The organism is Saccharopolyspora antiqui, assembly GCF_052246905.1.
Classification (GTDB): Bacteria; Actinomycetota; Actinomycetes; order Mycobacteriales; family Pseudonocardiaceae; genus Saccharopolyspora.
In genome coordinates, this window is the sequence record NZ_JBQQBO010000041.1 from 1 (window position 1) to 50,682 (window position 50,682).

The window sequence follows — 50,682 nt, forward strand, 5'->3', positions numbered from 1 at the left end:
CCCCCCCCCCCCACCGAACTACCGGGCCAGCGCGGCGAGGACACCTGCGGCCAGGGCGGCGCGTTCGATCATGCCGCTGACCGTGGCGTGCTCGCTGCGGGCGTGCGCCCCGGCCCCGACCGCGCCGATGCCGTCGAGCACCGGGGTTCCCGCGGCGAGCACGAAGTTGCCGTCGCTGGCGCCGCCCACCGCGATCTCCCGCAGGTCCAGCCCCAGCGCCGCCGCGCATTCCCTGGCCAGTCCGAACAGTTCGGCCACGCCCTCGGTGCGCTCGAACACCGGCCGGTTCCACCCGCCGGTGACCTCGATCTTCGCCAACGGATCGACCGGGCTCAACGCGGCCAGCCCGGCGGAGATGCGGTCCTGCTCGGCGACGCTGGCCACCCGGATGTCCAGTTCGGCGACCGCCGACCCGGCCGTGACGTTGGGGCGCGTGCCACCGCGCACCACGCCGATGTTGACCGACGTGCCCGCGTCCAGGTCCTGCAACGCGCGGCAGGCGACGATCTGGTGCGCGAGCTCGTGCACCGCGCTCGACCCCGCGGTGGGATCGAGCCCGGCGTGCCCTTCCTCGCCGGTCACGGTCACGGTGAACAACCCGACCCCCTTGCGGGAGGTCTTGATCGCACCGTCGGCGCTCGCCTCGAAGCACAGCGCCGCCCGAGCGAGCTCGGCTTCCTCGCGGATGACGCCCGAAGACGCCTTGCTCCCGGTCTCCTCGTCGCCGTTGAGCAGCAGCGCGAAGGCGGGTTTGGGCAGCCCCAGCGCGTCCAGCGCGCGCAACGCCCAAACCGCTTGCACCAGGCCAGCTTTCATGTCGAAGACCCCGGGTCCGGTCAGCGTGTCACCGGCGCGGTGGAACGGGATCTCCTCGATCGTCCCGAGCGGCCACACCGTGTCGTAGTGCGCGAGCAGCAACAGCGGCTCCCCCGCCCCGGCATAGCGGCGGATGCTGATGTCACCGGCGCCCTGGCGTTCGTGCAGCTGCCGTCCCTCGGGCTGGCCCAGCCGCTCGTCGAGCCAGTTCTCCAACCAGTCCAGGCACTTCGCCAGGGCGTCGACGTCGTCGCTGGGGCTTTCGATGCGCACGTAGTCGCCGATGTCGGCCAGGATCTGATCCTCGCGCTCCGCCAACCAAGCGCGGACCGCCTCGGCCTGCTCGTCGGTCAACACGGTGTTCATGGGGCTCCTTCCGGTTGCTGCGCCAGTCTGTCAAGTTCGCGAAGCCGCGCTTCGGACATCCCGCTCGGATCCCGCTCCAGCTCGCGCAGTCCGTCGAGCACGGTCCGCAGCAACGGCACGTCGGCCTGGTCCAGCAGGCTCCGGTAGTGGGTGGTGACCTCGACCGGCCGACGCCGGACCGCGAGGTCCCGCCAGATGCCGCTGCGGTCCTTGGGCTGGGTGCGCAACCACGCCACCAGCCGCGCCGTCGCGGCCTGCCGGTCCGTCGCGGCCGCACCGCGGGCGAAGGCCGTCGGCTCGAACGCGTCGAAGGCCTCCAGCGTGATCCCGAGGTCTGTCGCGATGTCGAAGACCTCCTCGGCGAGCGCGTGCATCGCGGTGGCGTGCCGTTCGATCAGGTCGGCCATCGGCGCGTCGGCCAGTGCGGTCGCGGCCAGCATCGCGCCGAAACCCGCTTTGGCCCAGAGGAATCCGTCGACGTTGTCGCTGGCCCGCGCCGGTCCCCACGCCTGCAGGTCGTGCACCAGGTCCAGAATCCGCCGCGACACCGCGGCGCCGCGCGGCTCGCCGACCACCAGCGCACCCGCCCCGCCATCGCGCACCACACCGGGCTCGACCACGTCGGCGAAGAGGTTGACGAACGCCGCGACGGTGCGCGGCCAGCCCACGTGCTGGGCGATTTCCGCTTCGTTGAACCCGTTCTGCACCGACACGACGAAGCCGTCCGGGCCGAGCCGTTCGGCGATCCACTTCGCCGCCACCGGAGTGGCCTGCGCCTTGACCGCGAGCAGCACCCGGTCCAGCGTGCCGGTGAACTCCTCCGGCGTGCTCGCCGGAAGCGCCGCGGCGCTGCGATGTCCGGCCCGTTCCAGGCGCAGCCCGTGGTCCCGGATCGCCTGGACGTGCGCCGCATCGGCGTCCACGATCGACACGTCGTGCCCGGCTCGGGCCAGGTCGAATGCGAGCGTGCCACCGATCGCGCCACCGCCGACCACGGTGTAGCGCCCGGTCATCGGGCTGCTCCGGTAGCCGATGGCCAGAGCCTGGGCAGGTGTGCGGCACCGGCGTTCGAGCCCCCGTCGATGCGCACGACCTCCCCGGTCATCCACGACGCCTCGGGCCCGGCGACCCACCGCACGGCGCGCGCGATGTCAGCCGGGGTTCCCGGGCGTCCCAACGGGTTTCGCGACATCACGGTGGTGTACTCCGGGGTGACCGGGTTGCAGTCGCTGCGCACCGCCACGAATCCGGGACTGACCGCGTTGACCCGGATCGAGTGCTCGCCCAGTTCGAGCGCGGCGGCGCGGGTGGCCATTTCCAATGCCGCCTTCGAGCTCGCGTAGGGCCCGCCGCCGGGTCGGGAGCGCAGCGCCGCCCCGGAGGAGATGTTCACCACCGACGCGGGCCGTCCGGCCTCGATGGCCAGGTTCGCCAGCGCCTGGGTGGTCAGCACCGGTGCGCGGACGTTCAGCGCGAAGATCCGGTCCCACTGCTGGGCGCTGACGTCGAGCATGTCCACCGATGGGTAGATTCCGGCGCAGTTGACCAGCACGTCCACCGGCGCCCGCGACCACGCCTCCCGCACCACCCGGGCCGGTTCGTCCGGTTGCACCAGGTCCGCGATGAGCGCGTCCGGGCCGGTGATGTCGACCGAGGTGATGAGTTCGGCGCCGTGGTCGGCGAATTCCCGCGCGATGGCCCGTCCCAGTCCACCCGAGGCTCCGGTGATCAGCACATGACCGGTCACTTGAACTCCTTGTCCTTGGTCTCCGGCATGGTCAGGTACACCACCAGCGACACCAGTGCCGCGACGCTGACGTAGATCCACAGCTGGTCGCGGTATCCGGCCTCGCTGAGCCAGGTCGTGATGTACGGCGCCGTGCCGCCGAAGACGGCCACGGCCAGCGCGTACGGCAGCGCGATCCCGGTCGCCCGCACCTCCGGCGGGAACTGCTCCGCCATGATCACCGCGCAGTTGGCCGAGTAGCCCAGGATCAGCAGCATGCCGACCAGCTGCACGACCACCAACATGACGAAGCTGCCGTTCATCAGCGCGAGCAGCGGCCAGGCCAGCACCACGAACCCGGCGGCGAAGGCGCTCATCGTCGGCTTGCGCCCGATCCGGTCCGAGAGGATCCCCGCGAACGGCAGCAGCACGATGAACACGACCAGGCAGAGCGTCTGCGACAGCAGCGCCTGGTTGAGCGGAATTCCGGTGGTGATGTGCGCGTAGGTCGGCAGGTAGGTGATCCAGATGTAGTAGGTCAGGGTGCCCGCGATGGTGATGCCGACGACCCGCAGGGCCGCACGTGGGTGTTTCCGGAACATCGCCTTCAGCGGATTCGCCTTCGCCCGGCCATCGGCGGACATCGCGGTGAACGACTGGGTGTCCTCGACCGACACCCGCAGCCACAACCCGATCAGCCCGAGCAGTCCGCCGACGACGAAGGCCAGCCGCCAGCCCCACGAGTGCAGCGCGTCGTCGCTGAGCGTCGAGGTGAGCACCGTGCCGAGCAGCGAGGCGATCAGGGTGCCGCCACCGACCGAAACCTGCTGCCACGACCCGGCGAAGGCGCGGCGGCCGGGCACGGTGGACTCGACCAGGAACGCCGAGGACGAGCCGAACTCACCACCGGCCGAGAAACCCTGCACCAGCCGCGCGAACAGCAGGATGATCGAGGCGAAGATGCCGATCGTGTCGTAGTTCGGGGTCAGCGCGATCACGAACGACGAACCGGCCATCAGGCCGATGGTCAGCGTCAGGCCCTTCTTGCGGCCGTGCCGGTCGGCGTAGGCGCCGAGCACCGCCGCGCCCACCGGCCGCATCACGAACCCGACGGCGAACACCGCGAGCGTGGACAGCAGGCCGACCGCGCCGTCGGAGCGCGGGAAGAACTCGTCGGCGATGATCTTGACGAAAATCGAGTACAGCGCCCAGTCCACCCATTCGACGGCGTTGCCGATGGTGCCTGCGACGATCGCCTTGCGGTGCGTTTCGGTCAGCCGGGTGCTCGCGTTCGTGGTCATCTGCCGCTCCCCAACTCCGAGCTGGCCAGCTCTCCGAGCTCGGCGTGGGTGGCGAAGAAGACGTCGTGGTGTCCGCGGATGTGGTCGATCAGCTCGCGCAGGATCACCAGCCGCGACCGGTGCCCGATGACGTGCGGGTGCATGGTCAGCTGGAAGACCCCACCGGCCCGGTAGGCCGCGTCGAACTCGTCGATCCAGATCTCCAGCACGTCGCGCGGCCGGGTGTAGGGACGCACGCCGCCGTAGCGGTCCATGGTGAAGTACGGTGCGTCGTCGCGGATCCAGTCCACCGGGATCTCCACCAGCCCGGTCGGTTCGCCGCGCGCGATGATCTCGTAGGGCTCGTCGTCGGCCATCAGCGAGGAGTCGTACCGGAAACCGAGTTCGCGGATGGTGTCCAGGGTGCTGTCGGAGAAGTCCCAGGACGGCGTCCGGATGCCCACCGGCCGGGTGCCGGACAGATCGGTCAGCACGTCCAGGGCCCGCGCGATCAGATCCGTCTCGTCGTCCTTGCCCAGCAGTGTGTTCCGCTCGTGGATCCAGCCGTGCACCGCCAGCTCATGCCCGCCGTCCACATAGGACTTGATTTCCTCGGGGTGCAGCAGCGCGGAGACGGCCGGGACGAAGAAGGTCGCCGGGATCTCGTGGCGGGCCAGCAGGTCCAGGATCCGCGGCGCCGCGACGCGCGAACCGTACTCGCCCTGCGCAAGCCGCCCCGGACTGGTCTCGCCGTCGCGCAGCGGGATCGTCTCGTGGTCGGAGTCGAACGACAGCGCCACGGCGACCCGCGCGCCGCCGGGCCACGCGGCCGGGGCCAGCGGACGTCCCGCGCGCACGGCGTTGACGTGACCGCGCCACACTTCTTCCGGCCACTGCCAGGGAGCTGGTGATTCGGACATTTGCGCCTCCTTGGGGCGTCAGTGGAACCGGTCGACCCTGATCCACGCGCGTTTGAGCGTCGCCAGGTGCAGGGTCACGTCCGAGGCGGTCAGACCGGGCAACCGGCCGATCACGTCGTTCATGTAGCGCACGAGGTCTGTCCTGCGGGGCAGCACCATCTGACCGACGAGGTTGAACCGCCCGGTGGACGCGGCCAGGAACTTGGTGGCGGGATGTTCGGCCAGCCGCCGCCCGGCGGCCTCCCACTGGCCGGGCTCGACGGAGAGCCAGAGCATGAACTCGGCGTCGAAGCCGAGCAGTTGCGGTTCGGCCAGCGTGCGGAACTGCAGATTTCCCCGCGCGGTCAGGCGGTCCAGCGCACGGGCCACAGTGGATTCGCTGCGGCTGAGCTTGCGGGCGAGGGCGGCGATCGGCAGGCGCCCGTCGCGCGCCAGCTCGTCGACGATGGCTCGTTCGAGGTCCGGCAGCGCCTCCGGCGGCGCGTCCCAGTCGTCGCGGTCGTAGGGCAGCCTGGTCGATGGGCGCAGGTCCAGCGCCGCCGCCGGTGGCAGCAGGCCGGTGTCCCACAGCGGCGCCGAGGTGAAGGTGCGGATCACCGCCACGTTCTCGGTGCCCGCGATGAGGTCGGCGCCGGGCAGGTCGGTGAACAGCACGTGCAGCATCTCGTCGTTGTCGCGGGCGACGAAGTCGACGATGAGATCCGCGGCGCCGGTGACGATGGCCAGGAACCTCGCCTCCGGTCGCGCGGCCAGCGCCTCGGCCAGTTCGCGTCCCTTGCCCGGTAACGCCTGGACGCGCACCAGCATCGACGTTCCGGCGTCGGTGCGGTTGAGGTCGGCGACGCCGACGACGTGCAGCAGCCCGCGGTCGTGCAACGCGTTGAAACGGCGCTGCACGGTCGATTCGCTGGAACCCGCCCACCGCGCGATCGCGCTCCAGGGCGCGCGGCCGTTTAGCTGGAGCGCGGCGATGATGCGCCGGTCCAGTTCATCGGCCGCGGTGGTGCGGGGTTGCTGCACGGCGTCGAACGTTAATCCGCACCCCCACCTCGGTCAATGACGGATTCCCGCACCCAGGAGTCGCTGGGTGCGGAATCTTGCTACGGGCTCGTTAATCCGGCGTGGATACCTGCAAATCATCGGCTTTCTGCGGGCTTGCGGGAATGCCCCACAAAGATCTTGGAATCCTCCTGATCCACACTGGACCACGGAGTCGGGCCCGCCGCGAACCGCGCACACCTGGACCATCACCGCACGTGACATCGGTGGTGCGCGATTTCGCGTGCGCTTCGGCCCGGCGTTCGGATGGCTCTGGTCGTTTCGCGCAGGGTTCATGGCGGGGCGGCGGGCGATCCGTCCCTTTTGGACCTTTCAGCGGCGGCTGTGCCGGACCACTAGGCTGGTGGCGCACTCCGCCGCTTGAGGCGATCCACCAGAACAGAGGAGCCGTCCATGGCGATCGCCACCGCCGATCGAGTCGACCGCGATGCCCTGCTGGAGTTCCTGCGGCCCCGGCACCGGGGCATCCTGGTCACCACCCGGTCCGACGGCCGTCCGCAGCTGTCCCCGCTGACCTGCGGGGTGGACGGCGACGGGCGGATCGTCGTGTCGACCTACCCGGAGCGGGCCAAGACCCGCAACGCCCGCCGCGACCCGCGGGTGTCGATCTGCGTGCTCTCCGACGACTGGAACGGCCCGTACGTGCAGGTCGACGGCCGGGCCGAGGTGCTGGACATGCCGGACGCGGTCGAGGCGCTGGTCGAGTACTTCCGCTGCATCTCCGGCGAACACCCGGACTGGGACGAGTACCGCCAGGCGATGATCCGGCAGAACAAGTCGCTGATCCGCATCCACATCGAACGCTGGGGCCCGATCGCCACCGGCGGCTTCCCACCCAACCTCGCCCCATGAATTCGGATGAGGGGTGAGGGGCACCCGTGACCCAGTTACTTGGTCACGGGTGCCCCTCACTCCGCTGCGGTCACCGGTTGGCGGCGTGGCAAGAGGAGTGCGAGGGTTGCGAGCCAGGTGAAGCCGATGATGAGGGTCAGGCGTTGCAGTAGGCCGCCGATCGGCATCAGCGCCGGGTTCTGGGCGAAACCGACGCTGGTCAGCACGAAGCCGATCAGGAACAGCACCGCCGTGCCGATCGAATACACCGCCCACCTCCGGTGCCCGTTGCGGGCCAGCCGGTACCCCACGACGCAGCACGCCGCGGGCAGCGCCGTGAAGACCGGGGTCGAGAACAGGTCGTGCAGTTCGCCGTGCGCGGTTCGCACCGGGGCCATCGGCGGGGAGCCCGGCGGATAGCCGCTGATCGGATCCGTCGCGAAGAATCCGGCGCCGATCAGCCCGGCGCCCACCAGTCCGATCAGCACCGGGGCCCAGCGGCCACCGCCGATGCGCCGCAGCGCGGGCCGCAGCCCGACGGCGAAGCCGAGGACCAGCAGGCCGCTGACGATGAAGTTCGCGGCCTGCGTCCAGCCCGACTCCCCTATCGACAGGGAACTCACCGGATGCCGCAGCGGGCTGTAGTCCGCCCGGAACGCCCCTTCCACCAGGAACGCCACCACGAACAGCACCGGGCCGATGGCCCCGCAAGCCAACAGCACTCGCTCGAAGCGCCCAGCCTCGCCCATGCGAGGCAGCCTACGCCGGAGATCCGGAGCACCTCGGCGGGGCGAGCATCACGATCGCTGGACGGCGGGCACCGCCTGGTCCGCACCGGCCTTGCTGCGCGCGAGCACCCACAACGAGCAGAGCAGCGAGACGGCGACCAGGAACATGTGGTAGACGCTCACCGCGACGATCGAGCCCGTGCCGGTGAACAGGCCCTGGCTGATGATCGGCGCGGTACCCCCGATGAGTGCCGAACACAGCTGGTACGACAGGGAAATCCCGGTGTAGCGGACGTTGGCCGGGAAGGCCTGCGCGAGCAGCCCGGCCAGGATCGCGTAGTTCATCCCACCGGTGATGCCCACCGCCGTGATGCCCACCGCCGCCGGTACCGCGCCTCCAGTGCCCACCAGCAGGTACATCACCGGAACCGTGATCAGGTTGATCGTCAGCAGCACTCCGACGGTGCGCGCCACCCCGAAGCGCTCCGCCGCGAAAGCGCCGAACGGCTGCGTGACGAACTGCCCGATGCTGTACACCAGCAGCACGTCGAGCATCACCGATCGGTCCATGCCGATCTCGGTGGTCGACCAGGACAGGATGAACGTGGTGATGAAGTAGGTCGCGGCGATGCCGATGGAGCTGGCGAGCACGCCGAGCACCAGCGTCTTCGGATGCTTGGTGAGCACCTCGCGCAGTGGTGCCCGGACGATCGCCTCTTGCCGCCGCACCCGCAGGAACTCCGGCGACTCCTCGACCCGCAGCCGGATGACCAGGCCCACCACGACCAGCAGGGCCGACAGCAGGAACGGGATCCGCCAGCCCCAGGTCATGAACGCCTCGTCCGGCAGTCGCGTGATCAACACGAACGCCAGGGTCGCCAGGATCGAACCGGCCGGGGAGCCCTGCTGCGCGTAGGCGCCGAACAGGATGCCGCGCCCCTTGGGGGCGTGCTCCGCGCCGATCAGCACCGCGCCGCCCCATTCGCCGCCGACCGCGATCCCCTGCAGGCAGCGCAGCAGCACCAGCAGCAGCGGCGCCAGCACCCCGGCGGTGGCGAAGGTCGGCAGCACTCCGATCGCGGCCGTGGCCAGGCCCATCAGCACGAGGGTGACCACGAGCGTCTTCTGCCGCCCGATCCGGTCGCCGAGGTGGCCGAAGACCACACCGCCCAGCGGTCGGGCGAGGAAACCCACCCACAGCGTGGCGAAGGACGCCAGGATGCCCGCCGCCTGCGACGTTCCGGTGAAGAACAGCGGTCCGAACACCAGCGCCGACGCGGTGCTGTAGATGTAGAAGTCGTACCACTCGATGGTGGTGCCGATGAACGAGCCGAGTCCGGCTCGGCGGGCGGCCTTGAGCTTTGCGTCCACAGTGGTCACCGTCCGGAGATCAGGTCGGCGATCTTGGCGATCGGCGAGGTCGTGGTGCGGCCGCCGAATTCCGTCCGGTCGGCCGCGCGGTAGGCGGCGTACATGCCCTGCACTCCCAGCCAGCGCAGCGGTTCCGGCTCCCAGCGGCGAACCGGGTGATCCACCCACGGCAGCCGGGTGAGTTCGGTGTCGCGGCCCAGCAGCAGGTCTCGGACGGTCCGCGCGGCGAGGTTCGTCGCCGTCACGCCGTGTCCGGTGTAGCCGCCCATCCGGGCCAGCCCGGTGTGCCGGTCGAAGTGGATCGAGGCGCACCAGTCGCGGGGCACCGCGAGCACCCCGGACCAGGCGTGGTCGATCCGCAACGTGGCGGTGCTCGGGAAGATCCGCGTCAGGGTCTCGCGCAGCGCCTGCACGGTGCTCGCCCCGGTGCTGCCGCGCGGGTTCAGCCCGCCACCGAACCGGTAGGGATTTCCCCTGCCACCAATGGCGATCCGGCCGTCCGCGGTGCGCTGGCCGTACATGTAGGCGTGCGTCTGGTCGGACAGCAGCTCCGCACCCTGCCAGCCGATCGCCGCCCACGTCTCGGTCGGCAGCGGCTCGGTCACGATCATCGACGAGTTCATCGGCAGCACGCTGCGCCGCCCACCGGGCAACGACGAGGTGTACCCCTCGGTGGCGCGCACCACGTGTTGCGCGCGGACCGTGCCGAACGGGGTGTGCGCGGCACCCGGCTCGATGCTGGTCACCGGTGTCGACTCGTAGATCGGCACGCCGCCGCGCTCCACCAACCGCGCGAGTCCGATGGCGAACTTGGCCGGGTTGATGCGTGCGCAGTGCGGGTTGAACAGGCCGCCGAGCGCGCCGTCGACGCGGACCCGTTCGGTCAGTTCCGCCGCGGACAGCTCGATCTGGTCGACGTGGCCCCAGTGCCGGTCCGCCTCGTGCGAGGCGGTCAGCCGCGCGAGTTGGGCCGGTGAGTACGCGACGCGGAGGTAGCCGGACTTGCGGGCGTCCGCGTCGATGCCCTCGGTTTCGGCGACGGCGATCACCTCGTCCACGGCATCGGTCATGCGGCGCTGGAACGCCAGCACGGCGTCCCGGCCGCGCGCCCGCGCGTATCGCTTGGCGGAGCCGGGGATCTTCGCGCTCAGCCAGCCGCCGTTGCGCCCGGATGCGCCGAACCCGGCGAATTCCCTTTCCAGCACGGCGATCCGCAGGCTCGGATCGGCCCGCTTTAGGTAGTACGCGGTCCACAGTCCACTGTAGCCAGCGCCGACGATGCACACGTCGACCTCGCACGACCCCGTCAGCGGCGCACGTCGCGCGGGATGGCCGATCTGCTGGAACCAGAACGACACGTTGCCGTTGACGGCCATGCCACTCCTCCCCGAGAAACTCGAAATCCGGTGGGGCGAGTCCCCATCTGGCTAGTAGCTGGGCGGGCTGATGACCCAGAGGACCCGGGCGGCGGCCCCGGCGGTTTCGACCAGGCGGTGCGGTGTCGCGCTGCTGTAGTCGACGCTGTCCCCGGCGGCCAACCCGATCCGCTCGCCGTCCAGCTGCAGCTCCACCTGCCCGTCCAGGACCAGCAGGAATTCCTCCGATTCACCGTGCGTGTAAGGCTCGTCACCGGTTGAGCCGCCCGGGTCGAACTCGCCGATGAACACCTCGACGTTGCGGGCCGGTCGGGGGGTCAGCCGGTATTTGCGGCCGAGCACGCCGAATTCCAGGCCCGGCCGGTCGGCCAGCCGCAGCACCCGGGCCTTTCCGCCGCCTTCGTCGGCGAACAGGTCGCCCACCCGCAGGCCCAGCGCCCCGGCGATCTCGCGCAGGGTCGCGATGCTGGGGTTGGCCACGCCGCGTTCCACCTGGCTCAGGTAGCCCTCGCTGATCCCGGCGCGCTGCGCCACGGACAGCAGCGTCATGCGCCGAGCCTTGCGCAACTCGCGCAGCCGCTCGCCGACCGGCGTCTCACCGTCCTGCGACATCAAACCTCCCGAACCAGCAACGCCGAGCAGACTAAAGCGAACCCACACCCACACACAAGATTTCTGAGCTAACAACTCAGCCACCCACCACCGCGCCAGCGGGTCACCCGATGCGGACAAGGTGAAGGGCACCTTTGACCGGCATAGTCGGTCAAAGGTGCCCTTCACTCCTGACCCGGACGAGAATCCGGGGCCGCGCGGGTGGCGCTTATGTCGTTCGGGTTTCGTAGGCGTGGGCGGTTTGGTAGAGGGTTGCTTCGTCCCAGTGGCGGCCGATCAGCATCATGCCGACCGGTAGGTCGTCGACGGTCGCGCAGGGCAGGTTCAGCGCGGGGTGACCGGTCGCGTCGAACGGCGCCGTGTTGCCGATCATCTCGAAGGCGCGCTCGATGACCAGCTCGCGCGGCGCGTCCTCGGGCGGCAGCGGAGTCGCCTTCATCGGCAGCGTTGGCATGACCAGCACGTCGAAGTCCACCAGCGCCGCGTCGTAGGCGGCGGTCAGGGTGCGGGCCAGGTTCTGCGCCTTGGCGTAGGTGGCACCGCCGTAACGGCGCCGGAACAGGTTCCCGGCCAGCATCGACACCTTCAGCGACTCGCTGAACTCCTCGGCCCGGTCCTGCCAGCCGCGCATCGCCTCCAGCAAGCTCGTCACGTACTGGCCGCGCCAGTTCATGCCGAACCCGTTGCCGAGCAGCATCTGCCACACGTGCCCTTCGAGGGCGATCGGGTTCCAGATCGCCAGCCCCGAACTGTGCAGCGGCACCGAGACCTCGGCGACCTTCGCGCCCAAGTCCGACAGCACGCCCGCCGCCGCACGCACCGCCTCGTCGACGTCCGGCTCCGACCCGGCGGTGCCGAAACCCTCCCGCACCAGGCCGATCCGCAGTCCGGCGCAGTCACCGGTCAGCGCCCGCGTGTACCCGTCGCGGCGGACGTCGAGCTGTCGCGGATCGAGCCCGTCCGGACCGGCGATCACCTCCAGCATCAGCGCGTTGTCCGCGACGTTGGCGGTGATCGGGCCGGTGTGGTCGATGGTGGCCTCGATCGGCATGATCCCGGTGTAGGGCACCAGTCCGTGCGTCGGCTTCATCCCGACCGTGCCGCACCACGACGAGGGAATCCGGATCGAGCCGCCCTGGTCCCCGCCGATGGCCAGATCCACTTCACCGGCGGCGACGAGCGCGGCGGACCCCGAGGAGGAGCCTCCGGCGGAGTGCGTCGGCTTGTGCGGGTTGCGAACCGCCCCGCTCGCGTTGGTGTGCGAGCCGCCGGAGAAGCAGAAGTACTCGCAGTGCGCCTTTCCCACGATGGTCGCACCGGCCTCCAACAGCCTGGTCACCACCGTCGCGTCGACGTCCGGCACGTAGCCCCGCAGCGTTGACGCGCCGTTCATCATCGGAACCCCGGCGAGGCACACGTTGTCCTTGAGCGCAACGGTGCGGCCCGCGAGCGGGCCGTCGTCGCGGGTGCGCAGTTCGGTGCGCGCGTACCAGGCGCCCAGCGGGTTGTCGGCGGGCTCGGTCCACTCGCGCCGCGGGATTTCCGCCGCCGGTTCGGAAAGCTCGTCGACCACCCGGTAGGCCGCGACGTTGGGGGCGATGAGCGCCAGGTACGAGTCGGTTGTCGCGTCGTCGAGGTTCAGCCCCAGTTCTGCTGCTGCGGCTTGCAATTCGGCCCGATCCGGCTCAGCTACGGCCATCGCTACCTCCCAAATCGCGGATTCGGCGAGGCTACGCAGCCGAACGAGCCAGCGATAGACCTCAACGGGTTCTAGTGGTTTTGGGACCCGTGAATGGTCGTTCCGACGAGAACCGGGATTTCCACCCAGCATCCCAACCTCTTGGTGACCGTCGTCGAGTTCACGATGCGCGGCGGCTCGCACTGTTCGAGTGAAGAGTGAAGGGCACCTTTTACCAATTTACTTGGCGAAAGGTGCCCTTCACCTCGTTCTAACGATGGTGTGCAAGGAGTTCGTGGTGGGTTCGGGTCAGTGGGGTTAGGGGGTGGGTGTGGATGGTTGCGGCCCCGAGGTGTGGAACGGTGTGGCAGAGGCGGTGTTCGGCTTGGTGCGCGATGCGGTGGGCGTCGGCGAGGCTGAGGTCCGGGGCGACCTCCAGTTCGGCTTCGGCGTGCAGGGCGTGTCCGATCCAGCGCATCCGCAGGCCACTCACTCCGCGCACGCCCGGCGTCGCGGACAACGCCAGCTCCGCACGACCGACCAACTCCGGGTCGACCGCGTCGAGCACCCGGGCAAGCACCTCCTTCGCCGAGCCCCACAGCACCGCGACGATCGCCGCGGTGATCAGCAAACCGACCAGCGGATCGGCCCACCACCAGCCCAATGCGGCACCACCTGCTGAACCCAGGACCGCGAGGCTGGTGAATCCGTCGGTGCGCGCGTGCCGTCCGTCGGCGACCAGGGCGGCCGATCCGATCTCCCGGCCGATGCGGATGCGGTAGCGGGCGACCAGTTCGTTGCCGACGAAGCCCAGCAACCCGGCCGCCGCGACCCACCCGAGGTGCTCGACGCGCTGCGGCGCGACCAGCCGGTTGGCCGCCTCCCAACCGGCCATCGCGGCCGAGGCGGCGATCACCGCGAGGATGACCAGCCCGGCGAGGTCTTCGGCGCGGCCGAGGCCGTAGGTGAAACGGCGGGTCGCCGCGCGCCTGGCGAGCAGGAACGCGACCGCCAGAGGTACCGCGGTCAGCGCGTCGGCGAAGTTGTGCAGGGTGTCGCCGAGCAGCGCCACAGACCCGGTGAACACCACCAGAACGGCCTGGCCCAGCGCGGTGATCAGCAGCGCCGCGAAGGAGATCCACAACGCCCGCATGCCTTTCCGGCTGGATTCCAGCGCACCGTCGACGACGTCATTGGCGTCGTGGCCGTGCGGCGTCACCGCATGTTTCAGCCGCGCCCAGGTGCCACCGTGGCCGTGTCCATGTCCGTGCTGGGGGGTTGAGCTTCCGGGACGACGCACCGGGCCTCCTCTGATTCGGCAACCGGAACACCTCGAACAATAGGCTGCGAGCCTGGTCCGCGACAACGCTGCTACTGCCGAGAAATGGCAAGAAATGCCCACTTGCGACAAGCTAGAAATCCACAGTGGACTTCCGGATCAATGCCGGAGGGCTCGTACTGCGGCGCTGCCTCCGATCACCAGCAGCAGTGCTGCCAGGGCCCAGCGGCGCTTGTCCTCGGTGTCGTGGCCCGAGTCCTCTGATCCCGGCTCCTGGGTCGGTGGGATGTAGTCGTCGTGTTCCGGGGGCCGTGTTGTCGGCGGGGCGATCGAGGTCGTCGGGCTCGGGCTGGTGGTGGTCGGCGGCGTTGGACTGCTGGTGAGCGGCGGTGGGGTCAGCGTTGTGGTGGGCGCGGTGGTCGTTGGCGGTGGGGGTGCGGTGCTCGTCGGCGGTGAGGGCGGGATGGTCTGCCGCAGGCAACCGGCGGCATCCGAACTCGACATCCGCGCAAAGGTGGCCAGCTTCGCCGCCGAACCGTCACGACCCACCCGGTACAGCTCGCCGCTCTTGTTGGCGGTCACGTACAGCGCCCGATCCGGTCCGATCACCACCGATCCGTAGCCGCTCGGCGGCAGACCCGGCACGTCCACCAGCTTCTCGACCCGGCCGCTGCGCCGGTCGATCCGGACGACAGCCGCGGTCTGGTGGATCGACGAGACCCCGTACAGCTCGCCGTCGATCGGGTCCACGTCGAAGTCCGCGAACGACGACCGCCCGTGCCCAGGATGCAGCTGGACCATCGAAACCACGCTGAGGTATCCCCGACTGGCCGCATCGATGTCCACTTCGTACAGATATCCCTTCTCCGCGACATACCAACGGTTTCCAACGATGGCACCGGCAGCAGGTGCGGTGAGCGGATGCCACGGGGTGTCCGGGCGACCGGCCCGCACCGGCCCGAGGTCGCGTGCCCGGCCGGTCAGGTCGAAGGTCACCACGTGGCCACCGTCCGGGAACGGCCCGGACCGGCCGCGCTCGGCGATGCCGTACACCAGGCCCTGCGAACCCGCGTAGCCGAGCGCGTTGAGCCGGTAGTCCAACTCGCCCAGCGCGGTGCTTTCCGCAGCGGGCAGAACCACCCGGTACAGCGCGGAAGTCGACGCGGGACCGGTGTTGCGGACCTGCAGCGCCGTGCACGTCGGGACGGCCTGGGCGGCGACCACCCAGGCCGCCGAGGCCACCAGCACCAACACGGCCGCGATCCGCCACCACCTCAATGTCGGCCCAGCCGCTCAAGGGCCCAGTGGAACGCCTCCGGACTGATCCGCGAGCCACCGCTGAACGGGTTCTGCAGCTGGAAGATCGCGAACAGCAGCAGCGCGAGCGCAGCGGCCAATGTGGACACCAAGACGATGTGCGGGAACAACCTGGTGCCACCGAACAAGTTCGGCAGCAGCACGCACACCAAGCTGCCCACGATCAGCACGAACCACACCACGGCCACCACGTCGCGGTCGAACGCCCTGTTCAGCCGCTCGTGCCGCTCCTGGTAGACCCGGCCGAGCTGGGTGGCCGCCTCGGTCTTGCGGTCCTCCAGGAACTCACCCTCGGCCGGGGCCCGCAGCGCCGCGGCACGCACCTGGTCCAGCTGCGCCCAACCCGGTCCGGTCACCTTGCCGCCCCGCTGCATGATCGGCCATTCCTGGTCGATGACCGTGCGCAGGTACCGCGCACTGGTATCGCGCACCTCTGAACCGGCCGCGGGTGACAGCGCATCCACCGCCCAGGCAACCGAAACCAGGCTCTGCGCCTCCCGGTAGACGCCCTCCCGCGCGTCGCTGACGGTGTCGAACAACGTCACCAACACGAAGGCGAGCACCACCGCCTGCAGCCCGCTGACGATGGTGAACACCTGACCGGCCGCGTCGTTGTTGCTCGGCCGTCCCTCGTCCTGCCCCAGGCGGCGCACCAGGTAGCCGATCAGCGCGGCCCCCACCGATGCGCTCAACACCCATAACAGTCCGTTCAGGTAGATGCTCACTCCGCGCCGCCAGCGGCGGATTCACCGTGCACGCCGATCCGGGACGGCTCGGCCGCCAGCAGTTCCCCGACCTCGCAACCGAGCACCGCGCAGATGACGTCGAGGTCGTCGAGCTTCAGGCTGGCCGGGGTTTTCGACCACAGCCCGGACATCTTCCCGGCTGAGATCACCAAACCCTGCTCGGCCAGCCGACGCTGCAGTTCGGTGGCCTTCCAGATGCCGCGTTGCGCCGCGACCAGCCGCAGGTTCCACTTCACGACGACATCGCCCTCCGACCGCTGCTCACCGACCGGACGCCGCATTCGCACACGTTCCCCCGCCTCCCAAACTCAAGTCGTGGGCGTAGATCTCACCCTGTCGACACGATTTCAAAATTCCCGAACAATCAGCGGGAAGAACTGGAACTCAACTGACTCCCGAACAGTACCGCGCGCTCATCGAAGCACGGATAACCCGATTTGTGGAATCCTAGATCACCGCCTTCATCGCCCGGCCGGAGCAACCCACTCGGGGAATGTTCCGAACCACCAACTTTAGTTTGGTACAAGCGGTATCAGCATCGGTCGAATATTGACACGAGCCGCCAATGCTGATTACGCAGCGTTTCGCACAAGCGGCATTTCAGGTGATCTCAACGGCCTACCAGGTTATCGGTCTTGACCGATACAAGCTGCACTTTTGGGTGACTGTACGGCCGAGATCGACGATGCTAACGTCGCCGTCGGTAGGGAAAAGGGCGTCGCAGAACCGGCGCTGGCGATCATTCGCATTCCGACATCGGCAATTCTTCGACAATCACGATTCGACTTTTTCCGCCGAGCTCCGTGAACCAAGATGCGCGAACCAAGATGATTGGTGGTATTGGCGTGACTGCGACGGAACCGATCAACACCGACGAAGCCGAGTCGCCGCAACTGAGCCTCAACACCGCGGCGGCGCGGAACCTGGCCACCACGACCAAATCCGCCCCGCAGATGCAGGGCATCACTTCGCGCTGGCTGTTGCGCATGCTGCCGTGGGTGCAGGCCAACGGCGGCACGTATCGGGTCAACCGACGGCTTAGCTACGCCCTCGGCGACGGCCGGGTCACCTTCACCAACACCGGCGCCAACGTGCGGATCGTCCCGCAGGAACTGCGCGAACTCCCGCTGCTGCAAGGATTCGACGACGACGCCGCGCTTCGCGCGTTGGCCGACCGGTTCGTGCAGCAGGAATTCACCCCGGGCCAGGTGATCGCCACTGCGGGGCAGCCAGCGGACCAGCTGATCCTGATCGCGCACGGCAAGGTCAACAAGATCGGCACCGGCGAGTACGGCGACGAAACGGTGCTGCGCGTGCTGGCCGACGGCGAGTACTTCGGCGCGCAGGTCCTCACCGGCGAGTCCGCGACCTGGGACACGACCTTCCGGGCGGTCACGCCGTGCACCGTGCTCACCTTGCGGCAGCAGAGCTTCCAGGAGATGAACGGCCAGTCCGAACCGCTGCGCGAGCATCTGCGACAGGTGCTGTCGGGCCCGTCGCGTCCGCACAACCCGCACGGCGAGGCGGACATCGAGATCGCCTCCGGGCACGAAGGCGAGCCAGCACTTTCGGGGACCTATGTGGACTACGAACTCGCGCCCCGCGAGTACGAACTCAGCGTGGCGCAAACCGTCCTCCAGGTGCACACCCGGGTCGCCGACCTCTACAACCAACCGATGAACCAGACCGAGCAGCAGTTGCGGCTGACCATCGAGGCACTGCGCGAACGCCAAGAGCACGAGCTGATCAACAACCGCGACTTCGGCTTGCTGCACAACGCCGACCTGCGGCAGCGCATCCACACCCGCACCGGCCCACCCACCCCCGACGACCTCGACGAACTGCTGACGCTGGTGTGGAAGGAACCGGGATATTTCCTGGCCCACCCGCGCACCATCGCGGCGTTCGGGCAGGAGTGCAGCCGTCGCGGCGTCTACCCGCAGAGCGTCGACCTGCTCGGCCACCAGGTACCGGCCTGGCGCGGCGTGCCGATCCTGCCGTGCAACAAGCTGCACGTCAGCAAGACCCGCACCAGCTCCATCCTGCTGATGCGCGTCGGCGAGCAGAACCAGGGCGTCATCGGCCTGCACCAGACCGGCATTCCCGACGAGTACCGGCCCGGCCTTTCGGTGCGGTTCATGGGAATCAACGAGCAGGCGGTCATCTCCTACCTCGTCAGCGCCTACTACTCGGCCGCCGTCCTGGTGCCCGACGCGATCGGGGTGCTCGAACACGTCGAACTCGGTCGGGATAGCTGACCCCCCGAGTTCCGCCCCGACGCACCTCAGGGAGTAGTCATCGTGACTGTCACAGAGCCGGATCTCGGCGTCCCGGCACAGACCGCACTGAGCACCTCGGCAGCGCGGAATCTGTCGACGACGACCAAGTCCGAGCCGCAGATGCAGGGCACCAGTTCGCGCTGGCTACTGCGCATGCTGCCGTGGGTGGACCTCTCGGCGGGAACCTACCGGGTCAACCGCCGGTTGGCCTTCGCCATCGGAGACGGGCGGATCACCTTCACCAACACCGGTGCCCAGGTGCGGGTGGTCCCGCAGGAACTGCGCGAAATCCCCCTGCTGCGCGGATTGGACGACGACGCGGCGCTGATCGCGTTGGCCGACCGGTTCGTGCAGCAGGAATTCGAGGCAGGTCAGGTGATCGCGACCGCCGGACGGCCCGTAGGCCAGCTGGTGCTCATCGCGCACGGCAAGGTGTCCCGCATCGGCACCGGTGAATACGGCGATGACGCGGTGCTCGGTGTGCTCGCCGACGGCGAGTTCTTCGGCGGGCAGGTGCTGACCACCGATCAGTCCACATGGGACAGCAGCTTCATGGCCAGCACGCCGTGCACCGCGCTGACGCTCAGCCGCCAGGCATTGCTGGAGGTGAACAACCAGTTCGAGCGGCTGCGAACGCACATTGCGGCGATCCACGCCAGTTCCGCACCCCCGCGGAACAAGCATGGCGAAGCCGACATCGATATCGTCTCCGGGCACTCCGGAGAACCGAAGCTGGCCGGGACCTATGTGGACTACGAACTCGCGCCCCGCGAGTACGAACTCAGCGTGGCGCAAACCGTCCTCCAGGTGCACACCCGGGTCGCCGACCTCTACAACCAACCGATGAACCAGACCGAGCAGCAGTTGCGGCTGACCATCGAGGCACTGCGCGAACGCCAAGAGCACGAGCTGATCAACAACCGCGACTTCGGCTTGCTGCACAACGCCGACCTGCGGCAGCGCATCCACACCCGCACCGGCCCACCCACCCCCGACGACCTCGACGAACTGCTTTCCAGGCGCCGCAAAACGCGGTTCTTCCTGGCCCACCCGAAGACCATCGCTGCCTTCGGTAGGGAGTGCAACCGCCGCGGCATCTACCCGCAGACCACGCAGGTGCAGGGCCGCCACGTGCACGCCTGGCGGGGCGTACCGGTGCTGCCCAGCGACAAGATCCCGATCAGCGCAACCGGCACCAGTTCGATCCTGGCGATGCGCACCGGCGAGGAAGACCACGGCGTCATCGGGTTGCGGCAAACCGGCATCCCGGACGAGCACCGCCCCGGGCTCAGCGTCCAGTTCACCGGCATCAGCGAACAAGCGGTGATCTCGTACCTGGTCAGCGCCTACTTCTCCGCCGCAGTCCTGGTACCGGACGCGCTCGGTGTCCTCGAACACGTCGAAATCGCCCGCTGACACCGCGTCCCCAATCGGCGCCCAGCCGCACAACACGACCTGTGAAGAAATTCGCCTGTTCGAAGGGAAATCGGATGGCCACCATTCAGCACGACGCCAACAAGGCGGGCACGGCCTACGAGGCGTTGACACGTAGCCGCGCGATGGTCGAGCCCGCCTTGCGGGCCGCGGTCGACCGGTTGCCCACCCGCATGCAGCAGATCACCGGCTACCACTTCGGGTGGTGGGACGAGCGCGGCAACCCGGTCCGCGCCGACCGCGGCAAGGCGCTGCGACCCGCGATGGTGCTGCTCGCCGCCACCTCCGTCGGCGGTGATGCCGCCTCGGCGGTGCCCGCCGCCGTCGCGGTGGAGCTGGTGCACAACTTCTCGCTGCTGCACGACGACGTGCTGGACGGCGACGTCACCCGGCGCCATCGACCCACCGCGTGGACGGTGTTCGGCAGCGGTTCGGCGATCCTCGCCGGGGATGCGCTGCTGGCGCTGGCCGCCGACGTGTTGGGCGGATGTCGGCATCCCGAGGCCGCCAACGCGGTGCGGACGTTGAGCACCGCCGTGCTGAACCTGATCAACGGGCAGATCGCGGACCTCGACTTCGAGGAACGCCGGGACGTCGATCTGGCGGAATGCCAACGCATGGCCCGCGACAAGACCGGGGCGCTGCTGGGCTGCGCGTGTGCGCTGGGCGCGTTGTTCGGCGGCGGCAAGGGCACGCAGATCACCCGGCTGCGCAGCTTCGGCGAGCGGCTGGGGCTGGCCTTCCAGCACGTCGACGATCTGCTGGGCATCTGGGGCGATCCGGCGATCACCGGCAAACCGGTGTTCTCCGACCTGCGCACCCGCAAGAAGACCCTGCCGGTGGTTTCCGCGCTGACCTCCGGCATGCCCGCCGGTCAGCGGCTGGCCGCCCTCTACCTCCGCGACCAGCCGCTGTCCGGCAGCGAACTGGCCCAATGCGCCGAGCTGATCGCCCTGGCCGGTGGCCGCACCTGGAGCCAGAACCAAGCCGACGAACTACTCGCCGCGGCCCTCAGCGACCTCCGCCGCTGCGACCCCAGCCCACGAGCAGCCGAAGAACTGAGCGCCCTGGCCCAACTGGTAACCCACCGCGACCACTAACCCCATTCCACCCATCCCGAGCGACGACTAGCGCCCGGCTCTCGTTCGAGTGAGGGGTGAAGGGCACCTTTGACCGGCTTAGTCGGTCGAAGGTGCCCTTCACTCGGTTATGGCTTGTGGGTGCGGCGGGTGGCTGTGCCGATTATCGCGGCTGCTATTGCTGCGGTTAGGAATGATGCGAGGGAGGCGCTGAGCCAGGTTGGTGGGGTGAAGGTGAGGAGGGCTTGGAGGTTGGTCCAGAGGTCCGTCCACCAGCCGAGTTCGCCGGGGTTGATCAGCTGGAACACCACGAAACCCAGCAGCCAGGCCACCAGCATCCCCCACCGGGACGGGGCGTGCGCGGACAGGTCCCAGCTCTGGCGGCGGCCGGGCAGGAAGTAATCCACCGCCAGCACCCCGAACAGCGGCACGAAAACCGATCCGATCAGCAGCAGGAAGTTCGAGAACTGGGCGATGTCCAGGGTCAGCGCCAACAACGTCGTCACCACACCGACGGCCACGCTCAGCACCCGACGATCCGTGCTGGGCCGCAGGTTCTGGATCGACACCGCCGTCGAGTAGGTGTCGGCGAAGGACTGGTCCACCTCGCGCAACACCAGGATCCCGAAGAAGATCACCCCGAGCGGCACCGCGAGCAGCGGATCGAACGCCTTGTCCGCATCGCCGCCGACCAACGCCAACCCGAGCAACCCCAACAGGTAGCAAGCGATCTGGGTGACCGAATAACCCACCGTGGCAGCGGTGAACGCGCCAGCCGCGGACTTCGAGTGCCGCGAGTAGTCCGAGGCGACCGGGATCCAGGACACCGCGACCGCCAGCGCGGCGTCCGCACCGGGCCAAAACCCTTGCCAGGAACCATTGTTCAGCTCCGGCAGCGGGTGGCGCAGCAGTTGGACGAAGAAGTACACCATCGCGATCGCCACCGCGATGCTCACGTAGCGGCGCAACAACCGCAGCGCACCGAGCGGGCGCAGCGTGAGCGCGGTGGTCAGCACCCCGGCCACCAGCACGTACAGCCACTGCGGACCGCCGCCGAACAACGCCGCCGTACCCTGCGCGATCACCAGCAGCTCGAAGGTGCCCCAACCGACCAGCTGCAGGATGTTCAGCACGGTCGGCAGGTACGACAGCTTGGTGCCGAAAAGCCCGCGCAGCAACATCATCGACGGCGCCCCGGTGCGCGCACCGGGAATCGCCGCGATGCCGACCATGACGCTGCCCAGCACGGTCCCGACCACGCACGCCACCACCGCGGCGAGGAACGACAACTGCGGCACACCGCTGGGGGCGAGCACGGCCAGCGCGCCGCTGAAACCGAGCAGGCTGACCCCGAGGTTGCCCCAGAACGCGCCCTGGTCGAGCACACCGAGCGTCTTGGGTGCGGGTTCGTCGAGAGTGTGCGGAACTTCGGAACGATCGACATCAAGGGCCATCAACAGCTCCCTACGCCGGAATTACCCGGACAGGTTCAGCGGTCGGTGGCGCGTGTGGTGCCACCCTCTCAGCCCGGTGCGCCCGAGCTCCCGCGTGGATAGTTCGGCGACACCCTACCCCGCCGAATCCGGCGATGTCAGACCGGTCCGGGGAAATCGTCTCCGACAGCGGAAATCACGAAGACCGGCCGCGCAGATCGTCAAGACGTTCACCTTGGCGCGCACCAGGATCGCGGAGCCCTGGTCGCCCAGTGGATCCCGGGCCGCGTCGACTTCAGGAGTGGCCGCACCGGGTCAACTGCAACTCTCAGCTCTTGCGGCCGACGGCTCCGTACAGCCAGCCGGTGGCTTCCGGTCCCGGGTCGATCGGGTCGGGCTGCCAGCCGTCGATGGTGACCAGACCTGGGTCGACGAGGTCGAAGCCGTCGAAGAAGCGGCCGATCTCGGTGTGGTCGCGGAAGTAGATGGGGGTCGGGGTGGCCGCGTAGACCGACTCGATCTGAGCGACCGCGTCCGGTGATTTGTCATCCGTGGTGACGTGGGTGGCCGCGATGTGACTGCCGGAAGCCAGGACGGCGCGCAACTGGCCCATGACCGCGGGACGTTCCTCGACCGTCAGGAAGTGCACCATGGCGATCATGAGCACGGCGACGGGTTCGTCGAAGTCGATCAGCCTGGCCGTCTCGGGATGTTCGAGCACTTCGGCTGGGCGGTGCATGTCGGCGGTGACCACGGTGGTGTTGTCGTCGGAGGCCAGCAGGGCGCGACCGTGCGCGAGAACGATCGGGTCGTTGTCGACGTAGACCACGCGGGCATCCGGGTTGATCTCCTGCGCGATCTCGTGCGTGTTGCCGACGGTGGGCAGACCCGAGCCGATGTCGATGAACTGCTTGACCCCTTGGCGGGCCATGTACCGCACCGCGCGCCGCAGGAACGCCCGGTTCTCCTGGGCGAGCTGGCGGATTTCCGGCATGGCCTGGGCCACCCGCTCGACGGCGTCGCGGTCGACCTGGTAATTGTCCTTGCCGCCCAGGTAGTAGTCGTACATCCGCGCGACGCTGGGCCTGTTCATGTCGATCGACGACAAACCGGAATCGTCCTGCCGTTCCATGACAGCGCCTCCATCCGTTTCCTGATGATCACCTTAGTGGCAATCCCGTTGCTTCGGGGAGACGGATCCCGCAGCGCCGAGCACGACAGCCATTGACTTCGACCTAGGTATAGCTCCTAGCCTCGACACGTCGCGGAAACGACGAGGAAAGCGAGCGAGATCATGGCTGTTCAGCTGAACCACACGATCGTCGCAGTCACCGACAAGGTCGCCTCCGCCAGGTTCCTGGCCGACCTGCTGGGGCTGCCCGAGCCGGAGCCCTTCGGCCCGTTCATCTGCGTGCAGACCAGCAACGACGTCACCCTGGACTACCTGGAGACCGACGGCGAGATCACTTCGCAGCACTACGCGTTCCTGGTCAGCGAGGCGGAGTTCGACGAGATCTTCGGGCGGATCAAGGCGCAGGGGCTGGCGCACTGGGCCGACCCGGCGCACCGGGAACCGGGGCAGATCAACACCCGTGACGGCGGGCGCGGCGTCTACTTCGACGACCCCAACGGCCACATCCTGGAGATCCTCACCCGACCCTACGGCAGCGGCCAATGACCGGGTTTCTCCTGGTCAGACGCGTACATCTGGCACACGGCTGAAGCACACCGAGCGGCGTCCGACGACTTGCGGCGTCGCGGGCACCAACACGTCGTGCGGCGCTTCGCCGCGCAGCTGCGCCAGCAGCGCTCCGACGGCCGCCTGGCCCAGGTCCTGCACCGGCATCGCCACCGTGGTCAGCGGTGGCTCCAGGTAGTCGGCGAAGGGCAGGTCGTCGTAGCTGATCACCGACACGTCCTCGGGGATGCGCCGCCCGCTCTGCCGGATCGCGTGCACGACCCCGACGGCCTGGCTGAACATGCTGACGTAGATGGCCGTCAGCTCCGGGTGCTCGGCGAGCAGCCGAATGGCGGCCGCCGCCCCACCCGCCCCGGTGAACTCACCGCGCGACATCGACCCCACCAGTTCGTGCGCCCGCATTTCCTGGTGGAAGCCCCGTTCCCGGCCCTGCGACGGCTCGATCTCGGCAGGTCCGGCCACGTGGCCGATGGCCCGATGGCCGTGCGCGAGCAGATGCCGCACGGCCGCCGCGCTGGCCTGCGCGCCGTCCATCAGCACGTTGCGCCCGGAGCCCGGCACGCCACGGTTGACGAACACGTGCGGCACGTCGGCCAGCGTCGGTTCGGCCAGCAACGGGTGATCTGGGCGCGCCGAGGCGATCAGCAGCCCGTCGACCCGACCGGCCGCGACCAGCTCGGTGATCGATTCGTCGGCTTCGGTCCCCTCGGCGTCCTCGGTGACCAGCACGACGTACCCGGCCAGCCGGGCGCACCGGTAGGCGCCGCGCAGGATCCGCGCGTAGACCGGGTTCGTCAGGTCCGGGATCAGCATCGCGATGGCCCGCGCGCTGGAACCGGCCAGGGCGCGGGCGCCCGCATGCGCGCGGTAACCGAGCTCCGCGGCGGCGGCCAACACGCGCCGCCGGGTCTCCGGCCGCGCCGACAGCGTCGGATCGTCGTTGAGCACCCGGGAGACGACCGACTTGGTCACCCCGGCCCGCTCGGCGACGTCGACCAGCCGGGCCCGTCCCTGCCGATTCGTCACGCCGCCGACCATAGCAGCGGAAAACCGGTCTCCTGTTGGTCAGACCTTGACATCGCGGGTCCTGGGCGGCATAGGCTGCGGCAGCGAAAACCGGTTTTCTCCGCACCATCGAAACGGCGCATCCACACTGGACAACTCGGGAGGACCCCGCACGATGAACGAGGTTCGCACGGCGATCGTCACCGGTGCCGGTTCCGGCATCGGCTACGCCACCGCGGTCAAGCTCGCCACCTCCGGCTACCGGATCGTGGCCGTGGACATCGCCGCCGAAGGCACCGAGCGCGCCGCGACGGCGGTGGCCGAAGCGGGATCCGAGGCGCTGCCGGTCGCGTTGGACGTGCGCGACGCCGCGGCCTTCGAAGCCGCGGTGCGGCGCGCCGAGCAGCACTTCGGCGCCGCCCCGAAACTGCTGGCCAACATCGCCGGGGTCGGCGTCGCGGCGACGCTCACCGAGACCAGCCGCGAGGATTGGGACACCGTCCTCGGCATCAACCTGACCGCGTTGTTCGAGACCTGCCGGATCGTGCTGCCCCGGATGCTGGCGACGGGTGGCGGCTGCATCGTCAACGTCGCCTCGGTGGCGGGCGTGGTCGGGGTCCGCAACCGGGCCGCCTACTGCGCGTCCAAGGCCGGGGTGATCGGGCTCACCCGCTCCATCGCGGTCGACTACGCGCACCAGGGCGTCCGTGCCAACGCGATCTGCCCCGGCACGGTGGCCAGCGAATGGATCGGCAAGATCCTGGCCGATGCGCCCGATCCGGAGGCCGCGCGGCAGGCGATGGAGCAACGCCAGCTCGACGGCCGGATGGGCAGCCCCGAAGAGGTCGCGGCGGGCATCGCGTTCCTCGCCGGGGACGAGGCGAGGTTCGTCAATGGCAGCGCCTTCGTCATGGACGGTGGCATGACCGCCATCTGAGGCGCTGCGTGGCGATTTCGCCCGCCGTCCACTGCCGCACGGACCAGCGCCGGGGCGGTGGAGGGGATGGGATCCCGGGACGAATCCGGTTAGAGTCTGGTCAGACCACCTGCCCGGACTGTTATGCAGAGGAACGCAATGCAACTCGTGAGGTCTTCCCGTCGGCGGGCGGCCGGTCGTGGCTGACTCGGTGCAGGTGCGCTTGGCCTACGGCCGGACCGGTCTGGACGTCGAACTGCCGCGCGAGCAGACCACGGTCGTCGAGCCGCAGTTCCGGCCCGGCGCCGCCGACCAGCGCGCCATGCTGCGCAAGGCCCTGCGGAACCCGGTAGCGGGACCGCCGCTGCGGGATCGGGTGCGGCCGGGCCAGACGGTGGCGGTGTCGCTGTGCGACAGCACCCGGCCACAGCCCCGGCACCTGATGATCCCGGCGCTGCTCGACGAGTTGGACGGCATCATCCGGATCGCGGACGTGGTGCTGCTGGTGGCCACCGGGACGCACCGCGCCAACACCGACGACGAGCTGCGCGAGATGCTCGGCGACGAGGTCGTGGACGCGGTGCGGGTGGTCAACCACGACGCACGCGACGCGGATTCGCTGGTGTGGCGCGGGAAGTACGGCAACGACGTGCCGGTGTGGCTGAACCGGGAGTGGGTGGCGGCCGACGTCCGGATCACCACCGGGTTCGTCGAACCGCACTTCTTCGCCGGGTTCAGCGGCGGCCCCAAGCTGGTGGCCCCGGGCCTGGCGGGCCTGGACACCGTGCTGACCCTGCACGACGCGGCGCGCATCGCGCACCCGAACGCCACCTGGGGCGTCATCGACGGCAACCCGGTGCACGACGACGTGCGCGCCATCGCGGCGGGCACCGGGGTGGACTTCGCCTTCGACGTGATCCTCAACCGCGAGCACCAGATCATCGAGGCGTTCGCCGGTGATCTGCTGCCGATGCACCGGGCGGCCTGCGCGGCGGCCGAGCGGCTGGCGATGCGGCCGGTCCCGGCGCCGTTCGACGTGGTGGTGACGACCAACTCCGGGTATCCGCTGGACCAGAACCTGTACCAGGCGGTCAAGGGGATGTCGGCGGCGGCGAAGGTCGTCAAGCCGGGCGGGCTGATCATCTGCGCCGCCGAGTGCCGGGACGGCTTCCCCGACCACGGCTCGTTCCGCGAGGTGCTGGCCTCGTCCGCGTCGCCGCAGGGGCTGCTGGCCGACATCGAGGCCCGTGAGCACACCGTGCCCGACCAGTGGCAGGTGCAGATCCAGGCGAAGATCCAGAGCAAGGCGCGGGTGGCGGTGCGCAGCGACTACCTGTCGCGCGACGAGCTGCGGTCGGCGCACCTGGCGCACTGCGCCGATGTCGAGCAGGCCGTGCTGGACGAACTCGCCGTGGTCGGACCGGCGGCGCGGGTCTGCGTGCTGCCGGAGGGACCGCAGACGATCCCGTACCTGGCAGGCACCGGAGAGGAGTTGGCCCCGTGAGCGTCCCCGAACTCGATCGGCTCCGACAGCGGCTCGGCGCGGAGGAAGCGCTGGTGGTGGCGTTCTCCGGTGGGGTTGATTCGGCGCTGCTGGCAGTGGTGGCGCACGAGGTGCTCGGCTCGCGAATGCTCGCGGCCACCGCCGTCTCGCCCAGCCTCGCGGCCGAGGAGCGCAAGCAGGCCAAGGCCTTCGCCCGCCGCCACGGCTTCGCGCACGTCGAGGTCTGCACCGACGAGGCGGAGCGGCCGGAGTACGCCGCCAACGACGGAAACCGTTGCTACCACTGCAAGTCAGCCCTGTTCGACGCCCTCGAACCGCTGGCCGCGACGATGGGTGCGCGCATCGCGCTGGGCACCAACCTGGACGACCTCGGCGATCATCGCCCGGGCCAGCAGGCCGCCGCGCAGCGCGGCGCCATCGCGCCGATGGTGGATGCCGAGCTGAGCAAGCACGCCGTCCGGCGGGCCAGCCAGCAGCTCGGTCTGTCCACTGCGGACAAACCGGCCGCGGCTTGCTTGGCGTCGCGCGTCGCCTACGGCGATCCGGTGACGCCGGAAGTGCTCGGCCGCATCGAGCGCGCCGAGGCGGCGGTGCACGGCCTGGGGTTCGAGGTCTGCCGGGTGCGGGTGCACGGCCAGGGCACCGTGGCCCGCCTGGAGGTACCGGCCGCCGACATCGACCGCGCCGCGGCGCTGCACGGCGAGTTGGACCGCGTGGTGCGCGGCGCCGGTTTCGAGTTCTGCGCGCTCGACCTGGCTGGATTCCAAAGTGGACGGATGAACGTGTTGTTGCCGCTGCTGCCGACCCGGACCGCGTCATGACCGGTTTCACCGACCTCGGCTACGCGCGGGTGGACACCGATCGGGAATCCCGGCAAGGACTTCCCGAGGTGGTCTACGCGCCCGGCAAGCAACCGGCGGAGATCTCCGGCATCGTCACCGAACTCCTCAGCCGGAGCGCCGGACCGGTGCTGGTGACCCGCGTCGAAGCCGATGTCGCCGCCGCGGTCGAGGTATCCGGCGGGACCTACCACGAAACCGCGCGACTGCTGGTTTGGCGCCCAGCTCCGCCCGGCTCGCTGCGGGTCTGCATCACCACGGCGGGCACCTCGGACTGGCCGGTGGCCGCCGAGGCCGAGGCGGTGGCGACCGCGATCGGGCTGTCCGTCGAGGTGGTCCGCGATGTCGGGGTCGCCGGTATCCACCGGTTGCTGGCGGTGCGCGACGTGCTCGACCGGGCCGACGCGGTGATCGTGGTGGCGGGCATGGAAGGCGCGCTGGCCAGCGCCGTCGGCGGCCTGGTGGCCTGCCCGGTGATCGCGGTGCCCACCTCCACCGGCTACGGCGCCGCGCTGGAGGGCGTGACGGCGCTGCTGGCCATGCTGACCTCCTGCGCGGCGGGGGTCACCGTGGTCAACATCGATTCCGGTTTCTCCGCCGCGATGGCCGCGCACCGGCTGGCGCATGCGGTGACGAGGTCTCGATGATCCTCTGGCTCAACCCGGTCACCGGTGTTTCCGGCGACATGCTGCTCGGCGCGCTGCTCGGCCTCGGCGCACCGCTGGAGCAGGTGCGCGCGGCCGTCGAGTCGACCGGGCTGGCGGGCTGGCGGCTGTCCGCGGAGGCCGTGCAGGTGGACGGCATCGCGGCGACCAAGGCCGTGGTCGACGTCGAGGACACCAGCACCGAGCGCCACGCCTCGGAACTCATCGCGCGCGTCCAGGGGGCCCAGCCCGAGCCGGTGGCGGAACTGGCCACCGCGGCCATCAGGGCGATCGCCGAGGTGGAAGGCGCCCTGCACGGCCAGCACCCGGATGACGTGCACCTGCACGAGATCGGCGGGCTCGACACCGTCGTGGACACCGTCGGAGTGGCCGCCGCGCTGCACGCGTTGGGCGTCACCGCGGTGCATTCCGCGCCGCTGGCGCTGGGCAGCGGAACGGTGCGGTGCAGCCACGGCGTGCTGCCAGCGCCCGCCCCGGCGACGCTGAAGCTGCTGCGCGGCGCGGCCGTCGTCGGCACCGACCTACCGGGCGAGACGGTGACGCCCACCGGCGCCGCCCTGCTGCGCGCGATCGGGACCCGGTTCACCCCTCCCCCGGCGATGACCGTGCGGGACACCGCCTACGGCGCCGGTACGCGCCGCTTTCCCCAGCGCCCCAACGTGCTTTCGGCGACGCTCGGTGTCCCGCTGGGCGCCGAAGGGGTCGAGCCGATGGTCGTGCTGGAGTGCAATGTGGACGATGTCACCGGCGAGGTGCTGGGCCACCTGATCGACCGCGCCCTGGAGGCCGGTGCGGCGGATGCCTGGACGACACCGGCGACGATGAAGAAGTCCCGCCCGGCCCACGTGCTGCACGTCTTGTGCCGACCGGAGCAGCAGGCGGAGCTGACCGAACTGGTCCTCTCCGAGACGGGCAGCCTCGGCATCCGCCACCACGCGGTGGACCGCCTCGCCCTGCCCCGCCACACCACCACGGTCACCGTCGAAGGCCACGAAATCCGCCTGAAGCACGGCCCCTGGCACACCAAGCCGGAACACGAAGACGTCGCAGCCGCCGCGAAATCCCTCGGCCGCCCACTGCGCACGGTAGCCGCCCAAGCCCTAGCCGCAGCCCCACCCGAACAAGGGTCCCTTCGGTTGAATTTTCCCGAGTGAAGGGCACCTTTGACCGGCATAGTCGGTCGAAGGTGCCCTTCACTGCTCACCCGAAGGGAGATATCGCCGCGCGCGAGGGTTGGGGGTGGCAGACTCTTCAGGGCATGGAGCGGGAGCGAGTGCATGCGTGGGTTGCGGCGTATGAGCGGGCGTGGCGGACTCCTGGTACCGACGTCCTCGCCGAGATCTTCACCTCCGATGCGACGTACCAGCAGGCGCCTTATCGGGCGCCCGTCACCGGTTTGGCCGCGATCGCGCGGATGTGGGAGGCCGAACGCAGCGGGCCGGACGAGGCGTTCCAACTGACCAGCCGCCTGGTGGCCGTCGACGGCGACACCGCGGTCGTGCGGGTGGAAGTCTGGTACGGCGGCCAGGTTCCCCAGGAGTACCGGGACCTGTGGATCTTGCGGTTCGCCGCGGACGGGAAGTGCCGGGGATTCGAGGAATGGCCCTTCTGGCCGGACAAGTCCTACCGCCCCGACTAACTCTGATGGCCCAACACCGCCGATTCTTCGCCCAGCGGTCGCCAGCTGGTCACCGCCGCCTTACCACCGCAGGACGAATGCCCATCACGATGATCGCGTGCAGGACGCGATCACGGCGGACTGGATCGGTCCGCGAAAAGTACGCACCCTCGCGGTCCTCGGCGACTCGGTCGCCGTGGGCATCGGTGACCCGGTGGCCGGTGGTCGGTGGCGCGGATTCGCGCCGCTGCTGGCCGATGCGGTCGGAGCTGCGCGCCTGGCGAACCTGGCGACGAGCGGAGCGCGCGTGGCGGGCGTGCACGACGCCCAGCTCCCGGTCGCGTTGCGCACCGCGCCGGATGCCGCCGTGCTGATGGTCGGGATGAACGACACGATGCGGTCCGACTTCGACGCGACCCTGTTGCGGCAGCAGCTGAGCGCCGTCGTGCGCGCCCTCACCGCCGCTGGCGCGGTCGTCGTGACGATCCGGTACCACGACCACGGCCGCGTTTTCCGGCTGCCCGGACCGCTGCGGCAGGTGCTGGCCAGGCGGATCGGCGAGCTCAACCGGATCTTGGACGCGGTCGCCGAGGAACACGCGGTCGGTGTGGTGGATCTGGATCGAATGCCGGGCGCCTACCGGCCGGAGACGTGGAGCGTCGACCGGTTGCACCCGTCCGAGCTCGGACACCGGCTGCTGGCCTCGGCCTTCGCCGACCGGCTGCGGGCAGCCGGGCTGGCGGTGCCGGGCGAGGTCTCGTTGGAGACCTCCGGAGGCGTGCGCGCGAGCCGTTTCGACCACCTGGGCTGGCTGGTCACCAAGGGACTTCCGTGGCTGTTCGGCCGCGGCCACGACCTCGCCCGGTACGCCCTGGCGACGCTGGTGCAGGAGGCGCTGCGGCGGCGACGCGGGCGTGCCCGCTCCGGCGCGGCCGTCGCGCACCGCGCGCTGGATTTCCGGCGGGTCCCCGGTTCCGGGCCGTCAGGTCAAGAACTTGTCCAGCGTGATGGGTAGGTCTCGGACTCGGATTCCGGTGGCGTGATAGGCGGCGTTGGCGATCGCGGCTGCTGTGCCCACGATGCCGAGCTCGCCGATTCCCTTGGCGCCCATCGGGTTCACGTACGGATCGGACTCCTCGATCCAGTCCACCTCGATGCTGCCGATGTCGGCGTTGGTCGGGATGTGGTACTCGGCGAAGTCGTGGTTGACCACGTGTCCGAACCGGGGGTCGACGACGCTGTGCTCGTGCAGCGCCATCGACAGCCCCATCGTCATGCCGCCCAGCAGCTGGGACCGACCGGTCTTGGCGTTGATCATCCGGCCGACCGCGAAGATCCCCAGCAGCCGTGGCACCCGCACCTCCCCGGTGTCGGTGCGCACCCGGACCTCGGCGAACTGCGCGCCGAAGCTGTGCATCGCCAGCTGCCCGGTGTAGGGGTTGTCCGGAATCGCCCCTGTGACCTCCAGGCCTTCGTCGGGGATCGGTTCGCCGTTGGGCAGCTGAGCGCGCAGTCGGCGGGCGGCGTCCACGATCGCCGAACCCCAGCACATGATCCCGGTCGAGCCGCCCGCGCCGGAGGCGTACGGCAGATCGGTGTCACCGATGCTCAACATCACGTCGTCCATCTCGACGTCCAGCGCATCGGCGGCGATCTGGGTCAGCGCGGTCCACGCCCCGGTGCCGAGGTCGGCGGCGCCGATGAGCACCCGGTAGCGGCCGTCCGGTCGGGCCTGGATGGTGGCCCGCGAGCCGGGCATGGTGAACACCGGATACGTCGAGGCGGCCACCCCGGTGCCCACCAGCCAGGGTCCGTCCCGGCGGGCGCGCGGCGTCGGATCCCGCTCCCACCAACCGAACCGGGCGGCGCCTTCGCGCAGGCAGGCGACGAGGTTGCGGCTGGAGAACGGCCGACCGGTCTCGGGGTCGGTGTCCGGCTCGTTGCGGATGCGGAATTCGACGGGATCCAGCCCGCAGGCGATGGCCATCTCATCCATGGCCGCTTCCAGGCCGAACATGCCCGGCGCCTCGCCGGGCGCGCGCATCCAGGTCGGTACCGGGACGTCGAGTTCGACCAGCCGGTGGGTGGTGCGGCGGTTCGGCGCGGCGTACATGACGCGGGTCGGCACCGCGGTCTGCTCGGCGAACTCCTTGATCCGGGAGGTCTGCTCCACCACGTCGTGGCTGATCGCGGTCAACTTCCCGGCGGAATCGCTGCCGAGGCGGATGCGCTGGATGGTACCGGTGCGGTAGCCGACGACCGAGAACATCTGCTGCCGGGTCAGCACGACCTTCACCGGGCGCGGCGCGACCAGCTGCGCGGCCATCGCGGCCAGCACCACGTGCGCGTGCGGCAGCCCTTTCGCGCCGAAGCCGCCGCCGACGTGCGGGCAGACCACGTGCACCCGGTGCGGATCCATGCCGAAGACCGCCGCGATGGCGTCGCGCACCCAGTGCACGCCCTGCGTGGCGTCGTAGAGGGTGAGCTCGCCGTCGGAGAAGATGGCGATGGTGGCGTGCGGCTCCAGCGGGTTGTTGTGCTCCTGCGGTGTGGTGTAGGTGGCGTCCAGCCGCACCGGTGCGGCGGCCCACGCGCCGTCGACGTCGCCGGCGGCGGTGTCGGTCTGGAACCCGCCGTTGAGCTCCCCCGGTTTGACCAGGTCCGGGCGGGCCGGGTGCAGCGCGACATCGTGGGCGCGCTGTTCGTAGCTCAGCCGCACCAGGCTCGCCGCGCGCCGGGCGACCTCGGCGCTGTCGGCCAGCACGCCGCCGATGAGCTGTCCCCGGAACGCGACCTCGGGCGACTGCAGGATGGCCAGCTCGGCGTCCTGGTCGGTGGCCAGCCGGGGCGCGTTCTCGTGGGTCAGCACGCCCACCACACCCGGTTCGGTGCGCACCTCGGCGGTGTCGATGCCGGTGATCCGGCCCAGCGCGATGTCGGCTTGCAGCGGGAACACGTACACCGGCCGGTCGAACTGGTGCTCGGCGGCGTACCGCGCGGCGCCACGCACCTTCTCGGCGCCGTCGATGCGGTCGATGGGTGCGCCGATCAGGCTGGTCGTGGTGGTCATCGCGACACCCCCAGCAGCTCCGCGAGGATGCCGACGATCATGTTGCGCACCAACGGGATCTTGAACTCGTTGCCGGGCAGCGGTCGGGCGTCGGCGAGTTCGGCGTCGGCCGCCTCGCGGAAGGCCGCGGTGCAGGCGCTGACCCCGCGCAGCGCGGCCTCGGCCCGCGTCGCGCGCCACGGCTTGTGCGCGACACCGCCCAACGCCAACCGCACGTCGCGGATGGTGTCGTCCGGGGCGTCGAGCACCGCGGCCACCGACACCAGCGCGAAGGCGTACGAAGCGCGGTCCCGGGCCTTGCGGTAGCGGGAATGCGCGGCGTATTCCAGCAGCGGGACGTCGATCGAGGTGATCAGTTCACCGTGCTCCAGGATCGTGTCCCGCTCCGGCTCGTCGCCGGGCAGCCGGTGCAGCTCCACCAGCGGAATGGTCCGCTCGCCGTGCGGGCCCCGGGTGTTGACGACCGCATCGAGCGCGACCAGCGCCACCGCCATGTCGGAGGCGTGCGTGGCGATGCACGATTCGGAGGCACCGAGTATCGCGTGCTCGCGGTGGAAGCCTTCCCGCGCCGAGCACCCGGTGCCCGGCTCGCGCTTGTTGCACGGCGTGGTGATGTCCTGGAAGTACACGCACCTGGTGCGCTGCAACAGGTTCCCGCCGGTGGTGGCCAGGTTGCGCAGCTGTCCCGATGCGCCCGCCAGCACCGCCTGCGACAGCACCGGGAACCGGTCGCGGATCATCGGGTCGGCCGCCAGGGTGCTGTTGGTGACCGAGGCGCCGATGCGCACGAAGCCCGGGTGCGCCTCGATGCGATCGGAGGTCAGCCGCCGGACGTCCACCAGCACGTCCGGTACTTCGACCTCCAGTTTCATCAGGTCCACCAGATTGGTGCCACCAGCCAGGAACGCGGCGTTGGGTGCTTCGGTGAGCGTGCTGACGGCGGCGTCCACGTCGGCGACGTGCTGGTACCGGAACGGTTTCATGGCTGCGCCACCTCCACGATCGCCGGAACGATGTTGGCGTAGGCGCCGCAGCGGCACAGGTTTCCGCTCATCCGCTCGCGGATCTCGTCGTCGAGTCCGGCCTCTTCGGCAGTGACCGCGCTCGGTTCGCCGTCGCGCATTTCGCACAGCGCGCCCACTGCCGAAACCACCTGGCCAGGCGTGCAATATCCGCATTGGAACGCGTCGTGCTCGATGAACGCCCGTTGCAGCGGGTGCAGGTCGCCGTCGGCCAGGCCGTCGGCGGTGCGGATGTCGGCACCGTCGTAGGCCACCGCCAACATCAGGCAGCTGTTGACCCGGCGACCGTCCAGCAGCACGGTGCACGCGCCGCACTGGCCGTGGTCGCAGCCCTTCTTCGGACTGGTGATCCCCAGCCGCTCGCGAAGCGCGTCGAGCACGGTGGTCCGGGTGTCCACGGTGAGATCGTGCTTCGCACCGTCGACGATGAGGGTGATTTCGGCTTCCACGGTCCCCTCCCCTCGCGCTTTTAACCAGGCGTACCCGGGCGGGGGCCGCGTCACGCACGCCGGAGGGTCACCGTCCGCCGTCCAGGCCCGCCCACGGGTCGTCCTTCTGCGCCAGTCGCCGCGCCATGTTCGCCAGCCCGTAGGACCGCGGCGTCACGCGGGTGAGTTCGTCGAGGTCGAGCGGGGTCGCGGCGGGGGCACCCGGACGCGCTCGCAGCGAGTACGGCGCGATCATCGTCTGTCCGTAGGCGTTGCGGTTGGTGTCCAGGAAGATCCGGTTGCCGCGCTTGGCCTTGCGCTGTTCGACGGTGAGCCGTTCCGGCTCGTCGCGCACCGCCTGCTCGGCGAGTTCCCGGACGGCGGCCCGGACCTCGTCGAAGCCCCGCTCGGCGCGCAATGGCGCGGCGATGTGGAAGCCGCGCCCGCCGGTGGCCTGCACGTGCGGTGCCAACCCGGCGTCCCGGAACCGCTCGCACATCCGCACCACCAGCGCGCGGAGTTCGGCCAGTTCGACCTCGTCCGGCGGATCCAGGTCCAGCACCGCCAGCACCGGCCGCTCCAGGTCATCCACTGTGGACAAACCGAGGTGGAACTCCAGGCACGCGAGGTTGGCCAGGTACACCAGGGTCGCCGCGTCGTCGACGACGGCGTGGTGCACCACTCCCGGCGAGCCGCGCTGCGGCACGGTCGCCACCCGCACCCAGTCCGGGAAGTGGTCGGATGCCTCCTTCTGGAAGAACCCGCCGGATTCGATGCCGTCGGGAAACCGGCGCAGCGTCAACGGTTTGCCGCGGGTGTGCGGGATCATGACGGCTGCCACGGATCGGAAGTAGTCGACCACGTCCCGCTTCCGGTAGCCGTCTTCGGGGTAGAACACCTTGTCCGGGTTGGACAGTTCGATCTGCCGTCCCCCGACCTCCAGCTGTGCGGCCATCCGGCATCACCGCGGCTCATTGGTCCGACCGGTGGGCACCGACTCCGATCGCGGGCGGTATGCCACCGACTTGGCGTTGCGCATGCGGTGGGCCTACCCGGACCCAGCGCGCGTTAATCGGACAGCCGTTCACCTGGCGGATCGGCCGCGCTGCGACGCGGTATCGCGGGGTGGCGCATTGGAACTATCGGGTGAAGTTCGGAACGACTGGCGGTCTAATTTGGTCCCATGGGGCAAGAAAGCGACTGGTGGTGCCGCTCGACCGCAAGGAGATCAGCTATGGAGCAGCACGTGTACGCCGAACTGGTCGGCGGCCCGGAGGACGGCCGATCGTTCATCATCCCGGTGCCGGAGACCGACTTACCGATCGGCCAGTTCAGCTTCCCGTCGCCGCGCGACGGCTCGGCGCCCTTCGCCCGCTACGACCGGCACGACCGCCGCGCGGACGGCGTCTGGCGCTACCAGTACGCGGGCGAACAACCCGTGCACCGCTGACCTGACTGATCAACACCACCAGCCTCGCAACGGCCACCCGGGCGCCGGTGGCCACCGTGGTCGCACCTCTCGGCCCGCAGCTGTCCGGCCAGCACCGGTCCGGCCCGTGCCTCGGCGAGTAATTGGCCTGGTAGTCGAACACCGGAACGATTGCCAGCCAGGAGGAACCGTCCCGCACCGCGCGGATCGCCAAGACGATCATGACACCCCATCTTGGGCGCCTACCGCCACGTCCTGCTGCCGCGCGCCCGTCTGGCTGCCCCGCTGAGCCGCCGGGGCGCCGGATCGGTTGACGGGGGTGTGTGACAGGGTTCGGCCATGCGGATCGGTTCCTGGAACGTCAACTCCGTGGGTGCTCGGTTGCCGAAGCTGCTCGACTGGCTGGGCACGGCCGAACCGGACGTGCTGTGTATCCAGGAACTCAAATGCGCCGCCGACGCCTTCCCGGTCGACGAGGTCGGCGAACTCGGCTACGAGGTCGCCGCGCACGGCACCGGGCGTTGGAACGGGGTGGCCGTGCTGTCCAAGGTCGGCATCGACGAGGTCCACCGCGGGCTGGTCGACGAGCCCGGCTACCAGGCCGACGGCGCGATGTTCGAGACGCAGGAACCCCGGGCGATCGGCGCGACCTGCGGCGGCGTCCGGTTTTGGTCGGTCTACGTGCCCAACGGTCGCGAAGTCGGCCATCCGCACTACGCCTACAAGCTCCGGTGGCTCGACGCGCTGCGCGCCACCGTCGCCGAGGAGTTGGCCGCGGCCCGGCCGCTCGCGGTGCTCGGCGATTTCAACATCGCCCCGACCGACGCGGACGTCTGGGACATCGCGGCGTTCGCCGACAGCACGCACGTCACCGAGGACGAGCGGAAGGCGCTCGCGGCTCTCGCGGAGAGCGGACTCACCGAGGTCTACCCGCGTGCCCTGAAGTACGACGTGCCGTTCACCTACTGGGACTACCGGGCGCTGCGCTTCCCGAACAACCAGGGCATGCGCATCGATCTGGTCTACGGCAACGAGCGGTTCACCAGTGCGGTCACCGACTCGTACGTCGACCGCGAGGCCCGCAAGGGCAAGGGCACCTCGGACCACGCACCCGTGGTCGTGGATCTGGATCTGCCGTAGCGCGATCACCGGTGTTCCGGTTCGAATTCGTCGAAGATCAGCCAGGTGTGGCAGGTGCGGACTCCCGGTAGCGACTGGATGTGGTCGAAGACCAGGCTGCGCAGCGCCAGGTTGTCCGCGGTGCGAACCCGGATCACGATGTCGAACTCGCCCGCGACCAGCGCCACGTGCTCGACGTGATCGATGTCCGCCAGCCGTCGGGACACCTCCCGCCAGGTGTCCTGCTCGATGGACAGGCCGATGAGCGCCGCCGTGCCCAGCCCCACCTTCGCGGGCTCCACCCGCGCGTGGAAACCGGTGATCACCCCGCTCGCCAGCAGTCGCTCCACCCTGCTGTGCGCATTGGTCCGGGAGATGTTCACCTGTTCCGCCAGGGTGCGGATGGACATCCGCCCGTCCCGGCCGAGCTCGTCGACGATCCGCGCGTCGATGTCGTCGAGGGCCGGGGCCGATCGTCCGGCCGGACCGTGCCGAGATGTCGTCTTGGTGGACGTTCGGTCGCTCATCGTCAACCCCTGATGCCGATCGTTCCGATTCCTCGCCGATGACTTGTAGCAGATGACCGCGGTGGCCGACCATCTCAAGCCAGTCGTCCTGTGGAGGTGTCGGCCGTGCAATGGCTTCCGTCGAGCAGCCCGGTGCGGCTGCTGGAGCAGCCCGATGCGAACTACCCGATGCCGGAACCGCAGCGGCTGCTGGCCGCGTACCGGGCGATGGTGCTCGGCCGCCAGTTCGACGCGCAGGCCACCACGCTCACCAAGCAGGGCAGGCTGGCCGTCTACCCGTCGTCACGCGGCCAGGAGGCCTGCCAGGTCGGCGCGGCGCTGAGCATCGGCGCCGCGGACTGGCTGTTCCCGACCTACCGCGACTCGGTGGCGCTGGTGGCCCGCGGTATCGACCCGGTCGAGGTGCTGACGCTGCTGCGCGGGGACTGGCACTGCGGATACGACGTGCCGACCACGCGCACCGCGCCGCAGTGCACGCCGCTGGCCACCCAGACCCTGCACGCGGTCGGCGTGGCCCACGGCGAATCCCGCAAGGGCAGCGACGCGGTCGCCATGGCGCTGCTCGGCGACGGCGCGACCAGCGAGGGCGATTTCCACGAGGCGCTCAACTTCGCCGCCGTCTTCCGCGCCCCGGTCGTGTTCTTCGTGCAGAACAACGGTTACGCCATCAGCGTCCCGCTCGCCAAGCAGTCCGTCGCGCCTTCCTTGGCGCACAAGGGAATCGGTTACGGCGTGCGCAGCGAGCAGGTTGACGGCAACGACGCCGCCGCGGTGCTGTCGGTGCTGGACACCGCGGTGGCCCACGCCCGAGCTGGCAACGGGCCGTTCCTCGTCGAGGCGCACACCTATCGGATGGAACCGCACACCAACGCCGACGACGCCGGTCGGTACCGGCCCGCCGAAGAGATCGAGCAGTGGCGGCGGCGGGATCCGATCGGCCTCCTGGAGCGCCAGCTGCGCGCCAGCGGCGACCTCGACGACACCGAGGCGGACCGGATCGCCGCTGAGGCCGAGGATTTCGCCGCGCGGCTGCGCACCCGCATGCAGGTCGAGCCGTCGGTTGATCCCGAGGAGATCTTCCGGCACGTCTACGCCGAGCCGACCCCGCAGCTGATCGAGCAGCTCGCGCAGCTGCGGGCCGAACAGGAGGCGCTGTGATAGCACCGACCAGCATGGCGCAGGCGCTCAACGCGGCGTTGCGCGACGCGATCGCCGAAGACGAGCGGGTGGTGGTCTTCGGCGAGGACGTCGGGCGGCTCGGCGGCGTCTTCCGGATCACCGACGGCCTGCAGGCCGCGTTCGGCGAGGACCGCTGCTTCGACACGCCGCTGGCCGAGGCGGGCATCGTCGGGTTCGCGATCGGGATGGCCATGACCGGGTTCCGGCCGGTGGTGGAGATGCAGTTCGACGCGTTCGCCTTCCCGGCGTTCGAGCAGGTCGTCTCGCACGTGGCGAAGATGCGCAACCGGACTCGGGGCGCGGTGTCGCTGCCGATCGTCATCCGGGTTCCGTTCGCGGGCGGCATCGGCGGCGTAGAGCACCACTGCGACTCCAGCGAGGCCTACTACGCGCACACCCCGGGGCTGAAGGTCGTCGCCCCGGCGACCGCCGCCGACGCCTATTCGATGCTGCGCGAGGCGATCAGCGATCCGGATCCGGTGGTGTTCTTGGAGACCAAGAAGCTCTATTGGTCCAAAGAGGACATCGAACTGCCAGCGGTCGCGGCGCCGATGGGCCGGGCCGTGGTGCGCCGACCGGGCCGCGACGCCACGCTGATCGCCTACGGACCCGGTGTGCCGCTGGCGATGGAGACCGCCACCGCCGCCGCGGATGAGGGCTGGGACGTGCAGGTCGTCGACGTGCGCAGCCTGGTGCCCTTCGACGACGAGACGGTCACCGAGGCGGTGCGGGGCACCGGACGCTGCGTGGTGCTCCAGGAAGCACCGGGATTCGCCGGTGTGGCGGCGGAAATCGCCGCTCGGGTGCAGGAGCGCTGCTTCCACTCGTTGGCCGCGCCGGTGCTGCGCGTCACCGGGTTCGACGTGCCCTACCCACCGCCGAAGCTGGAACACGTGCACCTGCCGGGCGTTGACCGGGTGCTCGATGCGCTGGCCCGGCTGCAGTGGGACGACGAACCGGACCCGACCTGGCTCACCGAGGTGGTCGGAGTGCCCGGCGAGCAGCGGGCGGGCGCGGTATGACCGAGCTGGCCGAATTCAGGCTGCCCGATCTCGGCGAAGGCCTGACCGAGGCGGAGATCATCCGCTGGCACGTCGAGGTCGGCGACCGCGTCGAGGCGGACCAGGTGGTCGTCGAGGTGGAGACCGCGAAGGCGGTGGTGGAGGTGCCCTGCCCGCACTCCGGTGTGGTCCGGGTGCTGCACGGTGCGGCCGGTGACGTGGTGGCGGTGGGCGCACCGCTGACCACGATCGCCCGCGCCGACTCGGCGCACGACGAGCACCGCATCGTCGAACGCGCCGGTTCGGGGCAGGTGCTCGTCGGCTACGGCACCGGCAGCACGACCCGGCGCCGACGAGCCCGGCCGGTGCAGCGCACCAGCGGAGTCCCCGCACCGCGGGTGCTCTCGCCGATCGTGCGACGGCTGGCTCGGCAGCACGGCGTCGATCTGTCCAGTGTGGACGGAAGTGGGCCGGGTGGGGTGATCCTGCGCCGTGACGTGGACGCGGCGCGGGACGGGTGGCTCCGCCCGTCGCGGCCCGAGTTGGGCGATGAGATCCGCACGCCGCTGCGCGGTCTTCGCGGCGCTGTCGCCGACAAGCTGACCCGCAGCCGTCGGGAGATTCCCGACGCCAGCACCTGGGTGGATGTCGACGCGACCCGGCTGCTGGAGGCCCGCGCGGTGCTCAAGCAGCGCGGCGACATCAGCCTGCTGTCGTTGATCGCGCGCTTCTGCGTCGCGGGCCTGCGAAGCTTCCCGCAGCTCAACGCCTCGGTGGACACCGAACGCAACGAGATCGTCCAGTTCGGCGGCGTAAACCTGGGCCTCGCCGCGCAGACCCCGCGCGGTCTGATGGTTCCGGTGGTCCGCGACGCCCACCGGATGAGCGTGGTGCAGCTGGCCGAGGCGATCGCGCACCGCACCGCGCTGGCCCGCGCGGGCGAGCTCGAACCGGCGCACCTCACCGGCGGGACGTTCACGGTCAACAACTACGGGGTGTTCGGCGTGGACGGCTCGACGCCGATCATCAACCACCCGGAGGCGGCGATCCTCGGCGTCGGCCGGATCATCGACAAACCCTGGGTGGTGGACGGCCAGCTGGCCCTGCGCAAGGTCACCCAGCTGTCGCTGACCTTCGACCACCGGGTCTGCGACGGCGCGACCGCAGGGGGCTTCCTGCGCTACGTCGCGGACCGCGTGGAGAATCCCTTGATCGCGCTCGCCGACCTCTGACCCGTGGCGAAATCGCCGCTACCGCTCCTCCGCGGTGGCGTGGTCGTAGTAGGCGAGGACGCCTCGGGCGCCGTGCAGGGCGAAATCGGCTTCCGGGTTCGCGGGTTTTCCGGCCATCTCGATGATCTGCCGCATCGTCACGTTGACCAGGTCGTCGAGCGCCCGCCAGCGGCCCGCCGGATCCGCTCGGTCCTGCGCGTCCGGGGCGAAGTCCGCCTCACAGCGCCGCAGACCCGCGCGCAGCTGCCCGATCAACTTCATGAACGTGCCGTGTCCGCGACCGGGCACCAGATCGTCGGCCCGGGACGCCAGCAATTCGGCCAGGTAGCCGATGTCCTCGACGTGGTCGCCGAGCCACTTGCGGCGGCGGTAGACGCTGCCGAGCTCCGGCCAGCGCTTGCGCGCCGCCTGCCGAGACCGCCCGGTGACCGAGCTCAGATCCGCCAGGCTCGCACCGAGCCACACCGTTTCCTCGGCAACCGCCGCGCTCTGCCGACCCGCCGCGTCGGACACCATTTCCTCCGCGTCCAGCGCGGCGCGAAACCTGCCGAGCGCGGTCAGTCGGCGTTCCCGCTCGTCTCCGACATCGCTGCCCTTCGCGCCCGGGTCGAGCACTTCCACCGGCACCGCGCCCGCCAACTGCCGCACCAACCGCGCGGCCTCATCCGCCGACATATCCCGAACCTCCCTGTGAACCCGAGGTTCACAGTAGCACTGTAAACCTCGGGTTCACAGCCAAATTGGCCCGAAGAATTCCTCGAACCGAGTCTGAACTGCGCTTTCGGCCACACGGCAACAACGCGCCGGATTCGCCGGAAAGGACATTTCCGCAGGTCAACAGAAACATGAATGTGTTGTTCACGTTTGACTACCGGACCTTTCCGGCGCCAGGATCAGTCATCTCGACCAACCCCCTTGAACTGGGGTTTCTTTGTCATGCCCGCTTTTCGCGGCAACCGAGCACAAGGAGCCGATGATGATCCACGCCCGCGGTCTGACCCGCCGGTTCACGGTCAAACGCCAGCCGGTCGAAGCCGTGCGCGGCCTGGACCTCGATGTCGAACCGGGCCAACTGGTGGCCTTCCTCGGGCCGAACGGCGCGGGCAAGTCGACCACCCTGCGGATGTTGACCACCCTGCTACCACCCACCTCCGGAACGGCCACCGTCGCCGGACACGACATCAGCACCAACCCCGCCGGGGTGCGGGCCCGCATCGGCTACGTCGGCCAACGCAACAGCGCTGGCGACAACTTCCGAGTCCGCGACGAACTGATCACCCAGGGCCGCAGCTACGGAATGACCCGCCACCAGTCGCGGCGCCGCGCGGACGAGGTCCTCGACATGCTCGACCTGACCCCGCTGGCCGCCCGCAAACCCAACACGCTCTCCGGCGGACAGCGCCGCCGACTCGACATCGCGATCGGACTGGTGAACAGCCCCGCGCTGCTGTTCCTGGACGAGCCGTCCACCGGGCTCGACCCGCACAGCCGGGCCAACATCTGGGAACACATCCTCCGGCTGCGCGAACAGCACCGCACCACGCTGCTGTTCACCACGCACTACCTCGACGAAGCCGACAGCATGGCCGAGCGGGTGGTGGTCATCGACCACGGCCGGATCATCGCCGACGGCACGGCCGCCCAGCTGAAAGCGGACCTCGCCGGGGACCGGATCACCATCACCGTCGCGGAGCCGGACGTGGCATCGGCGACAGCCACGGCCGCGCGGATCGCCACCGCCGACGCCGTCACCGTCGAGGGCCGATCCGTCCGGATCCGAGTACCGCGCGCGGACACCGCGCTGCCGGAGTACCTGCGCGTGTTCGAAGAGGCCGGAATCAAGGCGACCGCGGCCGAAACCGCCCGGCCCACGTTGGACGACGTCTTCCTGGCGCTCACCGGCCGAAGCCTCCGCGAAGGCGAAGAATCCTGAAAACCACCGAGGAAAAGGACCTGTCGATGCACTTCTTCCGCGACACCGCAACGGTTTTCACCCGCGAGATCACCCCAACGCTGCGCGAGCCGGTGGCGATCCTGTTCAGCATGGCGCAGCCGGTGCTGTTCCTGTTCTTCTTCGGCCCGCTGCTGACCGGCACCACCGGGTTCGACGCCTCGCCGTGGCAGTGGTTCGTGCCGGGCATCCTGGTGATGATGTGCCTGTTCGGCCCGCTGATGGCCGGTTACAACCTGCTGGTCGAGCTCGGCGGCGGCTCGATGGAACGCATGCTGGTCACGCCGCTGAACCGCTCGGCGATGCTCGTCGGCCGCACCCTCAAGGAGTTCGCACTGCTGCTGGTGCAGGCGGTGCTGCTGATCTGCCTGGCCCTGCCGCTGGGCTTCCGGCTGCATCCCACCGGGGTGCTGGTCGGGCTCGTGCTGCTGCTGGTCTTCGGGGTCGGGCTCGGCGCCCTGTCCTTCGTGCTGGCGATGATCGCGCATCCCGGCGGCGAGCTGTTCTACGCGGTCACCCAGCTCGTGCTGTTCCCGCTGCTGCTGTTGTCCGGGGTGCTGCTGCCGATGGACTTCGGTCCGGCGTGGTTGCAGGTCGCCGCCCGGTTCAACCCGGTCTCGCACATCGCCGACGCCGAGCGGGCGTTGTTCTCCGGCCAGCTCGCCGACCCGTCGGTGCTGGCCGGGACCATCGCGGCGGCCGCTCTCGCAGCGATCGGCCTGTGGTTGGGGACGCGCGCGATGAAACGCGGCATCTAACCGACCTCGCCTAGAGACTGTTTCAGGAGTGGTTTGCGTAGCGGTGCGGGTAGCGGAACCTCAGACGCCCCCTCGGTCCGGGATCCCCGACATCATGAATGCCAATTCACCACGTCGAGGCTGTCCTCCCGAGGAGACGCCTGAGAACCCGCGGCGGTGCAAGCTGAGTCCCACACCGTAAGCGGCTACGCCGCTTACAAGACAGACCCTAGGCTTGGGGCAGCCAACCACGAGGAGACGACGTGTCGGTCACCGGAGAGCACGCCGCGGATGCCCGCATTCCCCTGCGCGACCAGGTTCGCCAGGAGTTGCAGGCCCGCATCTCCGATGGCCGACTGCGTCCCGGTGATCGGATCTTCGAACAGGATCTGGCCGCCGAACTCGGCATCTCCCGGGTTCCGGTGCGCGAGGCGATCCGGATGCTGCAGAGCGAGGGATTCGTCGACGTGCTGCCGCGCCGCCGGGGCGTGTTCGTCCGCGGGCTCGACCGCGAGCAGGCCAAGGAGCTCTTCGAGGTGCGCGAAGCGCTGGAGGTCTACGCGGCTCGACTGGCCGCGCAGCGGGCCGAGTCCGCGGCGGTGGCGCAGCTGGCCGACCTGGCCAGCCAGGCGCGCGCCGCGCACGAGGGCGGTGATGTCGACGCGATGTCCAACGCCAACGAGGCCTTCCACAACAAGCTCGTCGAACTCGCGGGCAACGAGCTGCTGGCGTCGATGCTCGAACCGCTGCACGGTCGGCTGGCCTGGCTGTTCCGGATGAACCTCGAACCCGAGCGGGTCTGCGGCGAGCACGAGGAACTGCAGGCCGCGATCGCCGAAGGGGATGCCGACCGGGCCGCCGAAGTCGCGCAGCGGCACGTACTCTCCAGTCGCCGGATGGTGCTGGAGCGGATGCTGTTCTGACTCGCGGAAATCCGCGCGTCACATTCCTGGCCACTGGTTAACGCAGCCGGTACGGGACCGACTTCGACATGACCTTGACCGGCCGTTCATCCGGACCTACTTTATGTATACATACTCTTATACTTCCACATAGTGGAATTCGGGTGATAACATGGCCGCCGAATCCGTCGACGTAGATCCGCAGGTGAGCACCGCGCACAGACCGGTCAGCGACCGGCTCTACAACGCCGACCTGGCCCCACCGCAGCACCGGCGCTGGAAGACCTACAGCATCTTCGCGCTGTGGATGAACGACGTGCACAACATCGGCAACTACACCTTCGCGGCGGGCTTGTTCGCCATCGGCCTAGGTGCGTTGCCGTCGTTCTTCGCACTGCTGCTGGGGATTCTGGTGGTCTTCTGGGGCATGAACCTGATGGGCTACATGGGGCAGCGCACCGGGGTGCCCTTCCCGGTGATGTCGCGCATCAGCTTCGGCGTGCACGGCGCACAGATCCCGGCGCTCATCCGAGCCGTCATCGCCATTGCCTGGTACGGCATCCAGACCTACCTGGCGTCGCTGGCCGTCGTGGTGCTGGCCCTGCGCGTCGACCCCGCGCTGCTGCCGCTGACCCAGGACTCCATCCTCGGACTGTCCACATTGGGCTGGATCTGCTTCCTGGCGCTGTGGGCCGTGCAGCTGGTCATCCTCAGCTTCGGCATGGAGGTGGTGCGCAAGTTCCAGGACTGGGCCGGACCGATCGTCTGGCTGGTCATGCTCGGCCTGGCGATCTGGTTGCTGGTGCTGGCCGGTGACCGGATCTCCTGGACACCGCCCAACGCGCTGTCCGGCCCGGCGATGTGGTGGGAGATGCTCGGCGCCGCCGGTCTGACCATCTCCACCTACGGCACGCTGATGCTCAACTTCTGCGACTTCTCCCGGTTCTCCCCCGACCGGAAGTCGATCGTGCGCGGCAACTTCTGGGGCCTGCCGATCAACTTCACCGCGTTCGCGATGGTCTCGATCATCGTCACCGCCGGTTCGCTGGCGCTCTTCGGTGACGTGATCACCGACCCGGCGGAGATCATCGCCAAGGTGCCCAACACGTTCGTGCTGGTCATCGGCGCGCTGCTGTTCGCATTCGCCACCATCGGCGTGAACATCGTGGCCAACTTCGTCTCCCCCGCCTACGACCTCGCCAACCTCGCGCCGAAGTACATCAGCTTCCGGCGCGGCGGGATCATCAGCGCGGTGGCGGCGGTCGCGGTGCTGCCGTGGAACCTCTACAACAGCCCGGCCGCGGTGAACTACTTCCTCGGCGGCCTGGGTGCGCTGCTCGGCCCGCTGTTCGGCGTGATCATCGTCGACTACTGGCTGATCCGCCGGGCCCGGATCAACGTGCCGGACCTCTACACCGCCGACCCGGCGGGCGAGTACGCCTACCGCCGCGGCGTCAACCCGCGCGCCCTGGTCGCCTTCCTGCCCGCCGCCGCGATCAGCACGGTGCTCGCACTGGTGCCGGTGTTCTCGGCGGTCTCGGCGTTCTCCTGGTTCATCGGAGCGTTCATCGCCGGGGCGATCTACTTCGTCGCCGCCGACCGCAAGCGCCAGTTCACCGACGTCTCCGGTGCACACCTCAGCCAAACCACCATCGCCTCCGGTATCCACTGAATGACAGGTGAAGGGCACCTTTGACCGACTAAGCCGGTCGAAGGTGCCCTTCACCTCCGGAAATTCCACGCGGTAGGGGGAGATATGCGGATTGTTGTTGCGAACGTCAACACCACCGAGGGGGTTACCGAGGTCATTCGGCAGCAGGCTGTGAAAGTTGCTGGGGCGGCTACCGAAATCGTTGCGGTGACGCCGGATTTCGGGGCGGACTCCGTGGAGGGCAACTTCGAGAGTTACCTGGCGGCGGTTGCGGTGATGGACCGGGTCGCCCGGATTCGGGAGCCGTTCGACGCGTTGGTGCTCGCCGGGTTCGGCGAGCACGGCAAGGAAGGCCTCGCCGAACTGCTCGACGTGCCGGTGGTGGACATCACCGAGGCGGCCGCGCACACGGCCTGCCTGCTCGGTCGCCGCTACGCGGTGGTGACCTCGCTGCGCCGCACGCTCGGCCAGATCCACGACCGGCTGCAGCTGATCGGGCTGGCGGACCGGTGCGCGGCGCTGCGCGCCGCCGAAGTGCCGGTGCTGGAGCTGGAAGCCGACCCGCAGCGCAGCGCGGAACGCATCGTCGAGCAGGCCAGGTTGGCGGTGCAATCCGACGGCGCCGACGTGATCCTGCTGGGCTGCGCCGGAATGGCGGGCCTGGCCGAGCACGTCGAAGCCGCGGTGGACGTCCCGGTCGTCGACGGCGTAGCCGCCGCGGTCGCCCTGGCCGAGGCCCTGGTCCGCCAGAACCTCACCACCTCCAAACGCGCCTACCCAACCCCCCGCCCCAAAACCCTCCGTGGCTGGCCCCTCACCCATGATCCGATCGGAGCTCGGACTCGTACTTGCGGGTCATGTGGGCGACCGCGTCGTGCTGGGCCTGGGCGTGGCCTTCGCGGGTGGTGCTGGCGCGCTCCTTGGCGTCCAGTGTGGACTGTTGTTGGCCTTGGAAGGCGGGCAGCACGTGCTGGGCGATCAGCTCGTAGGAGCGCTTGGTCGCCGCCGGGTTGGCCCAGTCGTGCGCCATCAGCAGCATCGCGCCGAACCCGCCGGATTGGTCGACCAGCCGCTGCACCTGATCCGCCGCGTCTTCGGGCGTGCCGATCACACCGACTCCGGCGTCGCGGATGAAGGCGATCATCTCCTTGAGGTCGCCGCCTTCCACCCGCATCTGCGGGAACGCCGCGACCTTCTGGAAGTACTGGAACCAATCCGCGATCCCGTACTCGACGTCCCGATACGCCTGCTCACGCGTCTCGGCGACGTGCATCGGGCCGACCAGCCGCCACGCGCCGCGGTCCACCTCGGTCCCGAATGCCTCGGCGCGCTCGGTCACGATGCCCCAGTGGTAGCCCAGGGCGTCGAAGCCTTCGGCGGTCAGCGTCGCACCGATCGACAGCAGGCCGATGCCGTGCCGCCCGGCCAGCCTCGGCCCGGTCGGAGACGCCACCGCCGCGACGGCCACCTCGAACAACGGGTCCGAGTACGGGCGCAGTTGCAGCCTCGCGTCGACGAGGTTGTGCGTGCGGGTCTGCGCCGTGACCGACTCGCCGCGCAGCAGGCGCAACACGATGTCGAGGTTGTCTTCCAGCAGTTCGCGGGTGTCGGTCGGGTTGAGCCCGATCATGGCGGAATCCGTGGGCAGCGAGCCGGGGCCGACACCGAGCATCACGCGGCCGCGCGTGAGGTGGTCCAGCAGCACCATCCGGTCGGCCACCCACAAGGGGTTGTGGTAGGCCAGCGAGATGACGCCGGTGCCGAGCCGGATGTGCCGGGTGCGTTCGGCAGCGGTGGCGATGAAGACCTCCGGCGAGGCGATGAGCTCGCTGCCCGCGGAGTGGTGTTCGCCGATCCACGCCTCGTCGTAGCCGAGCGCGTCGAGGTGTTGGACGAGGTCGAGATCCCGGTGCAGCGCCAGGGTCGGGTTCTGCCCCGCGGTGTGGAAGGGAGCGAGGAAAACACCGAAACGCAGTTTGCTCACGCCTGCCTCCTGGGAGTCGGCGGGCGCGTCCCGGTGCGCCGTTGCACCCGCTTGGTGTCTCCCAAGTGCACTAAAGTCGTCGCTGCTCCGCAATCGGCCGACCGGACAAGCTGGAATAGGCAGCGCCTATTGGATCGTTAGGTGCGATGTCTTTGTCGTACCAACCGGTCGGTGATTGATTCGTTGACGTTCGGTCCACCTCCTGTCCGCTGTGGACGAAATGCCCCGTCCGAAGGAGCTGCAGAGTGCTCGCAGACGATCAGCCCGCTGCGCCATCCGGCACCCCGTTTCCCGTCCGGTTGGCCGAACTGGCCGCCGCCGACCCCGACCGCCCAGCGCTGACCTGCGAGGACACCACGCTCACCCGAGCCGAACTGGAGTCCGCCTCGAACCGGCTGGCCCGCGAGCTGCGCGACCGCGGGGTGCGGCGGGGCGACTTCGTCAGCATCGTGCTGCCCAACGGTGTGCCGTTCGTGCTCGCGCAGGTCGCGACCTGGAAGGCGGGGGCCATCCCGCAGCCGTTGAGCCACAAGCTCCCGAGCGGTGAACTGTCCGAGATCATCGCGCTGGCCGATCCGGCGCTGGTGATCGGCGACGTCGAACCGGCGGTCTCCGGTGCGCGGCCGGTGCTGCCCGCGCAGTTCCGCAGCGAGCAGGACGACAGCCCCCTGCCGGTCGAGATCTCGCCCGCGTGGAAGGCACCGGCCTCCGGCGGCAGCACCGGCCGCCCCAAGGTGATCGTCGCCGGGCGGCCGACGCTGGTGGAGTCGGTCGACCACCAGGCCAACGGTTTCGGCATCGAACGCGACGGCGTTGTGCTGGTGCCGTCGCCGGTCTCGCACAACGGTCCGCACATGGCCGTCGCATTGGGATTGCTGCGCGGCAACCACGTGGTCCTGATGCGCCGCTTCGACGCCGCCAAGGCTCTGCGGCTGATCGCCGAACACCGGGTGACCTGGTTCTACACCGTGTCGACGATCCTGAGCCGGATCGCCAAGCTGCCCGCCGACGTGCTCGCCACCGCGGATCTGTCCAGCCTGCGCACGGTCTTCCACACGGCGGCACCGGTGCCGGTGTGGCTCAAGAAGCATTGGATCGACTGGGTCGGCCCGATCCTCCGCGAGATGTACTCGGGCACCGAGTCGCAGGCGGCCACGCTGATCACCAGCGAGGAGTGGTTGCAGCATCCGGGATCGGTGGGGCGGGTGCTGCGCGGCGAGATGCAGATCCGCGATGCCGAAGGCCGGGTGCTGCCGCCGGGGCGGGAAGGCAAGGTGTGGCTGCGCTGGGGTGCGGAGACCGCGCCGACCTACCGGTTGCTGGGCGCGCAGCCCAAGTCCGACGCGGCCGGTTGGGAATCCCTCGGCGACATGGGCTGGTTCGACGAGGACGGCTACCTCTACCTCGGCGACCGGGAGACGGACATGATCCTGGTCGGGGGATCGAATGTGTATCCGGCGGAGATCGAGGCGGCGTTGGGCCTGCACGAGGCCGTGGTGGACAGCTGCGTGATCGGGCTGCCCGACGACGACCTGGGCAACGCGCCGCACGCGATCGTCTTCCCCCGCCGCCCGGTGACCGAAGAGGTGTTGTTGGAGCACCTGCGCTCGCGGGTGGCGCCCTACCGATTACCGCGCACCTTCGAGTTCGTCGCCGCGCCGCTGCGCGACGAAGCGGGCAAGATCCGCCGATCCCAACTCCGCGCCGAACGCCTCAAGCCTTAGAGAGGGTGCGGGGTTGGTTTGCGTGGCGGTGCGGGTGGCGGAACCTGAGAGCCTGTCTTCGAACTCGTCCTGCTTCGCGGTGCGGGTGGCAGACCTGGCGATTTCGCGCGCAATCGCCACCCGCCCCGCGTGGGAGACGGCGTGTTAGCG

Annotated in this window: 47 protein-coding genes, 1 pseudogene and 1 riboswitch; of the genes and pseudogenes, 23 read left to right on the forward strand and 25 right to left on the reverse strand. The window is 69.5% G+C overall.

What is annotated here, in order from left to right; translation table 11 throughout:
- Positions 1-18: 18 nt before the first annotated feature.
- Genes ACTWQN_RS36410 through ACTWQN_RS36435 form a run of 6 tightly spaced genes read right to left on the reverse strand, consistent with a single transcriptional unit; the run spans position 19 to position 6,128 of the window.
- A complete protein-coding gene (locus tag ACTWQN_RS36410; RefSeq protein WP_443208223.1) occupies positions 19-1,182 on the reverse strand; it encodes a M20 family metallopeptidase in 1,164 nt (387 codons plus the stop codon).
- The gene (locus ACTWQN_RS36415; protein WP_443208224.1) at positions 1,179-2,195 is read right to left on the reverse strand and encodes a ketopantoate reductase family protein; all 1,017 of its coding nucleotides are present in this window, start codon (positions 2,193-2,195) and stop codon (positions 1,179-1,181) included. Before ACTWQN_RS36415 ends, ACTWQN_RS36410 begins: the two co-directional genes overlap by 4 nt.
- Positions 2,192-2,929, reverse strand: a complete 738-nt coding sequence (locus tag ACTWQN_RS36420; RefSeq protein ID WP_443208225.1) for an SDR family NAD(P)-dependent oxidoreductase — start codon at positions 2,927-2,929, stop codon at positions 2,192-2,194. The genes ACTWQN_RS36415 and ACTWQN_RS36420 overlap by 4 nt, the downstream gene beginning before the upstream one ends.
- A complete protein-coding gene (locus ACTWQN_RS36425; protein ID WP_443208226.1) occupies positions 2,926-4,209 on the reverse strand; it encodes an MFS transporter in 1,284 nt (427 codons plus the stop codon). The genes ACTWQN_RS36420 and ACTWQN_RS36425 overlap by 4 nt, the downstream gene beginning before the upstream one ends.
- The gene (locus ACTWQN_RS36430) at positions 4,206-5,108 is read right to left on the reverse strand and encodes a polysaccharide deacetylase family protein (RefSeq protein ID WP_443208227.1); all 903 of its coding nucleotides are present in this window, start codon (positions 5,106-5,108) and stop codon (positions 4,206-4,208) included. Before ACTWQN_RS36430 ends, ACTWQN_RS36425 begins: the two co-directional genes overlap by 4 nt.
- Before the next feature lie 18 nt (positions 5,109-5,126).
- Complete coding sequence (locus ACTWQN_RS36435) at positions 5,127-6,128, reverse strand: Lrp/AsnC family transcriptional regulator (RefSeq protein WP_443208228.1); 1,002 nt, start codon at positions 6,126-6,128, stop codon at positions 5,127-5,129.
- Between the two features lie 432 nt (positions 6,129-6,560).
- Here ACTWQN_RS36435 and ACTWQN_RS36440 point away from each other — a divergent pair, with 432 nt between their 5' ends.
- On the forward strand, positions 6,561-7,019 hold the full coding sequence (locus ACTWQN_RS36440) for a PPOX class F420-dependent oxidoreductase (RefSeq protein WP_443208229.1): 459 nt from the start codon (positions 6,561-6,563) through the stop codon (positions 7,017-7,019).
- Between the two features lie 56 nt (positions 7,020-7,075).
- On the opposite strand, the gene ACTWQN_RS36445 is transcribed toward ACTWQN_RS36440, so the two are convergent.
- The 9 genes from ACTWQN_RS36445 to ACTWQN_RS36485 all read right to left on the reverse strand — a co-directional run bounded on the left by ACTWQN_RS36445 (position 7,076) and on the right by ACTWQN_RS36485 (position 16,386).
- Positions 7,076-7,747: a DUF998 domain-containing protein gene (locus ACTWQN_RS36445; protein WP_443208230.1), complete on the reverse strand. Its 672-nt coding sequence runs from the start codon at positions 7,745-7,747 to the stop codon at positions 7,076-7,078.
- 48 nt (positions 7,748-7,795) lie between these two features.
- On the reverse strand, positions 7,796-9,106 hold the full coding sequence (locus tag ACTWQN_RS36450; RefSeq protein ID WP_443208231.1) for an MFS transporter: 1,311 nt from the start codon (positions 9,104-9,106) through the stop codon (positions 7,796-7,798).
- Positions 9,103-10,473, reverse strand: coding sequence for an NAD(P)/FAD-dependent oxidoreductase (locus ACTWQN_RS36455; RefSeq protein ID WP_443208232.1), 1,371 nt, complete (start codon positions 10,471-10,473; stop codon positions 9,103-9,105). Before ACTWQN_RS36455 ends, ACTWQN_RS36450 begins: the two co-directional genes overlap by 4 nt.
- Positions 10,474-10,524: 51 nt before the next feature.
- Entirely contained in the window at positions 10,525-11,085 is a 561-nt protein-coding gene (locus tag ACTWQN_RS36460; protein WP_443208233.1) for a helix-turn-helix domain-containing protein, read from the reverse strand.
- A gap of 208 nt (positions 11,086-11,293) precedes the next feature.
- The gene (locus tag ACTWQN_RS36465; protein ID WP_443208234.1) at positions 11,294-12,784 is read right to left on the reverse strand and encodes an amidase; all 1,491 of its coding nucleotides are present in this window, start codon (positions 12,782-12,784) and stop codon (positions 11,294-11,296) included.
- 250 nt (positions 12,785-13,034) lie between these two features.
- Entirely contained in the window at positions 13,035-14,063 is a 1,029-nt protein-coding gene (locus tag ACTWQN_RS36470) for a cation diffusion facilitator family transporter (protein ID WP_443208235.1), read from the reverse strand.
- Between the two features lie 138 nt (positions 14,064-14,201).
- On the reverse strand, positions 14,202-15,296 hold the full coding sequence (locus ACTWQN_RS36475; protein ID WP_443208236.1) for a DUF6923 family protein: 1,095 nt from the start codon (positions 15,294-15,296) through the stop codon (positions 14,202-14,204).
- A gap of 20 nt (positions 15,297-15,316) precedes the next feature.
- On the reverse strand, positions 15,317-16,084 hold the full coding sequence (locus ACTWQN_RS36480; protein WP_443208237.1) for a bestrophin-like domain: 768 nt from the start codon (positions 16,082-16,084) through the stop codon (positions 15,317-15,319).
- Positions 16,081-16,386 carry a helix-turn-helix domain-containing protein gene (locus ACTWQN_RS36485; protein ID WP_443208238.1) on the reverse strand — a complete coding sequence of 102 codons (306 nt, stop codon included), beginning with the start codon at positions 16,384-16,386 and terminating at the stop codon, positions 16,081-16,083. The genes ACTWQN_RS36480 and ACTWQN_RS36485 overlap by 4 nt, the downstream gene beginning before the upstream one ends.
- Before the next feature lie 564 nt (positions 16,387-16,950).
- Here ACTWQN_RS36485 and ACTWQN_RS36490 point away from each other — a divergent pair.
- The 3 genes from ACTWQN_RS36490 (at position 16,951) to ACTWQN_RS36500 (ending at position 20,918) form a co-directional block, all read left to right on the forward strand.
- On the forward strand, positions 16,951-18,363 hold the full coding sequence (locus ACTWQN_RS36490; protein WP_443208239.1) for a family 2B encapsulin nanocompartment shell protein: 1,413 nt from the start codon (positions 16,951-16,953) through the stop codon (positions 18,361-18,363).
- 42 nt (positions 18,364-18,405) lie between these two features.
- Positions 18,406-19,800 carry a family 2B encapsulin nanocompartment shell protein gene (locus ACTWQN_RS36495; protein ID WP_443208240.1) on the forward strand — a complete coding sequence of 465 codons (1,395 nt, stop codon included), beginning with the start codon at positions 18,406-18,408 and terminating at the stop codon, positions 19,798-19,800.
- Between the two features lie 74 nt (positions 19,801-19,874).
- The gene (locus ACTWQN_RS36500) at positions 19,875-20,918 is read left to right on the forward strand and encodes a family 2 encapsulin nanocompartment cargo protein polyprenyl transferase (protein WP_443208241.1); all 1,044 of its coding nucleotides are present in this window, start codon (positions 19,875-19,877) and stop codon (positions 20,916-20,918) included.
- Between the two features lie 107 nt (positions 20,919-21,025).
- Here the strand turns inward: ACTWQN_RS36500 and ACTWQN_RS36505 are convergent, their stop codons facing one another.
- A complete protein-coding gene (locus ACTWQN_RS36505; RefSeq protein WP_443208242.1) occupies positions 21,026-22,351 on the reverse strand; it encodes a purine-cytosine permease family protein in 1,326 nt (441 codons plus the stop codon).
- Positions 22,342-22,455: riboswitch (TPP riboswitch) on the reverse strand. (Overlaps the previous gene by 10 nt.)
- 203 nt (positions 22,456-22,658) lie before the next feature.
- Complete coding sequence (locus ACTWQN_RS36510) at positions 22,659-23,462, reverse strand: SAM-dependent methyltransferase (protein WP_443208243.1); 804 nt, start codon at positions 23,460-23,462, stop codon at positions 22,659-22,661.
- Between the two features lie 162 nt (positions 23,463-23,624).
- Between ACTWQN_RS36510 and ACTWQN_RS36515 the strand changes: the two genes are divergently transcribed.
- Complete coding sequence (locus ACTWQN_RS36515; RefSeq protein ID WP_443208244.1) at positions 23,625-24,008, forward strand: VOC family protein; 384 nt, start codon at positions 23,625-23,627, stop codon at positions 24,006-24,008.
- 15 nt (positions 24,009-24,023) lie between these two features.
- Here the strand turns inward: ACTWQN_RS36515 and ACTWQN_RS36520 are convergent, their stop codons facing one another.
- The gene (locus ACTWQN_RS36520; RefSeq protein ID WP_443208245.1) at positions 24,024-25,055 is read right to left on the reverse strand and encodes a LacI family DNA-binding transcriptional regulator; all 1,032 of its coding nucleotides are present in this window, start codon (positions 25,053-25,055) and stop codon (positions 24,024-24,026) included.
- A gap of 154 nt (positions 25,056-25,209) precedes the next feature.
- Here ACTWQN_RS36520 and ACTWQN_RS36525 point away from each other — a divergent pair, with 154 nt between their 5' ends.
- The 7 genes from ACTWQN_RS36525 (at position 25,210) to ACTWQN_RS36555 (ending at position 31,591) form a co-directional block, all read left to right on the forward strand.
- Positions 25,210-25,971 (forward strand): SDR family NAD(P)-dependent oxidoreductase, encoded by a 762-nt coding sequence (locus ACTWQN_RS36525; protein WP_443208246.1) that lies wholly within the window; start codon positions 25,210-25,212, stop codon positions 25,969-25,971.
- 178 nt (positions 25,972-26,149) lie between these two features.
- Positions 26,150-27,454: a nickel-dependent lactate racemase gene (larA, locus tag ACTWQN_RS36530; RefSeq protein ID WP_443208247.1), complete on the forward strand. Its 1,305-nt coding sequence runs from the start codon at positions 26,150-26,152 to the stop codon at positions 27,452-27,454.
- Positions 27,451-28,275: an ATP-dependent sacrificial sulfur transferase LarE gene (larE, locus tag ACTWQN_RS36535; protein ID WP_443208248.1), complete on the forward strand. Its 825-nt coding sequence runs from the start codon at positions 27,451-27,453 to the stop codon at positions 28,273-28,275. Before larA ends, larE begins: the two co-directional genes overlap by 4 nt.
- A complete protein-coding gene (larB, locus tag ACTWQN_RS36540; protein ID WP_443208249.1) occupies positions 28,272-28,940 on the forward strand; it encodes a nickel pincer cofactor biosynthesis protein LarB in 669 nt (222 codons plus the stop codon). The genes larE and larB overlap by 4 nt, the downstream gene beginning before the upstream one ends.
- A complete protein-coding gene (gene larC, locus ACTWQN_RS36545; protein WP_443208250.1) occupies positions 28,937-30,112 on the forward strand; it encodes a nickel pincer cofactor biosynthesis protein LarC in 1,176 nt (391 codons plus the stop codon). Before larB ends, larC begins: the two co-directional genes overlap by 4 nt.
- Before the next feature lie 119 nt (positions 30,113-30,231).
- Complete coding sequence (locus ACTWQN_RS36550) at positions 30,232-30,597, forward strand: YybH family protein (RefSeq protein WP_443208251.1); 366 nt, start codon at positions 30,232-30,234, stop codon at positions 30,595-30,597.
- A 97-nt stretch (positions 30,598-30,694) separates the two neighbouring features.
- Entirely contained in the window at positions 30,695-31,591 is an 897-nt protein-coding gene (locus ACTWQN_RS36555) for an SGNH/GDSL hydrolase family protein (RefSeq protein WP_443208252.1), read from the forward strand.
- Here the strand turns inward: ACTWQN_RS36555 and ACTWQN_RS36560 are convergent.
- The 4 genes from ACTWQN_RS36560 to ligD form a co-directional block, all read right to left on the reverse strand.
- A complete protein-coding gene (locus ACTWQN_RS36560) occupies positions 31,559-33,646 on the reverse strand; it encodes a xanthine dehydrogenase family protein molybdopterin-binding subunit (RefSeq protein ID WP_443208253.1) in 2,088 nt (695 codons plus the stop codon). The genes ACTWQN_RS36555 and ACTWQN_RS36560 overlap by 33 nt on opposite strands.
- On the reverse strand, positions 33,643-34,629 hold the full coding sequence (locus tag ACTWQN_RS36565) for an FAD binding domain-containing protein (protein ID WP_443208254.1): 987 nt from the start codon (positions 34,627-34,629) through the stop codon (positions 33,643-33,645). The genes ACTWQN_RS36560 and ACTWQN_RS36565 overlap by 4 nt, the downstream gene beginning before the upstream one ends.
- Positions 34,626-35,117, reverse strand: a complete 492-nt coding sequence (locus ACTWQN_RS36570) for a (2Fe-2S)-binding protein (RefSeq protein ID WP_443208255.1) — start codon at positions 35,115-35,117, stop codon at positions 34,626-34,628. Before ACTWQN_RS36570 ends, ACTWQN_RS36565 begins: the two co-directional genes overlap by 4 nt.
- A gap of 67 nt (positions 35,118-35,184) precedes the next feature.
- A complete protein-coding gene (gene ligD, locus ACTWQN_RS36575; protein ID WP_443208256.1) occupies positions 35,185-36,051 on the reverse strand; it encodes a non-homologous end-joining DNA ligase in 867 nt (288 codons plus the stop codon).
- A gap of 279 nt (positions 36,052-36,330) precedes the next feature.
- Here ligD and ACTWQN_RS36580 point away from each other — a divergent pair, with 279 nt between their 5' ends.
- The gene (locus tag ACTWQN_RS36580) at positions 36,331-36,546 is read left to right on the forward strand and encodes a DUF8847 domain-containing protein (RefSeq protein WP_443208257.1); all 216 of its coding nucleotides are present in this window, start codon (positions 36,331-36,333) and stop codon (positions 36,544-36,546) included.
- 318 nt (positions 36,547-36,864) lie between these two features.
- Positions 36,865-37,665 (forward strand): exodeoxyribonuclease III, encoded by an 801-nt coding sequence (locus ACTWQN_RS36585; RefSeq protein ID WP_443208258.1) that lies wholly within the window; start codon positions 36,865-36,867, stop codon positions 37,663-37,665.
- 5 nt (positions 37,666-37,670) lie between these two features.
- On the opposite strand, the gene ACTWQN_RS36590 is transcribed toward ACTWQN_RS36585, so the two are convergent.
- On the reverse strand, positions 37,671-38,171 hold the full coding sequence (locus ACTWQN_RS36590) for an Lrp/AsnC family transcriptional regulator (RefSeq protein ID WP_443208259.1): 501 nt from the start codon (positions 38,169-38,171) through the stop codon (positions 37,671-37,673).
- Between the two features lie 105 nt (positions 38,172-38,276).
- Between ACTWQN_RS36590 and ACTWQN_RS36595 the strand changes: the two genes are divergently transcribed.
- From ACTWQN_RS36595 to ACTWQN_RS36605, 3 genes are read left to right on the forward strand one after another with little or no spacing between them, the layout of a single operon-like run.
- Complete coding sequence (locus ACTWQN_RS36595) at positions 38,277-39,329, forward strand: thiamine pyrophosphate-dependent dehydrogenase E1 component subunit alpha (RefSeq protein ID WP_443208260.1); 1,053 nt, start codon at positions 38,277-38,279, stop codon at positions 39,327-39,329.
- The gene (locus ACTWQN_RS36600; RefSeq protein ID WP_443208267.1) at positions 39,329-40,372 is read left to right on the forward strand and encodes an alpha-ketoacid dehydrogenase subunit beta; all 1,044 of its coding nucleotides are present in this window, start codon (positions 39,329-39,331) and stop codon (positions 40,370-40,372) included. The genes ACTWQN_RS36595 and ACTWQN_RS36600 overlap by 1 nt, the downstream gene beginning before the upstream one ends.
- A 5-nt stretch (positions 40,373-40,377) precedes the next feature.
- On the forward strand, positions 40,378-41,583 hold the full coding sequence (locus ACTWQN_RS36605) for a dihydrolipoamide acetyltransferase family protein (RefSeq protein ID WP_443208268.1): 1,206 nt from the start codon (positions 40,378-40,380) through the stop codon (positions 41,581-41,583).
- A gap of 18 nt (positions 41,584-41,601) precedes the next feature.
- Here ACTWQN_RS36605 and ACTWQN_RS36610 read toward each other — a convergent pair whose 3' ends face one another.
- On the reverse strand, positions 41,602-42,258 hold the full coding sequence (locus ACTWQN_RS36610) for a hypothetical protein (RefSeq protein WP_443208261.1): 657 nt from the start codon (positions 42,256-42,258) through the stop codon (positions 41,602-41,604).
- Between the two features lie 301 nt (positions 42,259-42,559).
- On the opposite strand from ACTWQN_RS36610, the gene ACTWQN_RS36615 reads away from it, so the two are divergent.
- The 5 genes and pseudogenes from ACTWQN_RS36615 to ACTWQN_RS36635 all read left to right on the forward strand — a co-directional run.
- Positions 42,560-43,516, forward strand: a complete 957-nt coding sequence (locus ACTWQN_RS36615) for an ATP-binding cassette domain-containing protein (RefSeq protein ID WP_443208269.1) — start codon at positions 42,560-42,562, stop codon at positions 43,514-43,516.
- A gap of 26 nt (positions 43,517-43,542) precedes the next feature.
- Positions 43,543-44,292, forward strand: a complete 750-nt coding sequence (locus ACTWQN_RS36620; RefSeq protein WP_443208262.1) for an ABC transporter permease — start codon at positions 43,543-43,545, stop codon at positions 44,290-44,292.
- A 242-nt stretch (positions 44,293-44,534) separates the two neighbouring features.
- On the forward strand, positions 44,535-45,194 hold the full coding sequence (locus ACTWQN_RS36625; protein ID WP_443208263.1) for a GntR family transcriptional regulator: 660 nt from the start codon (positions 44,535-44,537) through the stop codon (positions 45,192-45,194).
- A gap of 151 nt (positions 45,195-45,345) precedes the next feature.
- A complete protein-coding gene (locus ACTWQN_RS36630) occupies positions 45,346-46,845 on the forward strand; it encodes an NCS1 family nucleobase:cation symporter-1 (protein WP_443208264.1) in 1,500 nt (499 codons plus the stop codon).
- Positions 46,846-46,929: 84 nt separating this feature from the next.
- Positions 46,930-47,640 (forward strand): annotated as a pseudogene (locus tag ACTWQN_RS36635) (aspartate/glutamate racemase family protein); the annotation flags it as partial.
- On the opposite strand, the gene ACTWQN_RS36640 reads toward ACTWQN_RS36635, so the two are convergent.
- Complete coding sequence (locus tag ACTWQN_RS36640) at positions 47,639-48,808, reverse strand: LLM class flavin-dependent oxidoreductase (RefSeq protein WP_443208265.1); 1,170 nt, start codon at positions 48,806-48,808, stop codon at positions 47,639-47,641. The pseudogene ACTWQN_RS36635 and the gene ACTWQN_RS36640 overlap by 2 nt on opposite strands.
- Before the next feature lie 245 nt (positions 48,809-49,053).
- Between ACTWQN_RS36640 and ACTWQN_RS36645 the strand changes: the two genes are divergently transcribed.
- Positions 49,054-50,532, forward strand: a complete 1,479-nt coding sequence (locus tag ACTWQN_RS36645; RefSeq protein WP_443208266.1) for an AMP-binding protein — start codon at positions 49,054-49,056, stop codon at positions 50,530-50,532.
- Positions 50,533-50,682 lie beyond the last annotated feature (150 nt).

Excerpts from the sequence above, each read along its gene's own strand:
- ACTWQN_RS36505 (WP_443208242.1), bottom strand. The coding sequence starts at position 22,351 with ATGGCCCTTGATGTCGATCGTTCCGAAGTTCCGCACACTCTCGACGAA.
- ACTWQN_RS36455 (WP_443208232.1), bottom strand. The coding sequence starts at position 10,473 with ATGGCCGTCAACGGCAACGTGTCGTTCTGGTTCCAGCAGATCGGCCAT.
- ACTWQN_RS36500 (WP_443208241.1), top strand. The coding sequence starts at position 19,875 with ATGGCCACCATTCAGCACGACGCCAACAAGGCGGGCACGGCCTACGAG.
- ACTWQN_RS36485 (WP_443208238.1), bottom strand. The coding sequence starts at position 16,386 with ATGCGGCGTCCGGTCGGTGAGCAGCGGTCGGAGGGCGATGTCGTCGTG.
- ACTWQN_RS36465 (WP_443208234.1), bottom strand. The coding sequence starts at position 12,784 with ATGGCCGTAGCTGAGCCGGATCGGGCCGAATTGCAAGCCGCAGCAGCA.
- larC (WP_443208250.1), top strand. The coding sequence starts at position 28,937 with ATGATCCTCTGGCTCAACCCGGTCACCGGTGTTTCCGGCGACATGCTG.
- ACTWQN_RS36615 (WP_443208269.1), top strand. The coding sequence starts at position 42,560 with ATGATCCACGCCCGCGGTCTGACCCGCCGGTTCACGGTCAAACGCCAG.
- ACTWQN_RS36590 (WP_443208259.1), bottom strand. The coding sequence starts at position 38,171 with ATGAGCGACCGAACGTCCACCAAGACGACATCTCGGCACGGTCCGGCC.
- ACTWQN_RS36430 (WP_443208227.1), bottom strand. The coding sequence starts at position 5,108 with ATGTCCGAATCACCAGCTCCCTGGCAGTGGCCGGAAGAAGTGTGGCGC.
- ACTWQN_RS36425 (WP_443208226.1), bottom strand. The coding sequence starts at position 4,209 with ATGACCACGAACGCGAGCACCCGGCTGACCGAAACGCACCGCAAGGCG.
- ACTWQN_RS36440 (WP_443208229.1), top strand. The coding sequence starts at position 6,561 with ATGGCGATCGCCACCGCCGATCGAGTCGACCGCGATGCCCTGCTGGAG.
- ACTWQN_RS36580 (WP_443208257.1), top strand. The coding sequence starts at position 36,331 with ATGGAGCAGCACGTGTACGCCGAACTGGTCGGCGGCCCGGAGGACGGC.
- ACTWQN_RS36630 (WP_443208264.1), top strand. The coding sequence starts at position 45,346 with ATGGCCGCCGAATCCGTCGACGTAGATCCGCAGGTGAGCACCGCGCAC.
- ACTWQN_RS36410 (WP_443208223.1), bottom strand. The coding sequence starts at position 1,182 with ATGAACACCGTGTTGACCGACGAGCAGGCCGAGGCGGTCCGCGCTTGG.
- ligD (WP_443208256.1), bottom strand. The coding sequence starts at position 36,051 with ATGGCCGCACAGCTGGAGGTCGGGGGACGGCAGATCGAACTGTCCAAC.
- ACTWQN_RS36460 (WP_443208233.1), bottom strand. The coding sequence starts at position 11,085 with ATGTCGCAGGACGGTGAGACGCCGGTCGGCGAGCGGCTGCGCGAGTTG.
- ACTWQN_RS36585 (WP_443208258.1), top strand. The coding sequence starts at position 36,865 with ATGCGGATCGGTTCCTGGAACGTCAACTCCGTGGGTGCTCGGTTGCCG.
- larB (WP_443208249.1), top strand. The coding sequence starts at position 28,272 with ATGACCGGTTTCACCGACCTCGGCTACGCGCGGGTGGACACCGATCGG.
- ACTWQN_RS36620 (WP_443208262.1), top strand. The coding sequence starts at position 43,543 with ATGCACTTCTTCCGCGACACCGCAACGGTTTTCACCCGCGAGATCACC.
- ACTWQN_RS36565 (WP_443208254.1), bottom strand. The coding sequence starts at position 34,629 with ATGAAACCGTTCCGGTACCAGCACGTCGCCGACGTGGACGCCGCCGTC.
- ACTWQN_RS36525 (WP_443208246.1), top strand. The coding sequence starts at position 25,210 with ATGAACGAGGTTCGCACGGCGATCGTCACCGGTGCCGGTTCCGGCATC.
- ACTWQN_RS36515 (WP_443208244.1), top strand. The coding sequence starts at position 23,625 with ATGGCTGTTCAGCTGAACCACACGATCGTCGCAGTCACCGACAAGGTC.
- ACTWQN_RS36510 (WP_443208243.1), bottom strand. The coding sequence starts at position 23,462 with ATGGAACGGCAGGACGATTCCGGTTTGTCGTCGATCGACATGAACAGG.
- ACTWQN_RS36610 (WP_443208261.1), bottom strand. The coding sequence starts at position 42,258 with ATGTCGGCGGATGAGGCCGCGCGGTTGGTGCGGCAGTTGGCGGGCGCG.
- ACTWQN_RS36445 (WP_443208230.1), bottom strand. The coding sequence starts at position 7,747 with ATGGGCGAGGCTGGGCGCTTCGAGCGAGTGCTGTTGGCTTGCGGGGCC.
- ACTWQN_RS36415 (WP_443208224.1), bottom strand. The coding sequence starts at position 2,195 with ATGACCGGGCGCTACACCGTGGTCGGCGGTGGCGCGATCGGTGGCACG.
- ACTWQN_RS36560 (WP_443208253.1), bottom strand. The coding sequence starts at position 33,646 with ATGACCACCACGACCAGCCTGATCGGCGCACCCATCGACCGCATCGAC.